Here is a 55,609-nt window from a genome sequence, read left to right on the forward strand (position 1 = left end):
CCGTGGCCCGCGAGGCCGCCGCGCCGGTGGCTGCACCCTCGGCAGCGCCGGTCGCCGCCGGAGAGCCCGGCTCCATTGCCGCGCGCCTGCTGCCCAAGGTCGCTGCTCCGACCAAACCCTCGCCGATCAAGGCTGAAGAGGCGGCCGAGGCGGAAGCCGAACCGGCTGTCCGCGCTCCGGTTGCCCCGCCGCCGCGCTTCGCCCTGCAACTGCTGCGCGCCGGCGAATGCATCCTGCTCGTCGAGCTGCCCACCGGCGAGCCGCTGGCCAGTCGCGATCCGGCTTATCTGCTGCTGAAGGACCTGCTGCGCGCCGCCGGCCTGCCGGACAGCCCGCAACTGATGGGCGAACCCGTGCGCTGGCCGCTGTTCTCCCGCGGTAACCTGGACCAGGGCCCGCAAGCCGCCCGCGAGTTCGTCCAGGGTTTCGTCGCCGCGCGGCTGGAGGAGGGCGCCCCCTGCTCCTGCCTGTGGCTGGTCGGCATGCCTGCCGTGCGCTTCGCCGGCGAAGGCGATGAAGAATCCCTGCTGCGCGAACTACAGGTCGAAGGCCTGGGCGTAGCCTGGGCAGTGCCGGGCCTCGAGCGCCTGGCCGAAGAACCCACTTTGAAAGCCGACCTGTGGCGCGCCATGCGCCGGGTGCGGCAACGCTGGATGAGTCAGACCCCTGCATGAGCGACGCCGTTTCCTTCCGCCTGATGACCGAGGCGGACCTCGATGCCGTACTCAAGATCGAATACGCCGCCTTCAGCCACCCCTGGACGCGCGGCACCTTCGCCGACGGGCTGAAGAGCTACGAATGCTGGGTGATGTTCGAAGGTACCCAGCAGGTCGGCCACGGGGTGATCCAGCTGATCCTCGATGAAGCGCACCTGCTCAACATCACGGTGAAGCCCGAAAGCCAGGGCCGCGGCCTGGGGCTGGCGCTGCTGGAGCACCTGATGAAGCGCGCCCACGAAAAGGGCGGGGTGGAATGCTTCCTCGAAGTCCGCGCCTCCAACGGCCCTGCTTACCGCCTTTACGAGCGCTATGGCTTCAACGAAATCGGCCGCCGCCGCGATTACTACCCGGCCGTCGGTGGCCGTGAAGACGCGCTGGTGATGGCCTGCACGCTGGTGGATTGACCCCGCCGCGCTGGCATGTCGGAGCGGACCATGCCCGCGATCGCGCGCATAGCGCGCTCTGCTCCGCCATTCCCGCGCGTAGAAGCGGACCTTGTCCGCGAAATCCTGAACCCCAGCTCCGCGCCTGAAGGCTCTCGCGGATAAGATCCGCTCCTACAGGCCGACTCCCCTTGCAGGAGCGGACTCTGTCAGCGATGAGCTCCGGCGCGATGCGGGCCTATCGCGGAGGAAGTCCGCTCCTACAGGCCGTTTGTCCCGCGCAACGATCCCCCGCCTCCACTCCCACCTCTATTGAGAAATTTCCTGCCGATCGGGTTTTTCCGAGGGCTATTCCTGGCTTACCCTTAAGACCAATAAGAACAAGAACAATAAGGTCGCAAACATGAATCGCAGCGATGTGATCGTGGTGGGCGCCGGTATTTCGGGGCTGACCGCGGCCTGGCGTCTGGCGCAAGCCGGGCGACGGGTGAAAGTGATCGAGGCCAACAAGCGCGTCGGTGGGCGCACCCTCAACCATCGCTTCGCCAGCGGCGAAGTGGTCGAGGTGGGCGGCCAATGGGTCGGCCCGACCCAGGAACGCATCCTTTCCCTGCTGTCAGAGCTCGGTCTGTCGACCTATCCGCAATGGAACCAGGGCGATAACCTCACCCTCTTCGGCGACCGGCTCAGGCCGTATCGCGGCACCATTCCGAAGTTTCCTCCCCACGTCCTGCTCGATGTTCTTCAGGCCCATGTCCGCCTGGACCGCATGGCGCGGGAAATTCCCCTCGGCGACCCGAGCCTCCACCCCAAGGCGCCGCAGTGGGACAGCCTCACCTTCGCCGAATGGCTGCGGCGCAATGTGCGCACTTCCACCGGGCGCAAGGTCTTCCAGCTGATGTGCGGCGCCGTGTTCGCCGCCAGCCCCCATGACCTCTCGTTCCTGCATGTCCTCTTCTATATCCATGGCGGCACCAATCTCGACACCATCCTCGGCGTCGAAGGCGGTGCCCAGCAGGAGCGCATTCTCGGCGGCTCCCAGCGGATCAGCGAAACCCTGGCCGAGCGCATCGGCGACGTCCATACCGGTGAACCCGTGCGCGCCGTGCACCAGGACGGCAGCCGTGTCGAGCTGGTGACCGACCGAGGCACGCACCAGGCCGGCCACGTCATCTTCGCCATCCCGCCCACGCAACTGCTGCGCATCACCCAGGAGCCGCTGTTGCCCAGCTGGCGCGACCAGCTCCTGCAGCGCTTGCCCCAGGGCGCGGTCATCAAATGCATGGCGCTCTACGACAAGCCTTTCTGGCGCGAGCGCAACCTCTCCGGACAGGCCACCAGCGAGACCGGTCCGGTGCGCCTGACCTTCGACAACAGCGTCCCCGACTCCGGACGCGGTGTGCTGCTGGGCTTCATCGAAGGCGATGAGGCGCGACAGTGGAATGCCCGTCCCGCCGGTGATCGCCGCGGCCAGGTGCTGGACTGCTTCGCCCGCTACTTCGGCGAGCAGGCGCTGCGACCGGTGGATTACGTGGATAAATCCTGGGCCGAGGAGCCGTTCGCCCGGGGCTGCTATGCCGCCCTGTTCCCGCCGGGGCTGTGGAGCAGCGGCGCGGCGCGCCTGCGCGAGCCCTACGGGCGTTTGCACTTCGCCGGCACCGAAACGGCGACGCGCTGGATGGGCTATTTCGACGGGGCCGTGGAGGCCGGGGAGCGCGCGGCGCGGGAAGTGCTCGGCGCGCGGGAAGATCACGGGGAGGAAGATTATGTGCGACACCTTGGTATTGCGTAGCGGCGGGGCCACCTGGTTCGCCAAGAACAGCGACCGCGAGCCCGCCGAAGCGCAACGCCTGATCCGCCTGGACGCTGTACAGGGCGACAGCGCGGCCACGGTGCGCACCAGCTACCTGCAAATCCCCCAGACCGCCAATCGCCACGGCGTCATCCTCAGCCAGCCGGTCTGGTTGTGGGGCGCCGAAATGGGCGTCAACGACAAGGGCGTGGCCATCGGCAACGAAGCCGTGTTCACCCGGCTGACCCTGCGCGACGGCGAAGCCCTGCTTGGCATGGACCTGCTGCGCCTGGGCCTGGAACGCGGAGGCAGCGCCCGCGAGGCCCTGGCAGTGATCACCGAGCTGCTGGAGCGCCACGGCCAGGGCGGCCCGGCTGGCTTTCGCAACAAGCGCATGCGCTACGACAACAGCTACCTGATCGCCGATCGCGACGAAGCCTGGGTGCTGGAAACCGCCGGGCGCCTATGGGCGGCGAAGAAGGTCGAGCGCTGGGCCATCTCCAATGCCCTGAGCCTCGGCCACGATTACGATCTCGCCAGCCCCCACCTGGAAACCCAGGCGCGCCGCTTCGGCTGCTGGAACGGTCGCGGCGACTTCCACTTTGCCCGCGCTTTCGACAGCCGCATGCTGCCCTGGGTTGCTGGCGCGCACCAGCGTCGCCAGCTCAACGAAGATTTCCTCACCCATTGTCCGGCCCAGGTCGACTGGCTGGCGCTGGTCGTTGCACTGCGCAGCCACGGCCACCGCGGACATCGCTTCAATCTGCACGACAACCGGCAGATCTGCCTGCACGCCGGTAGCTTCTGGCGCCCCTCGCAGACCACCGCCAGCCTCATCGCCCGGCTCGATGGTGACTCTCCGCGCCTTGCCGCGACTGCGACCTCCGCCCCCTGCCTGTCCATCTTTCAGCCGCTGGGCTTCGAGGAGCGTGCTGGGGAAGGGCTGCTCAGCGGCGAGACCGACGCCGTGGAGGATTCCCTCTGGTGGCGCTTCGAAACCGTGCACCAGCGCGCCCTGGCCGATCCCGGTTTCGCCGATGCCCTGCGTGCCGGCCATGGCTGGCTGGAAACCGAGTTGCTCAGTGCCCTGGATCGGCGCACGCTGGATTGGCCGCGCCTCGCCGCCGAAGGCCAGGCCTGGCACGACGCCTGGCATCAGCTGGCGCTGCAGCATGCGCCGCGCCCGCCACGCTGGTGGCGGTTGAACACTGTGCGCTGACTCGGCTTGTCAGCCACGCCCACCCTGCGTAAGGTGCGGCCAGCCAAATGATGAGGAGCCGGACATGAGCGATCTGCAGGAACTGTTCGACAACAACGCCCGCTGGGCCGAAGCCATCAAGCAGGAGGACCCCGACTTCTTCGCCAAACTGGCCCGCCAGCAGACCCCCGAGTACCTGTGGATCGGTTGCTCCGATGCACGCGTACCGTCCAACCAGATCGTCGGCCTGCTGCCCGGCGACCTGTTCGTCCACCGCAACGTCGCCAACGTCGTACTGCACACCGACCTCAACTGCCTGTCGGTCATCCAGTTCGCCGTCGACGTGCTCAAGGTCAAGCACATCCTCGTCACCGGCCACTACGGCTGCGGCGGCGTGCGTGCCGCGCTGCACCACACCCAGCTCGGCCTGATCGACGGCTGGCTGCGCACCATCCGCGACCTCGCCTACGAATATCGCGACCACCTTGCCCAGTTCGAGAAGGAAGAAGAGCGCGTCGACCGCCTCTGCGAGCTCAATGTCATCCAGCAGGTCGCCAACGTCAGCCACACCAGCATCGTCCAGAACGCCTGGCACCGCGGCCAGAAGCTCTCCGTGCACGGCTGCATCTACGGCATCAAGGACGGCATCTGGAAGGACCTCAACGTCACCGTCAGCGGCCTCGACCAGTTGCCGCCGCAGTACCGCCTGCGTCCGCTCGGCCAGTCTTGAGCCGCCGCCTTTGCGTCATCCCCGGTGACGGCATCGGCCGCGAGGTCGTGCCCGTCGCCGTGGAGGTGCTGCAACGCCTGTTGCCCAACCTTCAGGTAGAGGAAGCCGAAGCCGGGTGGGACTACTTCCAGCGCCACGGCACCTCCGTCCCCGATGCGACCTATGAGAGCCTGCGCGTTTGCGGCGCCGGGCTGTTCGGCGCCGTGTCTTCTCCCAGCCACAAGGTCGAAGGCTACCGCAGCGCCATCCTCAGCCTGCGTCAGACGCTGGCGCTGAACCTCAACCTGCGGCCTGTGCGCTCGCGCCCGGTGGTGTCGCCGCGCGCCGGCATTGATTTGCTGGTTCTGCGGGAAAATAGCGAAGGTCTCTACAGCGGCCGCGAGCACTGGGAAACCGATGGGGTCGCCATCGCCGAGCGGGTCATCACCCGCGCCGCCTGCGAACGCCTCGCCGCTGGCGCCGCCGAACTGGCCCGCGTGCGTCACGCCCGGCGCATCACTCTGGTGCACAAGGCCAACGTCCTGCCGCTCACCTGCGGCCTGTTCCGCGACACCTGCCGCGACCGGCTGGTCGACCATGGCTGGAGCGACGTGCTTGACGAACGCCTGGTCGACGTCGCCGCCCTGCAACTGGTGGAACGCCCTGAAGCCTTCGACCTGATCGTCACCACCAATCTCTTCGGCGACATCCTCTCCGACCTCGCCAGCCACTGGGGCGGCGGCCTGGGCCTGGCATCCTCGCTCAACCTCGGCGCCGGCCTCGCCCTGGCCGAACCCGTCCACGGCAGCGCCCCCGACATCGCCGGCAGCGGCCGCGCCAACCCGCTCGCGACCATCCTCAGTGCTGGCATGTTGCTGCGGCATTACTGGCAATTGCCGGAGTTGGCGGAGCGAGTCGATGGGGCGGTGGATGCGTTTCTGCGGGAGGAGGGGAGTGTGGACTTCGGGGGCGAGACGACGCGGGTGATCGGGCAGGGTGTCTTGCAGCGGTTGATGTAAGCGAGCAAAGGAGTGCGTGAATGCTTTACTGTTTGAGTGATCCGGAGTTTCATGCGCTTTGGCGCAAGGCGGCAGAGATCGGAATAGCTCGATCTGATCTGGAGCCATACGTTGGGCAGACCGGACTGCCGGTCGCCGATCTGCTCAATGAGCTATCCATCGTTTTGGCGAAGCACTTTATCGACGGCGCCTTGAGCTTCGAATTCTGCGATAGCGTGATGAATGGTTGCTTGGACCTGATTGTCGAATTGGCCGTGCACGGTCCCACTCCCCAGCCAGCGTTCTCCATTTATCAGGCCTTCGATGAAGGAGAGTATCTGCGGCGTGATGACGTGCCGGAAACCGTCCCGTGGGAGAAATACACCCGGCCGGCGCTACTGGAAATTCTTCGGCAGTGTTGATGTGACATCTGTCGCCCTGCCTGGACAGTCCTCCGCCAGCCACCCAAGGTAAAAGCACCACTTTCCCCAAGGTGCCCGGCAATGTGCGGACGCTACGTCAGCCCCGAAGAGGCCGCCATCGAACGCTACTGGCATATCGGCGCGCGCACACCGCCACGCTGGCTGGAGGCCTGCTACAACGTCGCTCCGACCATGACCGTGCCCATCCTGCGCCACGACGAAAGTGGCCAGCTCGAACTGCTGCCCGCACGCTGGGGGCTGATTCCCGCCTGGTGGAAGGAGTCCACCCCACCGCGCTTCTCCTTCAACGCCCGCAGCGAAGACGCCGCCGGCAAACCCCTCTGGCGGCACGCTCTGCGCAGCACCCGCTGCCTGCTGCCCGCACTGGGCTGGTACGAATGGAACGAGAAGGAGAACATACGCAACCCCGCCGGCCGCCAGGTCCACCAGCCGTACTTCATCCACAGCCCCACTGACCCCATCATCGCCTTCGCCGGCCTCTGGTCCCTGTGGATAAACCCCAACGGCGAGCCCGTCCTCTCCTGCGCCCTGCTGACCAGATCCGCCGCCCCGAGCCTCGAACACATCCACCACCGCATGCCCGTGGTGCTGGCGCCGGAGAACTTCGGGGAATGGCTATCCACGGCCACACGCGGAGAAGCGCTGGATGACCTGATTCACCAAGCGCGGAGGGATTTTGCGGGGCACCGGGTGTCGCTGCGGGTGAATGACATGAGGAATGATTCGCCTGAGTTGAGCGACGAAGCCGAGTAAGTCGATTTTTGCAGGCAAAAGAAAAGGGGCTTAGCTTTCGCTAAATCTCCTTCGGAATATGGTGACTGAAACCGGAGACCGTCACCCCGGATCACGCTATCTGTCGGCCAACCTCTCGAAGCTGATCCGTCTCGGCTCATGGCACAAGGCGAACTCGCTGGCCAACGTCCGGCAGATCAAGACCGATCAGGTCGAACTGACCTTCCTCTCCCTGGATCAGGTCGCCCAGCTCCTCGAGGAGTGCAAGGCCAGCACGAACAACCACACGTCCCGGTCGCTCTCCTGGGCCTTTCTACAGGTGCTCGCTGGGAAGAAGCCGAGAGCATCGCCCGTGGGGCCGTGCATGGGGGAAAGGTCCACTACCACCGGACAAAGAACCGTCAAAGCCGCTCAGTGCCAATCCCTGCCGAGCTGGAGCAATTCAGCCCCCACATCTGTAGGAGCTGCCCCAACCTGAACGCCCTACTGGTGAAATTGATATAGGTGGTGCGGAGAAGGCGCAGCCATACAACCCAGTCGACAAAGCTCCGCATTTAACTCGCCAGGCATCCAAGATACACGACGCGTCAAATGCGGACAGTAGATGAATCTTTAACACAAGGGATATTGCAAAGCGCATCAAAGCCTACGAGCTATCAGGCTCATCTATTCCCAGCGACTGATTACTGCTTCTAGCTCAAGCAGTGAACTCTCGATCTTGGATTTTTCAGTTTCAGTCAAACTCTATTGGCATTCAACGCAACAGCGTTTATCTCCTACGCAACTCTGCTGCCTGCCGAGCAAAATTATTCATTAACGGCCCTTTATTTAGGGATAGTGGTTTGTCCGATCGGGCGTCCCTGCGCGTCATATTGATAGCGGAGGATCCGCCCGGGTTCGGTGACCTGAGCCTTGAAAACAGCACGGGGTGCCGCTCGTCAATACCTAATCCCTATAACTCTGCTCTCTGTACAACTACCAGTTTGGCAAAAACTTCTCATCACCAGTGTTAATTAATTTTGTATCCTGAGAGCTTAGGCGATCACCTAAACACTCAAGAAAATCTGGCATCTGAAGGCTTAAAATTGCTGGGCTTGTACCATTGGCGAAGCTCCATACAATTACTGCCTCACAGTGCTCTAGTAAGCCAATCAGCGTTCCAGTGATTCTCTCGTGATTGATGAGATTTTTTATATTTCCCTTTATATACTCAGGAAAACTATCCTTTATGCGAGTGCACACTATAGGTACTGGAACTCCACCTCTCATCGAGAAGAAGTTTAATCCGCTGCGCTCCAGTTCGTCTGAATTTATCTCAAACATACATGAGTCTAGTTTATCTGTTATCAGCACGCCCCCACCAAGCAATGGGGCATATAACGCACTTGCCTCTGGTATATCGAAGCCAACTTGGCCTTTCAAATTTCGCGGTCTAATTTTAAAAACTGGATAGAATGAATCATGGCTGAGCAATACTTCAACTTTGGTAGAGATATCACCATAGTTATCCACATCGCTCCCAATGATCGAGAAAGTCACACGCTCTCTTGCGTTTCGGGAAATTTTCTTGGACAGCCTGACATTCACAAGCATTCCAACGGTGAAGGAGTCGGCTTTTGCATAAAATAATTCAATCATCACCAGCCACCACCTAGCAATTTATATTTGAAAATCATTTCCTGCCCTGAAGGGTTTACAGCATGGAAGTGTGGGCATTTATGGTGTGGTGCATTGTCGTCATTATGCCCACCTGGGTGCTCCTCTACACGGGCTTTAGTATTTTGGTCACGATAACCCATGCACTTGGCCCCTTGCTGACGCGCCTGCGCATAACCATGGCTATCTTTGTTATTGTAGTCCTGCCACGGCACTGGATCGCATCCTTCTCCTCCTGAAGATATTCCGGCAAAAGCATAGGCCTTTTCTTGAGCGATGGCCCTAGTATCAGGTCCGCAATTGCCGTCATCGTTAGGACAATTAAGAGGTTGGTCGGAAGCTTTGGTTTGCGGTGTTGAGCCGGGGATAGTTGCTATTAAAAGAGCGCCACCGACCAATCGGCTAGCAGGGATGCGGATATTTTCCGGGATCCATTCATATACGGACTTTGGGATATCAATTTCTAACGTGGCAAGCCCCATGGGGTCAGTCTGCATGAGAGGGTTTCCTCCCACATACCCGTAGGTATTCAGTCCACCGTTAAGCCCAATCGGATCACTCTCCACATAACGTCCGGTCTCCGGATCGTAGTCCCTGAAGTAGTTGTAGTGCAGTCCGCTCTCGGTGTCGTAGTACTGACCGGCAAAACGGAGATTTAACTCCGTTTGCTGCCCGCTCCCCTGCGGATCCTGATTTGGTGCCCCATTGCCAAAGGCATCCGACTGCCACTGCCAAACGAGGTCCCGAGTCTCTGAGGTTACCAGTCACCATCACCGCCCACCTCTACAGCAGGAAGAAAGGCGACCAGTACATGTTCCTCCTGGTCGACCCCGAGGGCCGCCACCTGAACATGACCAGCTGGGAACTGGTCGGCTCCGGCTACGCCATCCGCAGCAAGGGCGCGTGCGTCGCTGAGCTGATGTATGAGCGCTGGAAGCAAACCGTCACCTGCGCCGGGGCCCCTGTAAGGCCGGCGATCTCCAATGCCCCGCTCACCGTCGCGGCATCGCCATCCGCCAGCCCATCACCGTAGCCCCAACAAGTGGTGGTGGTGCCTGACAACGAATACGCCTCACGCCCCTGGAGGAAGCAATGAACCTGCCTGGACTGATCAACGCCCTCGGGCTGCTCGTACTCGCCTTTGCGCTCGGTTTCTTCACCGCGTTGCAGCTCGTGCAGCCGGTGGCGGCGTTCCCGTTTTGAGTCGGCGAGCCGCGCCGCCGGCCGAGAGCGCCAGGCACGAGCGGTAGGCCGGCGGCGCGGCCGACGACCCTGTAACACGTCGGATAGCTAACGAGTAAGCACCTCAATAAACCTCATTGAAGGTACGAAAGAATGAAAAAGGCAGTTCACCCCCTCCGCCTGATCCTCAAGGAGAACGGGGATTTTTATGAGTCGTCCGAAGGACGGATTTTCATGGACCCGAGCAACGGCAGATTCGCCGACCTGTCGGGTGTGCGCCTGCTGCGCTGTGGCGTCGATACGGTGCGTCAGCTGTACAACGGCATGATCCGTCCGGAAGTGATGGCGTTGTTCGATGAGCCGGAAGATCTCGTCAATTTCGCCGGCTACAAGTGGGCCAAGGGTCGCATCGGTCGCGACTCGGGCTACCAGTACCGCCTACAGAACGCCGACATGGGGCTGATCCTGCTGATTAAGAACCATAACGTGAAGCTGGAGAACATCGGCCCGCACCTCAAGATCGAAGTGTCCCCGCACGCCCTGGATGGTGCCGATCCGAAGATCCTGCAGGGCGTCATGGATGACCTGGCCGCTGGCGTGCTCTCGGCCTGTGAGGTGAACCAGTGCGCCGTCCATATCGCGCTGGATGTTCAGGGCTGGACCCCACCTGCAGACTTCGTGGATCGCATGCACTGCCGGTCCCGGCGTGTCCGCCAGATCAGCGGCATCGACCGCATAGAGTACGACAGCAACGCCTCGGTCTATGGGCGTGGCGAGACCTTCATGTTCGGCTCGGCAAACGGCCTGCAGATGTGCCTCTACAACAAAACCCTACAGGCACGGGCCACCGACAAACTCGACTATTGGGAATCGGTGAGGGCCTCTCTGAACGGCGATCCTTTCGGCGATGGCGAACCGGCATTCAACCCCCTGGAAACCGTGTGGCGAATCGAATTCCGCTATCACCACTCCATCGTCCAGCAGTTCTCGGAAGGCTCCACGATGTCCTCGGGCGAGGTGATCGGCTGCCGTACCTATGAAGGCCTCTGTCCGCACCTGCAAGGCCTCTGGCAGTACGCCTGCGACAACTACAAGCTGATTTCCCGGGAAGGGATCTTCGACGCCTTCTGGTCGCTGATCAGCCTCGACACGAAGGTCCAGGTGGAAGCCGATCCGCTCATCGAACGCACCGAGTACCGCCGCTACTACAAGACCGCTCAGGGCTTCTCCGGCAAGAACTGCGAGATGTTCCTGGGCCAGTTCGCCAGCCTGATCGCACGGGAGCGCATCCCACCAAAAAAAGCCCTTGAGGTCGGGAGAACGCTCCCCTTCTGGCATGTGATCGAAGACCACTACACCGCCAAGGGCTACAGCACTCGCGACCTCGAAAAGCATGTCATCGGGTTGATCAACGATCGCTACATCAGGCGGGGCTACGCGATATGACCGCGCGCAAGGATGGGAAGACGTGGACGGCTGACTTCTACGAGAACGGTCGCTCCGGTCGCCGGGTGAGGAAATACGGGTTCCTTACCAAGTCTGCTGCGATCCGCTACGAGCAAGATTTCTTTGCCGTGAAGGGGGAAACGGGGCGCCCGCTGGATGATCGCGTCTCGGATCTGGTGAGGGTCTGGTATGACCTTCATGGATGCACTCTCAAGGATGGCACCCAGCGTCTGGCGCGTTGTGAGGCGCTGGCCCAGCGTCTTGGTGATCCACTGGCCTTCGAGTTCGATTCGCTCGCGTGGGCACGCTACCGGCAACGCCGTCTGACCGAAGTGAAGCCGGAGACGGTCAACCACGAACAACGCTACCTGTCGGCCATCTTCTCCGAGCTGATCCGTCTCGGCTCCTGGCACAAGGCAAACCCGCTGGCCAACGTCCGGCAGATCAAGACCGATCAGGTTGAACTGACCTTCCTCACCCTGGATCAGGTCGCCCAGCTTCTCGAGGAGTGCAAGGCCAGCACGAACAACCACACGTACCCGGTCGCTCTCCTGTGCCTCGCTACAGGTGCCCGCTGGGAAGAAGCCGAGAGCATCGCCCGTGGGGCCGTACATGGGGGAAAGGTCCATTACCACCGGACCAAGAACCGTCAGAGCCGCTCAGTGCCGATCCCGGCAGAGCTGGAGCAACTGATGTTCAAGGTGGGCATGCCTGGAACCGGCCGCCTGTTCATGTCCTGCCGAGCCGCCTTCCGTTGCGCCTATGAGCGCTGTGGATTCCAGACGCCGGGGCAACTGACCCATATCCTCCGCCACACCTTCGCAAGCCATTACATGATGGGGGGAGGGGACATCCTGACGCTTCAGCGGATCCTGGGGCACTCGTCGATCACGATGACGATGCGGTATGCACACCTGTCGCCGGAACATCTTGAGTCAGCTATGCGCCTTTCACCGCTTGCGCAGCTCGATCAGTTGGACTCAGAGAGCGGGCGAGAGGAGCGAGGCCTCGGCAGCCGTATTCACTCGCGCTTTGCATCTATCGGTGGGGTAGAAGCGACTGAGGCAACGTATCCTGTAAATGAGGGCCTTTAAAGGGTCTTTTAAAAGTGCTAATTTGGGTGCTCAATAGTGACAGGAATGAGCGTTGTAGCGCTCAGGAGTTTTTATGGCACACGCCGTTTTAGCGGACGTAGCAGCCTCCATCACCGAGCTGAAGAAAGACCCAATGGGAACCATTGAGGCTGGGCACGGTAAACCCGTCGTGATCCTTAACCGTAACGCGCCGGCATTCTATGCAGTGCCGCCGGAAGTCTACGAGCAGATGCTGGAAGCGTTGGACGATGCTGTCCTTGCCAGAATCGTTAGGGAACGTAGCGACGAGCCTTCGCGGGAAATTACGTTGGATGACCTCTAGATCAGCAAGTGAACCACCGAAGTACAAGCTGAGCATCAAAGAAAGCGCGGAGAAGGAGTGGCAGAAGCTACCTGTCCCGATCCGCGACTCCTTCAAGAAGAAGCTGGCAGAGCGCCTCATCAACCCCAGGGTTGAGAAGGACAAGCTGTCCGGCATGAAGGACTGCTACAAGATCAAGCTGAAGGACGTCGGTTACCGGCTCGTCTACAGAGTGGACGACGGGCAACTGGTGATCGAAGTGATTGCGGCAGGGAAGAGGGAACGCGGAGAAGCCTATTCAGCAGCGAGGAAGCGACTCTGACGGATGGCCGTAGACGGGATGTAGTCGGTTTGTAGTCTGCCGGCCAAAACAAAAAAGGGTTAGCTTGCGCTAACCCTTTGTTTTGTATGGTGGCTACACCGGGACTTGAACCTGGGACATCAGCATTATGAATGCTGCGCTCTAACCGACTGAGCTATGTAGCCGAGTGGCGCGCATTTTCCGCAGATCGAGGGGGGGTGTCAACCCCTTTTCTTGAATATTTTTCTGATCTATCAATCGTTTAGCCAGTCTTGCGGAATTTTCGCGATGAGCGGCGGGGCAGGGCATCCAAATGAAAAAGCCCCGGCGTGTGGCCGGGGCTTTTTCGCGCCTGGCGGGCGCTTAGACGTTGAAGCGGAAGTGCATCACGTCGCCGTCCTTGACGATGTAGTCCTTACCTTCCAGGCGCCATTTGCCGGCTTCTTTCGCGCCCTGTTCGCCCTTGAACTGGATGAAGTCGTCGTAGGCGACGACTTCGGCGCGGATGAAGCCTTTTTCGAAGTCGGTGTGGATCACGGCGGCGGCCTGCGGGGCGGTGGCGCCGACGCGGACGGTCCAGGCGCGGACTTCCTTCACACCTGCGGTGAAGTAGGTCTGCAGGTGCAGCAGTTCGTAGCCGGCACGGATCACGCGGTTCAGGCCGGGCTCTTCGAGGCCGAGGGATTCGAGGAACATGTCCTTCTCTTCGCCGTCGTCGAGTTCGGCGATCTCGGCTTCGATCTTGTTGCACACCGGTACGACCATAGCGCCTTCTTCTTCGGCGATAGCGCGGACGACGTCCAGGTGCGGATTGTTCTCGAAGCCGTCTTCGGCGACGTTGGCGATGTACATGACCGGCTTGCTGGTGAGCAGGTGGAAGCCGCGGATGACGCGCTTCTCGTCATCGCCCATGTTCTTCATCAGCGAGCGCGCGGGCTTGCCTTCGGTGAAGTGGGGGATGAGCTTTTCCAGCAGGGCTTTCTGCACCAGAGCGTCCTTGTCGCCGCCCTTGGCATTGCGCGCGACCTTCTGCAGTTGCTTCTCGCAGCTGTCGAGGTCGGCGAAGATCAGTTCGAGGTCGATGATCTCGATGTCGCGCTTGGGGTCGACGCTGTTGGAGACGTGGATGACGTTCTCGTCTTCGAAGCAGCGCACGACGTGGGCGATGGCGTCGGTCTCGCGGATGTTGGCGAGGAACTTGTTGCCCAGGCCTTCACCCTTGGAGGCGCCCGCTACGAGGCCGGCGATGTCGACGAATTCCATGGTGGTCGGGATCACGCGCTCGGGCTTGACGATCTCGGCCAGCGCATCGAGGCGGGCGTCGGGCATCGGTACGATGCCACTGTTCGGCTCGATGGTGCAGAAGGGGAAGTTTTCCGCCGCGATGCCGGATTTGGTCAGGGCGTTGAACAGGGTGGACTTGCCGACGTTGGGCAGGCCGACGATGCCGCAGTTGAATCCCATGCTAGGTCCCTCGCGCCAGGTGGCGGAAATAGAGGTGTAATCAGGCCTTCTGGCTGTGCAGCTTCTGCATCGCGCGGGTCCAGTCCCCGTCGAGCATGTCCGGCAGCACGCCGAGGGCGGAGTCGATGCTGGTGTCGAGCAGTTCCTGTTCGGCGCGCGGGGCGCGGCCGAGAACGAAACCGGAGACCAGGCTGCTGTGCCCCGGATGGCCGATGCCAAGCCGCAGGCGATGGAAACCATTCTGGTTGCCAAGCTGGGCGATGATGTCGCGCAGCCCGTTGTGCCCGCCGTGTCCGCCGCCCTTCTTGAGCTTGGCGACGCCGGGGGGCATGTCGAGTTCGTCGTGGGCCACCAGGATGGCTTCGACCGGAATGCGGAAGAATCCGGCGAGCGCCGCCACGGCCTGGCCGCTGCGGTTCATGTAGGTGGTGGGGATGAGCAGACGAACGTCGCGGCCCTTGTAGTTGAACTTGCCAACCAGGCCGAAGTACTTCTTGTCGAGAGACAGGTTCGCGCGTTGCGCGTCCGCCAGTCGCTCAACGAAAAGGGCCCCCGCGTTATGCCGGGTCTGGTCGTATTCAGGGCCTGGGTTTCCCAGGCCAACGATCAGTTGTACGGCAGTCACGACGGGGGCCCCTTCCTTAAAGGCAATGGTGCGCGCGATTACTCGGCAGCAGCTTCGCCTTCACCTTCTTCTTTCACTACGCGGGAAGCGTGGATGTTGGCGACGGCCAGGTCGTTACCGTGGGCCAGTTGCACCAGCTCTACGCCTTTCGGCAGCTTCAGGTCGGACAGGTGAACGATCTGGCCCAGTTCTACCTTGGCCAGGTCGACTTCGATGAATTCCGGCAGGTCTTTCGGCAGGCAGGAAACTTCGACTTCGGCGATCACGTGGGAGATCTCGCCGCCACCAACCTTGACGCCAACGGCAGTGGCTTCGTTGATGAAGTGCAGCGGTACGTGGGCGGTCAGTTTCTGGCCGGCAACGACGCGCTGGAAGTCAGCGTGCATGACGAAACCCTTGGACGGGTGACGCTGCAGGGCCTTGATCAGTACGGTTTCCTTGGCGGAACCGACGTTCAGGGTGATCACGTGGCTGAAGGCAGCCTCGTTTTCCAGCAGCTTGGAAATCTCACGCAGTTCCAGGGTCAGGGATTGCGGGGCTTTCTCGCCACCGTAGACCACAGCCGGGATCAGGCCGGCGTTACGACGCAGGCGGCGGCTCGCACCTTTCCCCAGGTCGGAACGCTCTTGAGCATTCAGTACAAAATCAACCATTTCACACTCTCCAAAATGACAAGATCGCCCGGACGCTTGCGACCAGCGTTCGGGCGATTTTGCTAATGCCCCATCGACATGACGGGGCGCTTTACGTCAGCGCTGTTCCGCCTCAGCGGAACATGGCGCTGATCGATTCTTCATTGCTGATGCGGCGCATGGCTTCCGCGACAACCGGCGCGATGTCCAGCTGGCGGATACGTCCACAGGCTTGTGCAGCAGCGGACAGCGGGATGGTGTTGGTCACCACCAGCTCGTCCAGTACGGAATTTTCGATGTTCTCGATGGCGCGGCCCGACAGCACCGGGTGGGTGCAGTAGGCGATGACCTTGGCGGCGCCGTGCTCTTTCAGAGCTTTGGCGGCGTGGCCGAGGGTGCCGGCGGTATCGACCATGTCGTCGACCAATACGCAAGTACGGCCTTCGACATCACCGATGATGTGCATGACTTCGGACTGGTTGGCCTTCGGACGACGCTTGTCGATGATGGCCAGATCGACGCCCAGGGATTTGGCGACGGCGCGAGCACGCACCACACCGCCGATGTCCGGGGAAACGATCATCAGGTTCTCGAAGCGCTGGTCTTCGATGTCGTCGACCAGTACGGGCGAGCCGTAGATGTTGTCGACGGGGATGTCGAAGAAGCCCTGGATCTGGTCGGCGTGCAGGTCAACGGTGAGAACGCGGTTGACGCCTACGACGGTCAGCATGTCGGCAACGACTTTGGCGCTGATGGCCACGCGGGCGGAACGCGGACGGCGATCCTGGCGGGCGTAACCGAAGTAGGGGATGACGGCCGTGATACGAGTCGCCGAGGAGCGGCGGAAGGCGTCGGCCATCACTACCAGTTCCATCAGGTTGTCGTTGGTCGGTGCGCAGGTCGGTTGAATCAGGAAGACGTCCTTACCACGAACGTTTTCGTTGATTTCGACGCTGATCTCGCCGTCGGAGAATTTACCGACAGAAACGTCACCGAGGGGAATGTGCAGCTGCCGTACGACACGGCGTGCCAGATCGGGGTTGGCGTTCCCCGTGAAAACCATCATTTTGGACACGCTGCGGTACCTGTGTCGGCTTGAGGGTAGGCCCGGTTGAGCCAGAAGAAAATGGCAGGGGCGGCTGGATTCGAACCAACGCATGGCAGGATCAAAACCTGCTGCCTTACCGCTTGGCGACGCCCCTGTAGCTTACAACTTGCGGAGCAATGTGTTCGTTGATGCTGTACGTAAAACCCTGTGGGTTAATGGCAGGGGCGGCTGGATTCGAACCAACGCATGGCAGGATCAAAACCTGCTGCCTTACCGCTTGGCGACGCCCCTGTATCGTACAACCGATTACATTGCTTTCTTCTCAGTCCAGGTTTTGCAGCTTTCGGTGCAACATCGAGATGTTACGCCCCTGGGCAACAAAACTCGGCAGAGTGGCCGGAAGTTGGCGGCGAACTTTATCAGCATCGCCCTTGTTTGGGAAGCTCCCAAACACACAAGCTCCGGTGCCGGTCAATCTCGCTTGGGTAAATTTACCTAGCTGGATCAGTGCGTTACGTACATCCGGGTAACGCTTCTCGACGACCGGCTGGCAGTCGTTATGACCGTCCACCCCGAGAAGGCTGCGAACTTTAATGGGCGGAGTATCTCGTGTCAACTCGGGATCGGAGAAAACTTCTGCTGTGGAGACAAAGACTTGCGGCACGACGACGAGGAACCAGGGCTCTTCCAGTTCCACGGGCGTCAGTCGCTCGCCGACGCCTTCGGCAAAGGCCGCCCGGCCGCGCACGAACACCGGTACGTCCGCGCCCAGGTCCAGGCCCAGCGCGGCGAGGCGGTCTTCGTCCCAGCCCAGTTGCCACAGATGATTCAGCGCGAGCAGGGTGGTTGCCGCGTCTGAGCTGCCCCCACCGATGCCGCCGCCCATGGGCAGGCGCTTGTCCAGCCAGATGTCGGCGCCCAACTGGCAACCCGATTGTTCCTGCAACCGGCGGGCGGCCTTGACGATCAGGTTGCTGTCGTGGGGAACGCCTTCGATCTCGGTGTTCAGGCGGATTTCGCCGTCCTCGCGCAAGGCGAATTGCAGTTCGTCACCGTGGTCGAGGAACTGGAAGAGTGTCTGCAGCTCGTGGTAACCGTCGGCACGACGGCCGGTGATGTGCAGGAACAGGTTGAGCTTGGCCGGGGCCGGCAGGGTCAGGCGGTCCTGCATGTCAGTGGCCCAGTTGGCGCGGTTGCCAGGTCTTCACTACCAGGGTCACGTCCAGATCCTGGCCGTGCAGTTTCAGGCGCTCGGGCAGCCAGTAGCCGTCCTGCTCGCTGTAGCGGGTGTACTCCACGTCCCAGCCGTCCTGCTGCAGCTTGGCCAATCGGCTCTCGCCATCGAGGGTCACGCGGCTCTTGCTGTCCGGCGCGGGCAGGCCGCGAATCCACCAGAGCAGGTGGGAAACCGGCAGGCGCCAGCCCATCTGTTGTTCCAGCAGTTCTTCGGGTGACGCGGCTTCATAGCGCCCCTGGCCGGCGACCTCCAGGGTCACCGCACCTTCGCGCCCGGTCAGGCGTGCGGCGCCGCGACCCAGCGGGCCGGACAGGCGAATGTCGTAGTAGTCCTGGCGTTGCAGCCAGAACAGGGTGCCGCTGCCAGAGTCCCTGGGCGCGCGGATGCCGACCTTGCCGTCGATCTGCCAGCCGTCGAGGGTGGCGATGCGCGCTTTGTGGGCATTCCAGGCGGTAGCGTTGCCCTGGCCTTCCAGGGCTTCATGGGTGCCGAAGCTGGAGCAGCCGGCGAGCAGGGCAAGCGCGGCGGCGCCGATCAGGTGACGTAAACGCATAAATCAGAGAGTTCCGGAGCCGGTCAGGCGCTGCAGGGTGTCGCGCAGCACGGCGCTGTCGGGCTGGCTTTGCAGGGCGGTAGCCCAGACCTTGCGGGCTTCGCTCTGCTTGCCCTGGGCCCAGAGCACTTCGCCCAGGTGCGCAGCCACTTCGTGGTCGGGGAAGCGTTCCAGTGCCTTGCGCAGGTAGGTTTCCGCTTCGCTGAGGTTGCCCAGGCGGTAATTCACCCAGCCCAGGCTGTCGAGGATCGCAGGGTCATCCGGGTTCAGCGAGTGGGCCTTCTGGATCAGGTCGCGGGCTTCGCTGTAACGGGTAGTGCGGTCGGCCAGGGTGTAGCCCAGCGCATTGAGCGCCATGGCGTTGTCCGGCTCTCGTTGGATGATCAGCCGCAGGTCCTCCTCCATCTGCGCCAGGTCGTTGCGCTTCTCGGCGAGCATGGAGCGGGTGTAGAGCAGGTTGAGGTCGTCCGGGAACTGCTTGAGGCCCTGCTGGATGACGCTCCACGCGCGGTCCACCTGGTCGCGGTTGGACAGGCCTTCGGCTTCGATCAGGTACAGCTGGATGGCGTAGTCCGGCTGGCGGTCCCGGGTTTCGGCGAGACGGCGCGAGGCCTCGTCATAGCGCTTCTGGTCCAGCAGGATCTCGGTGGAGCGCAGTTGGGCCGGGAGGAAGTCGTTGCCCGGGCCGACCAGGGCGTATTCCTTGAGCGCGGTCTCCGGGTCTTTCTTCTCCTCGGCCAGGCGGCCCAGGTTGAAGTGCGCGGAGTCGACGTGGCTGTCGCGCTCGACCAGTTCCTGCAGGTAGACCTTGGCTTCGTCCCAGGCCTGGGCTTCGAGGCAGACCAGGGCCAGCGAGAAACGCAGGTCGTCGTCGTCGGGGAATTGCTCGACCAGCGCTGAGAACTCGGCCTTGGCGTCTTCCAGGCGGTTCTGTTCCACCAGCAGGCGGGCGTAGGCGAGGTGGACGCGCTTGTCGTCCGGATGTTCCTTGATGCCATTCTTGAGCAGCGGCAGCGCTTCGTCGCTGCGCTTCATGCTTTGCAGCAGGCGCGCGCGCAGCAGCAGCGGGGCGACGTCGTGCTTGCTGGCGGAGTTGTCTTCGAGCAGGTGCAGGGCTTCCTGCGGGCGGCCGTCCTGCTGCAGCAGCAGGGCCTTGCCGAACAGCAGCTGGCCGTTGTCGGGATACTTCTTCAGCAGGCGGTCGAAGCTCTGCAAGAGGCCGGCGCGGGTATCCGGGTCGGTCTCGGCGGCGGACAGCGCGAGGAAGTCGAAGTGGGTGTCGCCCTGGCCGTTGAGGACCTTCTCCATGTAGACCATGGACTCGTCGTACTGGCCGGTGCGCGCCAGCTGGATGGCGGCGGCGCGCTGGGCGTCGAGGTTGTCCGGCGCGGCATTGGCCCAGATCAGCGAGGTGTCCAGCGCTTCCTGGTCGGCGCCCAGGTACTCGGCGATGCGGAAGGCGCGCTCGGCGACGCCCGGGTCCTGCGTTTCCTTGGCCTGCTCGACGTAGTTGGCGAGGGCGATGTCGAAACGGTTGCGCTGCCCGGCGATCTCGGCGGTGAGCAACGAGAACATCGTGTCTTCGCTGAAGGAGCCGTACTTCTGGTTCTTCTGCGCAGCCGCGGTCTTGTCCTTCTCCGCGGAAGCACTGTCGGTGTTTTTCTGGGTAAGAGACTGGCAGCCGCCGAGCAGCAGCAGAGCAGTCAGCAGCGCAAGAGACTTGTTCATAGAGGAAGGACGAGGGCCTGACCTGCGAAATGGGACCATCATGACATAAGGAAAGTGCCAATCCCATGGGCAAGCGCCGCTGACGGACCTGTATACGATTTGCCGTGTGCGATACGTCGCGGGTGGTTGTCCTTCACAAGGCTAAGTAGGACAATTGCGGGCTTTCCGATCAGCTCAGCGATTCTGCATGGCCTTCATTGCCCTCGGCATCAACCACAAGACCGCGTCCGTGGCCGTCCGCGAGCGCGTGGCCTTTACTCCCGAGCAGATGGTCGAGGCCCTGCAGCTATTGTGCAGGCTGACTTCCAGCCGCGAAGCCGCGATCCTCTCCACCTGCAACCGCAGCGAACTCTATCTGGAGATCGAGCATCCGGACGCTGGCGATGTGCTGGCATGGCTGGCCGATTATCACAACCTGGGAATCGACGACCTGCGCGCCTGCGCCTATGTCCACCAGGACGAGGAAGCCGTGCGCCACATGATGCGCGTCGCCGCAGGCCTGGATTCCATGGTGCTGGGCGAGCCGCAGATCCTCGGGCAGATGAAGTCCGCCTACGCCGTGGCCCGCGAGGCCGGCACCGTCGGGCCGATGCTGGGGCGCTTGTTCCAGGCCACCTTCAGCACGGCCAAGACCGTGCGTACCGACACCGCCATCGGCGAGAACCCGGTATCCGTGGCCTTCGCCGCAGTCAGCCTGGCCCGGCAGATCTTCAGCGACCTGAGCCGCAGCCAGGCGTTGCTGATCGGCGCCGGCGAGACCATCACCCTGGTCGCCCGCCACCTCCACGAGCAGGGCGTGAAGCGCATCGTGGTCGCCAACCGCACCCTGGAGCGCGCCAGCCAACTGGCCGAGCAGTTCGGCGCCCGCGCCATCCTGCTCGCAGACATGCCGGATGAGCTGGTCAACAGCGATATCGTTATCAGTTCCACTGCCAGCCAGTTGCCGATCCTCGGCAAGGGCGCGGTGGAGCGCGCGCTGAAACAGCGCCGGCACAAACCGATGTTCATGGTCGACATCGCCGTCCCGCGCGACATCGAGCCGGAAGTCGGCGAGCTGGAAGACGTCTACCTCTATAGCGTCGACGACCTCCACGAAGTGGTCGCCGAGAACCTCAAGAGCCGCCAGGGCGCCGCCCAGGCCGCCGAGGAACTGGTCGGCGATGGCGTGCACGAGTTCATGCTGCGCCTGCGCGAGCTGGCCGCCGTCGACGTGCTGCGTGCCTACCGCCAGCAGGCCGAGCGCCTGCGCGACGAGGAAACCCAGAAGGCCCAGCGCCTGCTGGCCAACGGCGCCGATCCGATGGACGTCATGGCGCAGCTCGCCCGAGGCCTGACCAACAAGTTGCTGCATGCGCCCAGCGTGCAGATGAAGAAACTCTCCGCCGAGGGCCGCATCGATGCGCTGGCCGTCGCGCAGGAACTGTTCGCCCTCGAGGAGGGCACTGACAAGCGATGAAAGCGTCCCTCCTGAAAAAGCTGGATATCCTCAGCGACCGCTATGAAGAGCTGACGGCTCTGCTGGGCGACGCCGAGGTGATCAGCGACCAGACCAAGTTCCGCGCCTACTCCCGTGAATACGCGGAAGTGGAGCCGGTCATCCTCGCCTTCCGCGAGTTCCGCAAGGTGCAGTCGGACCTGGAGGGCGCCCAGGCGCTGCTCAAGGACAGCGACCCGGACCTGCGCGAGATGGCCGAGGAAGAAGTCGCCGAGGCGAAGACCGCGCTGGTCGGCCTGGAGGATCGCCTGCAGCGCATGCTGCTGCCCAAGGACCCCAACGACGGCCGCAACGTCTTCCTGGAAATCCGCGCCGGCACCGGCGGCGACGAAGCCGCGATCTTCTCCGGCGACCTGTTCCGCATGTACTCGCGCTACGCCGAGAAGCAGGGCTGGCGCGTGGAGATCATGTCCGAGAACGAGGGCGAGCACGGCGGCTATAAAGAGGTCATTGCCCGCGTCGAGGGCGACAACGTCTACGCCAAACTCAAGTTCGAGTCCGGCGCCCACCGCGTGCAGCGCGTGCCAGCCACCGAATCCCAGGGGCGTATCCATACCTCGGCCTGCACCGTCGCGGTGCTGCCGGAGCCTGACGAACAGGCGGCCATCGAGATCAACCCGGCCGACCTGCGCGTGGACACCTACCGCTCCTCTGGCGCCGGCGGCCAGCATGTGAACAAGACCGACTCGGCGGTGCGCATCACGCACATCCCGTCGGGCATCGTGGTCGAGTGCCAGGAAGAGCGCTCGCAGCACAAGAACCGCGCCAAGGCCATGGCCTGGCTGGCGGCCAGGCTCAATGACCAGCAGCAATCTGCGGCCCAGCAGGCGATCGCCAGCACGCGCAAGCTGCTGGTCGGCTCGGGTGACCGCTCCGAGCGCATCCGCACCTACAATTTCCCCCAGGGCCGGGTGACCGACCACCGCATCAACCTCACCCTGTATTCCCTGGGGGAGGTCATGGAAGGCGCAGTGGAGCAAGTCATCGAGCCGTTATTGCAAGAGTTCCAGGCCGACCAGCTGGCCGCGCTCGGTGATTGAGACCGCGGGCGACTGAGAGAGCGACAGACCATGGCAACCATCATGACCCTGCTCAACGAGGCGCATCTGCCGGACTCGCCCAGCGCGCGCCTGGATGCCGAGCTGCTGCTCGCCGCCGCGCTGGGCAAACCGCGCAGCTTCCTGCGGACCTGGCCTGAACGTGTGGTCAGCCGCGAGGCCCATGACCTCTTTGACGTCTACCTGTCGCGCCGCATCGCCGGTGAGCCAGTGGCCTACATCCTCGGTCGCCAGGGCTTCTGGAGCCTGGACCTGGAAGTCGCGCCGCACACCCTGATTCCGCGCCCGGACACCGAGCTGCTGGTCGAGACAGCGCTGACGCTGCTGCCGGCCTCGCCGTCGCGCGTGCTTGACCTGGGTACCGGCACTGGCGCTATCGCCCTTGCCCTGGCGTGCGAGCGCCTGAGCTGGCAAGTGTTGGGCGTCGACCGCATTCCCGAGGCCGTGGCCCTGGCCGAGCGCAACCGCGAACGCCTGCGCTTGGCCAACGTCGCCTTCCGCGCCAGTCACTGGTTCTCGGCGGTCGATGGCGAGCGCTTCTCGCTGATCGTCAGCAACCCGCCCTACATTCCCAGTACCGACCCGCACCTCAATCAGGGCGACGTGCGATTCGAGCCTTCGAGTGCACTGGTCTCCGGGCCGGACGGGCTGGACGACATCCGCCTGATCATCGACCAGGCGCCGGATCATCTGGAAAACGGCGGTTGGCTGATGCTCGAACATGGCTTCGACCAGCCTGACGCCGTGCGTGACCTGCTGCTCAGTCGAGGCTTCAGCGCAGTGGAAAGCCGTCGGGACCTGGGCGGTCACGAACGCATCAGCCTGGGGCGCTGGACATGCTGACCGACAACGAACTGCTGCGTTACAGCCGGCAGATCCTCCTGCCGCAGATCGACGTGGATGGCCAGCTGCGCCTGAAAGACAGCCGTGTGCTGATCGTCGGTCTTGGCGGCCTGGGGGCGCCGGTGGCGTTGTACCTGGCCGCGGCCGGCGTCGGCGAGCTGCACCTGGCGGACTTCGATACGGTGGACCTGACCAACCTGCAGCGGCAGATTATCCATGACACCGGCAGCGTGGGCGCGAGCAAGGTGGATTCCGCCATCGCCCGCCTCACCGCGATCAACCCGGACGTAAAGCCGGTCGCCCATCGCCAGGCGCTGGACGCCGATTCCCTTGGCGCCGCCGTGGCGGGCGTGGACCTGGTGCTGGATTGCTGCGACAACTTCGGCACCCGCGAGGCGGTGAACGCGGCCTGCGTCGCCGCGAAGAAGCCACTGGTGAGCGGGGCGGCCATTCGCCTGGAAGGGCAGCTGTCGGTGTTCGACCCGCGCCGCGAGGACAGCCCGTGCTACCACTGCCTCTATGGCCACGGCAGCGAAGCCGAACTGACCTGCAGCGAGGCTGGCGTTGTCGGCCCGCTGGTGGGCCTGGTGGGCAGCCTGCAGGCGCTGGAGGCGCTGAAGCTGCTGGCCGGCTTCGGCGAGCCGCTGGTCGGCCGCCTGCTGCTGATCGATGCTCTCGGCACGCGCTTCCGCGAACTGCGGGTCAAGCGTGATCCGCAGTGCGCCGTTTGCGGAGCCGCGCATGGCTGATGCCGCGCCCATCGGCGTGTTCGATTCCGGTGTGGGCGGCCTCAGCGTCCTTCACGAAATCCGGGCGCGGCTTCCCCAAGAGTCCCTGATCTACCTCGCCGACTGCGGCCACGTGCCCTACGGCGAAAAGACTCCCGAGTACATCCGCGCGCGCTGCCGCGCCATCGCCGAGTTCCTCCTTCACCGTGGCGCCAAGGCGCTTGTGCTGGCTTGCAACACGGCCACCGCGGCCGCCGCTGCTGACCTGCGCGAGCTTTATCCGCAGTTGCCCATCGTCGCCATGGAGCCGGCGGTGAAGCCGGCGGCCGAAGCAACCCGCAGTGGGGTGGTCGGGGTGCTCGCCACCACGGGCACCCTGAAGAGCGCCCGCTTCGCCGCACTGCTGGATCGCTTCGCCAGCGACGTGCGCGTCGTTACCCAGCCCTGTCCGGGGCTCGTGGAGCGCATCGAGCTGGGTGACCTGAGCGGCCCGCAGACCCGTGAACTGCTGCAAGGGTATGTCGCGCCGCTGCTGGAGGAGGGCTGCGACACGCTGATTCTGGGCTGCACCCATTACCCTTTCCTGCGTCCGCTGTTGCGTGAATTGGTACCGGCCGACGTGTCGCTGATCGACACTGGAGCGGCTGTGGCGCGCCAGCTTGAGCGGTTGCTGTGCTCGCGTGAGTTGCTGGCCGACTCCCCTGGAAAAAAAATTGAGCTATGGACCAGTGGTGCAGTCGAAGCCCTTGAACGCGTACTTCCAGCGCTTTGGGGATCTGACGAGACCGTTGGCTACTTCCCAGGCTGATCGAAAAAATAGCAGGCTATGAACCTTGGTCTGTCAGCGATTGCTGACAAATGGCCTTATAATTGCCAGCTATTCGCGGGGATTTTTCATTCAGCTTTCTAAATAAAGGATGTTTCGATGAAGAAACTACTCTCGCTCGCCGCCGTGGCTGCGTTGACTCTGGGGCAACTGGTCTGCGCACAGGCCGCTGACCTGACTGGCGCCGTTGGCTTCACCGGGCAGGACACCATGACCTACCGCCTCGGCCTGGGTTTCGGCTGGGACAAGAGCTGGTGGGAAAGTTCCACAGGCCGCCTGACCGGCTACTGGGACGCGGGCTACACCTACTGGGAAGGTGGTGATGAGGCCAGCGGCCGTCATTCGCTGTCCTTCAGTCCCGTGTTCGTTTACGAGTTCTCCGGTGAGAAGGTCAAACCCTTCGTCGAAGCCGGTATCGGAGTGGCCGTCTTCAGTGGCTCGCGCGTCGGCGACCAGAACCTGGGCGGCGCCTTCAACTTCGAGGATCGCCTGGGCGTAGGCCTGCGCTTCGGCGAAGGCCAGGCGCTGGGCGTGCGTGCCATGCACTATTCGAACGCCGGCATCAGCCAGCCGAATGATGGTATCGAATCCTACAGCCTCTATTACACGCATCCGCTGTAACAGATCGCTGACAAAGAAAAGCCGGGCTCTGGGCCCGGCTTTTTTGTGCGTTGCGGAAAGAGCCGAGGGCGTCAGTGAGCGTAGGAGCGGGCCGATGACACGCTCCTGCAGGTCGCAGCGGTCGGTATCAGCGGGCGGCCGAAAGGCTCTTGAACGCCTCCAGCGCCCGCTCCCGAGTGGCCGACAGGTCGCAAATCGGCTGTGGATAACCCTGCGCGCCGAACAACCCGAGTCGGGAGGGATCGTGCACCGCCTTGCCGTCCAGTCCGGCCAACTCCGGCAGCCAGCGGCGAATGAAACGGCCCTCCGGGTCGAAGCGCTCGGACTGCGAGATCGGGTTGAAGATGCGGAAGTAGGGCGCCGCGTCGGTGCCGGTGGAGGCGCTCCATTGCCAGCCGCCGTTGTTCGCGGCCAGGTCGCCGTCGATCAGGTGGCGCATGAACCAGCGTTCGCCCTCGCGCCAGTCGATCAGCAGGTTCTTGGTGAGGAACATCGCCACCACCATGCGCAGGCGGTTATGCATCCAGCCGGTAGCGAGCAACTGGCGCATGGCGGCGTCAATGATGGGGAAGCCAGTGCGGCCCTGTTGCCAGGCCTCCAGGCCTTTCGGGTCGTGGCGCCATTTCAGCTTCTCGGTGTCCTCGCGGAAGGCGCGGTGCCGGCTGACGCGCGGGAAGCCGACCAGGATGTGCTTGTAGAACTCGCGCCAGAGCAACTCGTTGATCCAGCTGACCGCTCCACTGTTGCCCGTCTCGAACTCGCCATGGTTGTTCGCCAGCGCCGCGTGCAGGCACTGTCGGGGCGACAGCACGCCGGCGGCCAGGTACGGCGAAAGGCGGCTGGTGCCATCGCGGGCGGGGAGGTCGCGAGTGTCCTGGTAAGTCTTGAGGATTTCGTCGGTGAACAGGTCCATCCGCTCGTGCGCCGCTTCCTCCCCGGCTGGCCATTGCTTGCGCAACGAGATCGGCGGCGTTTCGAAACCCTCGACCTGTTCGGGTACCTCATCACTGGCGATATGCAGTTCCTGCTGCGCGCGGGGGGCGGGCAGCAGGCTGGGCACTCCCAGATTCAGGCGTTCGTAGCAGACCTTGCGGAACTGGCTGTAGACCTGGAAATAGGTACCGCCCTTGGTGAGGAGGGTGCCGGGCGTGAAGAAGAGTTGGTCGAGATGGCTGCGCAGGCGGATGCCATCGTCCGCCAGCGCCTTCTCCACAGCGGCATCGCGCACGGCTTCGTTGACCCCGTATTCCTCGTTGACGTGGACCGTCTCGATGTCCAGCTCCTGGCACAGCTGGCTGATGAGGTTCGGCGCTTCGTCCCAGTCATCCGCCGTGCGGATCAGTAGCGGAATGTGCCGCTTGTCGAGGCCGGTGCGCAGTTCGCGCAGGTTGCGCAGCCAGAAGTCGATCTTGCACGGCGCGTCGTCGTGGCGCAGCCACTGGCCGGGGCTGAGCAGGTAGAGGGCGATCACCGGGCCGCGCTCGGCGGCGGCGTGCAGGGCGCTGTTGTCGCGCAGGCGCAGGTCGTTGCGCAGCCAGACCAGTTGGCGCCTCATGCGACCTCCCTGTTGAGCAGGTGCAGCCCACGCAGCAGGCCAAACGCGGCAACCGGGTCGCCAGCCAGGTGCAGCGGTGGCTCGGCGATGACCAATTCCTGAAGCGCATCGGGGTGGATCGCCGTGGCGGGGCCGGCCAGCACGCGCGGGCAATCGACGCCCGCCAGCAGTCGTGGCAATTGCAGCAGGTTCAACGTGCGGCTGGAATAAAGCAGCACGGCTCGTGGCTGCAGGCGTTCCACGGCCAGCGCCAGTTCTCCCGGCGGCAGTGGCCAGTCGAAAATTTCCAGGGGGCAACCGGCGCTGCCGGCCAGCCAGGCGGTCAGCCACAGGCCCGGCTCCAGCGGCAGGCCGGACTGGTTCACCAGCAATAGCGGAGCGCCGCGCTGCTGGCGGTTGTGATGATAGAGGCGGGTGCCGAACTTGGTGCGCAGCCAGGTATGGAAGAAGACGCGCTCCAATTGCGCGCCGAACTGGCCTTGCCAGCGCTTTTCGAGCTCGTCCAGCAGCGGCAGCATCAATTGCTCGCAGAGGGTGAGTGCGGGGTAGATCGCCAACGCGCCGTTGAACAGTTCGTCCAGCTGGCGCTCGTTGATCCGGCCGATGACGGCAATGCATTGTTGGCGCAGGTCGTCCCAGGGCGAGGCGGTGGCCTCCATCGATGGCGGCGCATCTTCGTCGAGCAGCGCGCGAATCTTGCTCACCGCCACACCACGACCGAGCCAGGTGAGAATGGCCTGGATGCGCGCAATCTGCGCTTCGGAGTAGAGGCGGTGGCCCTTGGGCGTGCGTTGCGGCACCACCAGGCCGTAACGACGCTCCCAGGCACGCAGGGTGACCGGGTTGACGCCGGTACGGCGGGAGACTTCGCGAATCGGCAGCCAGCCTTCGGCCAGGGCCTGGCGATAGTCGTCGTCGGAGTCGCGGTGGGGTTGGTCGGGATTCATGGCGTTCCTGTCGGGGCGCATCAGATGGCGTTGCGCAGGCTCAGGTCTTCAGGGTGGGGCTGAAGGTAGGCCTGGGCATCGATATAAGGGTGCGGGTGCCGGCGGAAGTGGTGCTTGAGCAGCGTCAGCGGCACTACCAGGGGAATCACGCCTTCGCGGTACTGCTCGATCAGGCGCTGCATCTCGGCTTTGTCCGGCGCGGGCAGGTCATGCTTGAGATAGCCAGCCAGGTGCTGCAGTACGTTGCTGTGGGTACCGCGGGTGGCGCAGGTGCCCAGCGCCGTCATGAAGTCGCGCAGGTAGGCTGGGGCGAATTCTTCGAGCGGCACGTCGCCGATCTTTGCCAGGCGCTGGCCGAGCAGGCTGTATTGGCGCGGGTTATGCGCCAGCAACTGGTACTTGTAGCGCGAGTGGAAGCCGATCACCGCGTGGCGTGTCAGGCCCGTCTCGCAAAGCCTTTTCCAGGCGGCGAAGGCGTACACACGGGTCAGGAAGTTTTCGCGGATGACGGGATCGTTGAGCCGGCCTTCTTCTTCCACTGGCAGTTCCGGGCGCGCGGCGCAGAAGGTTTCTGCATAAAGTCCACGGACACCGGGCGGGCGCAGCTGGCCATCGGCGCGGTACAGCTTCACCCGATGCAATCCGCAGGAGGGCGATTGTTGCATGAAAATGTAGCCGCAAAGGTCCGGCAACCGCTGCGCCTGCTGCTGGCCGAAGTCACGCAGGGCTTGGCTGACGTCGCGACCGCCCTCGCGCTGGATCAGCGCTCTGGGGTCGCTGTGGTCGCCGACCAGGCGCAGGGTGGGCCTGGGCACACTCAGGCCGATGGCCACTTCGGGACACACCGGGACAAAGTCAAAATGGCGGCTGAGCACATCCAGGCACAGGTGCGAGGCTTTGTGCCCGCCGTTGTAGCGCACCGGCTCGCCCAGCAGGCAGGCGCTGATGCCGAGCTTGGGGCGGGAAGTGGTGTGGGACATGGCGGTTACCGATTACTTGTACAGTTTGAGTTTCTTGTACAACTATCGATAAGCATATGCGCAGAATTGTACAAGTGCAAAAACTTGTACAGGCGCAGGCGCCCCCGGGTTGGTCACCGGCCTCCGGGACGCGAGGACCGGTGGGCGTCAGAGATGTTCGAGCAAGCGGCGAGCGGCTTCCAGGCCGCTGAGCCAGGCTCCTTCGACACGGCCGGACAGGCACCAGTCGCCGCAGGCGTAGATGCCCAGGTCAGCATCGGCCAAGGCCCCGAATTGATGGGCCTCCATCGGCCGCGCATAGAGCCAGCGGTGGGCCAGGGCGAAGTCCGGGGCGTGGACGGCGCAGCCGATCAGCTCGGCGAAGGCACCGCGCAGGTGTTCGATCACGCTTTCCTTGGGCAGGTCGATGTGCTGCTTGCTCCAGCCGCTGGCGGCGTGCAGCACCCAGGTATCCAACTGCTCGTCACGGCCCGGCTTGGAATGGTTGCTGGCCAGCCAGGACAGCGGGCCTTCATGCACGAAGCAGCCTTGCACCGGCGTGTCCAGTGGCTCGCGGAAGGCCAGCGCGACGGCCCAGGTCGGCTCCATGGCAATGCTCGCGGCGGCGGCGGCCAGCTTCGGCGCGCTGGCCAGCAGCGCGGCGGCCTGGGGCGCGGGCGTGGCCACCAGCACGCGGCTGAACGGCCCGTGGGTCTGGCCCTCGGAGTCCTGCAGGTGCCAATGTTCCTCGCCGCGGTACACCTCGGTAATGCGGCAGGCGAACGTCACCGTCTGGTCCTGCAGCAGCGCGCGGGTAATCGCGCTCATGCGCGGCGTGCCGACCCAGCGCGGCTGCTCGTCAGGGGATGGGCTCAGTTCGCCGTCGCGGTATTGATACAGGGCCGGGTCCCACTCGGCGACCCAGCCGTGCTCGCGCCATTGCTGGATGGCGTCGAGGAAGCGCCGGTCGCGGGCGGTGAAGTATTGCGCGCCAAGATCCAGCGCTCCGGCTTCGCTGCGCTTGCTGGCCATGCGGCCGCCGCTGCCGTGGCCCTTGTCGAACAGCTGGACGATCTGTCCGGCGTTCTGCAGCGCGTGGGCGGCCGAGAGTCCGGCGATACCGGTGCCAATGATGGCGATGGGGGCGTTCATGACATGCCTCGTCATCTGTCTGCTTTGTCGCTTTACAGGCGGGGTATTCTTGTACAAACCAGATTATCTGTACAATTAGGTTTCAGTTGCCCGCGCCCGTCAACGATAGGAGTCCGATCATCGGAACCTTCAGCGCCGCATCGGTTCATTCAGGAATGAGCCCGGCACCGGTTCCGGCACATACAGCGTAGACCTCGCCGTAGAGGGAGTGTCAATGCAATCGCCTCCCTCTCGTCCAGACTGATGGAAGGTGGAAACACGCAACCAGGAGTTCGCCATGCACATTCTCTTGACCGGCGGTACCGGCCTGATCGGCCGTCGACTGTGCCGCCAGTGGGCCGCCCAGGGGCACCAGCTCACCGTGCTGAGCCGCCAGCCGCAGCGCGTCGCCTCGCTGTGCGGAGAGGCGGTGCGCGGTATCGCCGACTTCGAGGCCTATGGTGACGGGCCGCTGGACGCGGTGGTCAACCTGGCCGGCGAGCCCATCGCCGACAAGCCCTGGAGTACCCGGCGCAAGGCCCTGCTGTGGGACAGCCGGGTGCGCCTGACCGAGCGCCTGGTCAGCTGGCTCGAAGGCCGCAGCCAGCGCCCGGCGGTACTGATCAACGGCTCGGCGGTTGGCTGGTACGGCGACGCCGGCGAGCGTCCGTTGGAAGAGAACAGCGCGGCGGCCGGGGAAGACTTCGCCAGCGAGCTGTGCCTGGCCTGGGAGCAGATCGCCCGCGAGGCCGAAGCACTGGGTATCCGCGTGGTCCTGGTGCGCACCGGTCTGGTGCTGGCGCCCGAAGGCGGCTTCCTCAAGCGACTGCTGCCGCCTTTCCGCCTGGGCGCCGGTGGGCGACTGGGCAGTGGTCGCCAATGGATGTCCTGGATCCATATAGAAGACCAGATCGCCTTGATCGATTTTCTTTTGCGCAGGGACGATGCCAGCGGTCCCTATAATGCGTGCGCGCCGCAGCCGGTGCGTAATCGCGACTTCACCCAGGAACTGGGCCAGGCGCTGCAGCGGCCGACACTGATGCCGGTGCCCGGCTTCGCCTTGCGCCTGCTGCTGGGCGAAATGTCGATCCTGCTGCTGGGCGGGCAACGCATTGTGCCGCGCCGCCTGCTGGATGCTGGCTTCGTGTTCCGCTTCCCGGAGCTGAAGGATGCGCTGGCCGATGTGTTGCGCGAAGCCCGCTGAAGCTTGCCGTGGCCGAGGCCCTGCGGCATCGGCGACAAGCCTTGCTGAAATCCGTTGCGTGTAAACTGCGCAGCCTGCACGACCACCTCCTACCGTACCGGTTTAAGGACACTGCATGACCCAAAACGCCCTCCTGCTGGTCAACCTGGGATCACCGGCCTCCACCCAGGTCGAGGACGTGCGCCGCTACCTCGATCAGTTCCTCATGGACCCTTTCGTGATCGACCTGCCCTGGCCGATCCGCCGGTTGCTGGTGTCGTTGGTGCTGCGCAAACGCCCGGAGGAATCCGCCCACGCCTATGCGTCGATCTGGTGGGACGAGGGCTCGCCGCTGGTCGTGCTGAGCCGCCGCCTGCAGGAGGCTGTGCGGCCGTTCTGGCCGCACGGTCCGGTAGAGCTGGGCATGCGCTACGGCGAGCCGTCCATCGAGGGTGCGCTGCTGCGCCTGAGCCGGCAGGGCATCACCCAGGTGACATTCGCGCCGCTCTATCCGCAGTTCGCCGACAGCACCACCACCACCGCCATCGAGGAAGCCCGCCGGGTGATGCGCGAGCACAACCTGAAGCTGGAGCTCAAGGTGCTGCCGCCGTTCTACGCCGAGCCCGAGTACCGCCAGGCGCTGGTGGAGAGCGTAAAGCCCTATCTGGACCAACCCTACGATCACCTGCTGCTGAGCTTCCACGGGCTGCCCGAGTCGCACATCCTCAAGCTGGTGAAGGACAAGCGCCACGACCTCACTGCCAGCTCCAGCCGAGGCGTGCACGAGGACGTCATGGCGGTCTGTTATCGCAGCCAGTGCCTGCGGACGGCGGAGGACTTTGCCGCTGGCGCCGGGCTCGAGGATGGACGCTGGTCGGTATCCTTCCAGTCGCGCCTGGGCCGCAACAAGTGGATCGAACCCTACACCGAGGCGCAGCTGGACAAACTCGGCAAGCAGGGCGTGAAGCGCCTGCTGGTGATGTGCCCGGCCTTCGTCGCCGACTGCATCGAGACCCTGGAAGAGATCGGCCAGCGCGGCAACGAACAGTTCCGCGCGGCGGGAGGCGAGGAGTTGGTGCTGGTGCCCTGCCTGAATGACCAGGAGCTGTGGGCGCGAGCGTTGGCGAAGCTCTGCGAGCGGACGCCTGCTGCGATCTGATGCTGCGTCGGCGTCTCCCCAGCCCTCTCCCTGAAGGGAGAGGGGAGCGTTTGGCACAGTCATGTAGGGCGCATAACGCCTCAAGCGTTGTCCGCCATGGCGGATAAAGCGTTCCGCTTTATCCGCCCTACACGAAGGTGCGACTCTTCGTAGGAGCGAGCCTGTTCGCCAGCAAGCTCGCTCCTAGAAGGCTGTCCTTCGGCAAAACTCTCCATCCAATCCCTGACCACCCGTTCATCAGCCAACGGCCGACGCGCGCATTCAGAGACCTGATAGTGCGCGCGCGACGCGTTCGCAATGCCTACTCTGCGGGTTCTCCCCTTCGCCTTCGCCGCGATTGGCGGCGTTTCAGGAGCCCGGCATGAACAACAACAATAACGGCTACCCCTCCAGTGCCGTGGCCTGGTCCACGGTTGCGATCCTCATGGTCGCGTACGTGCTTTCCTTCATCGACCGACAGATTCTCAACCTGCTGGTCGGTCCCATCCGTCGCGACCTGGAGATCAGCGACACGCAGATGAGCCTGCTGATGGGCCTGTCCTTCGCGCTGTTCTACACCCTGTGCGGCATTCCCCTCGGGCGCATGGCCGACAGCCGCAGCCGCCGCGGGCTGATCACCGTCGGCGTGCTGATCTGGAGCGCCATGACCGCCGCCTGCGGTCTGGCTCGCCAGTACTGGCACTTCCTGCTGTTCCGCGTCGGTGTCGGCGTCGGCGAGGCGGCATTGTCGCCGGCGGCCTATTCACTGATCGCCGACAGCTTCCCGGCCAACCGCCGCGCCACTGCCATCAGCGTCTATTCCATGGGCATCTACCTCGGCTCGGGGCTGGCCTTCCTGCTCGGCGGGCTGGTGATCAAGTTCGCCTCCGCCCAGGGCGACGTGCACCTGCCGATCCTCGGCGAGGTGCGCCCCTGGCAGCTGATCTTCCTGATACTCGGCGCCGCCGGCGTGCTCTTCACCCTGCTGATGCTCGCGGTGAAGGAGCCGACCCGTCGCGGCGTGGGCGCCGGCGTGGTGGTGCCGATGAGCGAAGTGGGCGCTTACCTGCGCGCCAACCGCAAGACCGTGCTCTGCCACAACTTCGGCTTCGCCTGCATCTCCTTCGCCAGCTACGGCAGCGGCGCCTGGGTGCCGACCTTCTTCGTCCGCACCTACGGCTGGGATGCCGGCCACGTGGGCGTGGTGTACGGCAGCATCGTTGCCGTGTTCGGCTGCCTGGGCATCGTCTGTGGCGGCCGCCTGGCCGACTACTGGGCCAAGCGCGGACGCACCGACGCCAACATGCGTGTGGGGCTGCTGGCGGCCGTCCTGGCCATTCCGCTGAGCCTGGTCTATCCGCTGCTGGACAGCGGCAACGCAGCGGCAGCCATGATGGCGCCCATCGTCTTCTTCCTCAGCATGCCCTTCGGTGTCGCCCCGGCGGCGATCCAGGAAATCATGCCCAACTCCATGCGCGGCCAGGCCTCGGCCATCTACCTGTTCGTGGTCACGCTGCTCGGCCTGGGCATCGGCCCGACCGCCATCGCCCTGGTGACCGACTACGTGTTCGCCGACGATATGGCGCTGCGCTACTCGCTGCTGATCGTCAGCGTGGTGGCGCTGCTGGCCGGTGCGCTGCTGCTGGCCAGCGGACTGAAGCCCTACCGCGCGAGCCTCGAACACCTCAAGAGCTGGAGCCTCAAGGGCGAAAGCTCGAGCGGCGCGCTGCAACGCCAGCCGGCCTGAACGCTCCCTGGCTGATCGAGCCCCTGCGCAGCGATGCGCGGGGGCTTTTCGTTTATGCGTGGCACAATGCGGCGGCACTTGGATTCGAATGGAGGTTTCCGGCATGGAAGGGAAGGCGATAGGTTCATGGCTGCTGGCCCTCGGTGCGCTGGCGCTGAGCGTTTCGGCCGCGGCGGATGAGCCGTGGGTGGCGTTCACACAGAACCAATTGATCGGATTCAAGGATGCGCAGGGCGCGGTGAGGATTGAGCCGAAACTCAGCCCGATGTTCACCCTGGCCCGGCGCTTCGAGCACATCATCGCCACCGGCGAGGAAGGTGCAGACGGCTATCGCAGCTACTACCTGCTACGCGACGGCCGCGAGGTCGCGCCGGATTCCCTGTACTTCTTCGACAACGCACCGGTCTGCGAGAGCGAGAACAGCATCCGCTTCCGCGACCGCCAGCATGACACGGTCGGCTTTCTCGACGGCAACGGCGAGCTGTTGATCGCCGCCGAGCTGAGCGACGCGACGGCGATGCGCAACGGCATGGTCGTGGCACTCGAAGGCGCAACCCGCACCTGCGCCGATCCGGGCGTGAGCCTGGAACGGTGCGAGCACAAGGGCTGGAGCGGCGGTACGGAGGTGTTGCTCGACCGCCACGGCAGGACGCTGGTGGAGCGCTTCGACAGCAGCCGCGCCGCCGCGCTGGACTGGTTCTCGATGCAGGTAAGCGACCAGCCTGCGAGCGACCCGCGCCGCGTGTCGTTCAAGGGCGTCGATGGGCGCTATCTCAGCTTCGTCGACATCGAGAAGGACTTTGCTATCTGGTTCAAGGATGAGTTCCTTGCACACCTCGATGATGCCTCGCTCAAGGCGCACAGTTATCCACAGCTGTGGAGCGGGCAGGGCGGTGAGCCGCTGGATGACTGGAAAACCGCTGCGGTAGATGACGCGCTGCGTGAGCACGGTGCGCAGCTGCGTGCGCGGCTGGAAGTCCTGCGTGCCTCGGCAAACTACGGGGTACGCCAGGACGACATGGGCTGGCCCTTCGATGCCGAGCGCGACCCGCAGTACTTCGACGGCTGCGGCGAATTCGCCCAGTGGAGCACGCCCAAGGTCTCGGCCATGGAGCATTGGCAGCAAGGCTCGTTCGAGCCGGGCAAGCACGCCAGCTTCGATTTCATCCGGACTGCCCAGGGGTATCGGCTGGTGGCGTTTTCCCTCCCCCCATCGTGACCGTTTTTCGCAGGAGCGAGCTTGCTCGCTCCTGCAAGGGGCATCGTGTCGGAGTTGTGCTGTCATGCGCCCTGCGGATGAATCGCAGGTGCCAGAAAAAAGCCCCGCAGGTGCGGGGCTTTTTTCTTCAATGCGCCGTGGCCGGCGCGGTCTCTTCGGCCGGCTTCTTGTCCGGTTTGGCCAGCAGCGTGTACACGCAGGGCAGCACGAACAGGGTGAACAGCGTGCCGACGCTCATGCCGGTGGCGATCACCACGCCGATGTCGAAGCGGCTCACCGCGCCGGCGCCGGTGGCGAGCAGCAGCGGGATCACGCCGAGCACCATGGCGGCGGTGGTCATCAGCACCGGGCGCAGGCGGATGGCCGCGGCTTCCTCCACTGCCTCGCGCACCGACAGCCCGCGCTCCTGGCGCAGCTGGTTGGCGAACTCGACGATGAGGATGCCGTGCTTGCTGATCAGGCCGATCAGCGTCACGAGTCCCACCTGGGTGTAGATGTTCAGGCTCGACAGGCCGAGGAACAGCGGGATCAGCGCGCCGCAGATCGACAGCGGCACGGTGACCATGATCACCAGAGGATCGCGGAAGCTCTCGAACTGCGCCGCCAGCACCAGGAAGATCACTGCCAGCGCGAGGGCGAAGGTGATCATCAGCGCGCTGCCCTCCTGCACGAACTGCCGCGAGGCGCCGGCATAGTCGAAGGAGAAGCCGCGCGGCGATTCCTGTTCGGCGATACCGTGCACCGTTTCGATGGCCTCGCCCATGCTGACCATCGGCACACCGGAGATGATCGCCGAGTTGAGCTGCTGGAACTGGTTGAGCTGGCGCGGGCGCGCGCGCTCGTGGAAGGTCACCAGGGTGGACAGCGAGATCAGCTGGCCGCTCTGGCTCTTCACGTAGTAGTTGTTCAGCCAGCCCGGGTTGTCACGATAGGCGCGCTCGACCTGGGCAATCACCTTGTAGCTGCGCCCATCGATGGTGAAGCGGTTGATCTCGCCCTCACCCAGCAGCGCGCCGAGCGACACGCCCAGGTCCTGCATGGACACGCCCATCTGCGCGGCCTTGGCGCGGTCGATATCCACCACCAGCTCGGGCTTGTCGAAGGCCAGGTCGAGGTCGAGGAAGGCGAACTTGCCCGACTCTTCCGCGCGCTTCTTGACCCGCTCGGCCACCTGCAGCAGGGACTGGTAGTCGCTGGCGGTGTTGATCACGAACTGGAAGGGCAGGCCCTCGCCGGTGCCCGGTAGCGACGGCAGGTTGAAGCCGAAGATCTGCAGGCCGGGAATCTTGTCCAGCTCGCTCTGTACCGCGTGCAGCAGTTCCATCTGGCTGCGCTCGCGCTCGTCCCAGGGCTTGAGCAGCATGCCGCCAATGCCGGTCTGCACGCCGTTGTAGCCGTTGATCTGGAACGCCGAATAGTACTCGGGGAACTTGCGGAAGATGCCCTCGAACTCGGCGGTGTACTTCGACAGGTAATCCAGGTTCGCGGTCTGCGGCGCGTTGGCCATGAGAAAGACGATGCCCTGGTCCTCCTCCGGCGCCAGTTCCTTATGGGTGAACATCATCAGCAGCGGGATGATCGCCAGCACCAGCAGGGCGAAGACGATCACCACCGGACGGCTGTTCAGCGTGCCGTGCAGGGCACGCTGGTAGCGGACCTTCAGGCCCTCGAAGATCAGGTCCAGGCGATGGGCCAGGCCGCTGGGATTCTCGTCGTGGCGCAGCAGGCGCGAGCACATCATCGGCGACAGGGTGAGGGCGACGATGCCGGAGATGATCACCGCGCCGGCCAGGGTGAAGGCGAACTCCTTGAACAGCGCGCCGGTGAGGCCGCTGAGGAAGCCGATGGGTGCGTACACGGCGGCCAGGGTGATGGTCATGGTCACTACCGGCACGGCGATTTCACGCGCGCCCTCGATGGCGCCCTGGAACGGCGACTTGCCCTCCTCGATGTGGCGGTGGATGTTCTCCACCACCACGATGGCGTCGTCCACCACCAGCCCGATGGCGAGCACCATGGCCAGCAGCGTCAGCAGGTTGATCGAGTAGCCCATCATCTGCATGAAGAACAGCACGCCGATCATCGAAAGCGGGATGGTCACCACCGGGATGATCACCGAGCGCAGCGCGCCGAGGAACAGGAACACCACCACGATGACGATCAGGATCGCCTCGCCCAGTGTCTTCACCACTTCGTCGATGGAGGCCTGGATGAAGCGCGTGGCGTCGTAGGCGATGGAGACTTTCAGGCCCGGCGGCAGTTGCTCTTCCAGCTCCGGCATCTTGGCGCGGACTTCCTTGATCACATCCAGCGGGTTGGAGCTGGGCGTGCCCTTGATGCCGATGTACACCGAGGGGATGCCGTTGAACGAGCTGACCGCGTCGTAGCTGGCGGCGCCCAGTTCGACGCGCGCCACGTCGCCCATCAGCACGCGGCGATCACCGACGGTCTTCAACGGGATGGCGGCGAAGGCTTCCGGGGATTTCAGGTCGGTGGAGGCGTTCACCGAGGTGACCACCATCTCGCCCTTCACCTCGCCGGCGGCGGAGAGGAAGTTGTACTCGCGCACCGCACTGGCCACGTCGCCGGCGGTGACGCCGTAGGCGGCCATCTTCACCGGGTCCAGCCAAAGGCGCATGGCGAACACCTGGTTGCCGAGGATCTCCGCCTCGGCGATGCCCGGCAGCGTGGCGAGCTTGGGCTGGATCACCCGCGAGAGGTAGTCGGTGATCTGCGGGTTGTTCATCTGCTCGCTGAAGAAGCTGATGTACATCAGCGCCGAGGCGTCGGCGGCTTCCTTGTCCAGCACCGGGTCCTCGGCGTCGGGCGGCAGCTGGGTCTTCACCTCGCCGATCTTCGACAGCAGCTCGGTGACCAGGCGATCGGTGTTGGCGCCGATGTGCGCATAGATCGAGATCACCGAGTAGTTCTGCCGGCTCACCGAGGTCATGTAGTCGATGCCTTCGGCGCTGGCGAGGCTCTGCTGCAGCGGCTGGGTGATGTAGCCCTGGATGGTTTCGGCGTTGGCGCCGGCATAGAAGGTGGTGACGGTGATCAGCGCGTTTTCCATCTGCGGATATTCGCGGATCACCAGCTTGCTGAAGGCCTGCATGCCGAGCAGGACGATCAGCAGGCTGACCACGGTCGCCAGCACGGGGCGACGAATAAAGGGATCGGTGAACATAGCTCAATCCTTCCTGGTTGGATTTGCTGCGCGTCGGCCATGCGGCGTTGGAGGGGCACGTCGAAATGCTCATTGGCTGCAGCCAACTCCGCTTTCGCCGTGCCCCTCCGCCTTGCCTGGCTCTAGCTCGCGAAATCCGGGCAGAGCGGTTGTCTCTGGCTGCCTTCGCCGGTGGGGCAAAGGCACTGCTGTGCGTTACTGGGGGTCCTTGACGATGGCGACGGCGGTGCCGTTGTCCAGCTTGAGCTGGCCGGAAGTCACCACTTCCTCGCCGGGCTTCAGGCCCTCGAGGATCACCACGCTGCCTTCGCGGCGTTCGCCGGTTTTCACGAAGCGGCGTTCGACGTCCAGCTTCGGTGCCTGGTCGTCGGCCTTGGCGTCTTCCGTCTTTTCGCCGTCCTTCGGCTTATGCGGCACCACCACGTACACCGAGTTGCCATACAGGGTGAAGGCCACGGCGGTCTCGGGGACCACGACGCGCGGGGCACTGTCCGGCAACTGGACTTCGAGGTTGGCGAACATGCCCGGCAGCAGCTTGCCGTCGGGGTTGGCCATGCTGGCGCGGACCAGCAGGTTGCGCGTCTGGTTGTCCACGCGCGGGCTGATGGCGTCGATCTGCGCGTCGAAGCTCTGGCCCGGATAGGCCGCCACCCGCACCACCACTTTCTGCCCGCGCCCCAGCAGCGGGAAGTCCTGCTCGGGCAGGAAGAAGTCCACCTGCAGCGTCGAGAGATCCTGGAGGGTGACGATCTCGGTGCCGGGGGACACGTAGTCGCCGACGTCCACCTGGCGGATGCCGATGGTGCCGGAGAAGGGCGCGAGGATGCGCTTCTTGTCCAGGCTCGCCTTGAGCTGCGCGACGGTGGCGGTGGAGCGGTTCAGCTGGGCGGCGAGGCGGTCGTACTCGCTCTTGGAAATGGCCTGTCGGCCCACCAGGCTCTTGCCGCGCTCGTACTCGACCTGGGCCAGCCCGAGGTCCGCCTCGGCGGTGCGCAGGGTGGCCTGCTCGACGTCGGATTCGAGCTGCACCACCGGCTGCCCGACCTTGACCTTGTCGCCGGAGACGAACTGCACCGCGCTGACGGTACCGGAGACTTCGGCGGTCAGGGTCACGCCCTGGATGGCGCGCAGGGTGCCGATGGCCTGCAGGCGGCTCTGCCAGTCGCGTTCTTCGGCTTTGGTGGCGTTCACGCTCACCGGCGGACGGGGCGCCGAGAACATGGCGATCTGTTTCTTGATGGAGAGGTATTTCGAGCCGGCGAGCACCGCAACGATGACGGCAACTACGCCCAGCATGATCAGCATGCGGCGCAACATCTTCCTGTTCCTTGGTACGTGCCTGGCAGCAATCGGGCGCGATCGCTCGTCCGGTATTTGCCGGGACGGCCTTCCGTTCGCGCAGATGTCGATCAGGCTCTGAAGCCGATACGGGGACGCCCCATTGCGGGGCGGAATTGCGCACCTTATGCCTGAATCGACGGCGAGTCAAAGGGCTGCGATTACAAGAGGTTTCGCTCGAAAAACCAGATTGTCGCGGAAGCTCTGCGCGGGATCGGTGCGGCGGAATCTGCGGGAAGGCGGGCCACGTCCGTGTGGCTGGGAAGGATCAGGCGCTCAGCTTGCGGGTGACGTCCGCCAGTTCGCCGGAGAGACCGTGCAGATGGCGGCTGGCGCCCTGGGTGCGCACCACGTTTTCCTCGTTGGTGGCGCCGATGGCGGTGATCTCGGTGAGGTTGCGCGAGATGTCCTCGGCGACCGAGGTCTGTTCCTCTGCGGCGGTGGCGATCTGGCGGTTCATGTCGCGGATCGCTTCCACTGCCAGGGTGATGCTACGCAGCACTTCGCCGGCCTGGGTGACGCGCTCCACACCCTGTTCGCTGCGGGTCTGGCCGTTCTCGATGGCGCGCAGGGCGTTCACCGAGCCGGTCTGCACGGTGTCGATGATCTGGTGGATCTCGGCGGTGGACTCGGCGGTGCGTTGGGCCAGGGTGCGGACCTCATCGGCGACCACGGCGAAACCACGGCCGGCCTCACCGGCGCGGGCGGCTTCGATGGCGGCGTTGAGCGCCAGCAGGTTGGTCTGGTCGGCAATGCCGCGAATCACTTCCAGCACCTTGCCGATGCGGCCGCTGTCGCTTTCCAGACGACGGATGACCTCGGCGGTATTGGCAATCTCGCTGCTCATCTCGGTAATGGTGACGATGGTGGTCTTCATCACTTCGCCGCCTTCCTGGGCGTGTTGGTCGGCATCGTCGGCGGCACGCGCGGCGTCGGAAGCGTGGCGTGCGACTTCCTGGGCGGTGGCGGACATCTCGTGCATCGCCGTGGCCACCTGGTCGGTGCGCGAGAACTGCTCGCGGGTGCCTTCGGCCATCAGGGTAGCGATGGCGTTCAGCTCGCCGCTGGCGGTGTCCAGCTCGGTGGTGCTGTGTTTGAGACGGGTGAAGGTCTCGGCCAGGAAGTCGCGCAGGGTGTTGGCGGCGCGGGCCAGGCGGCCCAGTTCGTCGCGGCGGCTGGCATCGACGCGCTCGCCGAAATTACCTTCGCTGAGCTGGGCGATGTGCTCGATCAGGCGGGCGATCGGACCGATCAGGTTGCGGTTGACCAGCCACAGGCTGAGCAGGGCCAATGCAACGCCCGAGATCAGCAGGACCAGGGTGCCGCTGAGGACGGTGCTGTCGGCGCTGGCGGAGATGCTCTTGGCCTGCTCGACGGCATCGTGGTGCAGGCTCTCCACCAGGGCGGCCATCTGTTCGCTGGCGGCGCGGTCGATGCCTTTGACGGCGGCGTCACCGGCACGCGGGTCGCTGCCGGCGGCGACATAGGCGTCGCGGCCCTTGCGGTAGGCCTGGCCGAGCTGGCGGTGCTCGTCGCGCAGGCGGGTGACCTGGGCCTTGAGCTGCGCATCGTCGGCTGCGTTCTGCTCCAGTCGGCCTAGCACGTCCTGCACGGCGCGTTCCTGTTCCTCGAACTGGCTCCAGTATTTGTTCAGGTCGGCAGGCTGCTGACCGCGCAGGAGGACGTTCTTCCATTCCTGCACCTGGGCCTTGAAGGCCAGGTTGGCCTGGTCGACCAGTTGCGAGGATTGCAGCGGGCCGTCCAGCAGGCGCTGGTAGGCGCTGACGCTGCCGGAAAGGAAGTGGAAGCAGGCAAGGGCGATCAGCAGCACGAGCAGCAGGCTACCGCCCAGCAGCGACAGGATCTGGGTACGCAGGGAAGTGTTGGGGGACATCGTGTTTACGCCTCTAAGACGCAGGGTGGGAATCGGTCAGCCTTTGCATCGGCCGGGTGGCTGTCTTCCTGAGTCCAGGGAGACGAGTGGTAGGGGGGCGGGGCGGTCTGGGACGGGCGTTCTGGCTGGATGCCATGGGACGGTGCAGGAGCAACTGTTTTCTTCTGAAAATCCGTGCCTTGGATCTCGCCCTCTCCCTAACCCTCTCCCTGAAGGGAGAGGGGACTGGTTCGGTGCCGGCTGAAGCCAAAGTGTCAGCCGCACGGATAGCGCCCTCTCCCTTCAGGGAGAGGGCGGGGGAGAGGGAAGCCCAGGCACGAGTTTTCAGAAGAAGGTAGCCGAGTAGGGCACATTAACGGCCCAAGCGTTATCCGCCGACGGTCTGGCGGCGGACAAAGCGTTCCGCCTTTTGCGCCCTACGGTTTGCGCGAAGCCCGCTCCTGTACGGAAATGCCGGCGTGCCACCGGCGAATGCTTCACACCAGGTGCAGGTGGTTGTCCCAGAAGGCCGGGGGCAGGTCCAGCGGGGTGCCGGCGATGCGTTCGCTACGGCAGTCGTAGACGCGGCAGCGGCCCTGGCCGGAGGTGACGACGAAGCCGTCCTTCACCGCACCGACACCGGCGCAGTCGGGCAGCGGTGCGTCCAGTCGAACGGCACCGGTATCCAGGTTCCAGATGAAGAAGCGGTTGCCGCGCGGAGCGGTGAGCGCTACCAGGCGCAGCTCGTCATGCACGGCGACGCTGGCGGTGTACTGGGTCATTGCCAGACGTTGCTCATCGGCCAGCGGGAAGGGCTGGAACGGCTGGCCGGGGCGCTTGATGGCGAGCAGGTCGGCGCGATCATGAGCATCGCCCATGTACTGCTGGCCGGCGACTATGGTGCCGTCCGCGGCGATGGCCAGGTGGCGCACGCTGTTCATCTGCTGCGGCAGGGTCTCCTTGGAGATCAGCGCGCCGTCACGCTGCATCAGCACCAGGCTCGGTTCCATGGCGTCGAGGTTCATCTCCACGCGGCTTTCGGCTTCGGTACGAATGCCGCCGTTGGCCACCACCAGGGTCTCGCCATCGGGCATCCAGGACACCTGGTGCGGGCCGAGGCCGTGGGTGGAGACTTCGCCGGCGTGGCTCAGGCGCTCGCCGTCGAAGCGGTAAACGCCGAGCAGTCCGCGCCCCGGATCTGTGGTGTCATTCTCTGTGGCGTAGAGCCACTCGCCGTCCTTGTGCCACACGCCATGGCCGTAGAAATGCCGGTCGGCCTGCGAATCGACGGTCTGCAGCAGGCGGCCATCGTTGAGATCGATCAGGTAGCTCTGCCGGCCCGGCCGGCGAGCGACGAACAGCGCCAGCGGCAGGCTGGGGTGCTGCACCACGTCGTGGCAGCGCAGGCCGACCTCGGTGGCGAAGGCGCAGCTGCCGTCCAGGCGATAGCCCACGGCGTAGTGCTTGCCGTCCGCGTTGTCACGGGCGGACAGCACCAGGGGCTCCTTGCCCTTGCGTGACAGCGTCCAGCCGCCGAAGGTCAGGGCGCCGAGCAGCAGGCTGCCCAGGCCGATCACGTGACGTCGCAACATGGCGTTCACCTCTATCACTTTCGGTATTTCATCGATCCTGCGCGCTGGCGCCAGGCGGCGCGCAGCCGATCGAATCAATCCCCGTCGTTGGCGTTGAAGCCCAGCTGCACACCCAGGGCCTTGGCGAGGTCGCTCTCGTGCAGGCGATGGACGACGTTGAGGCTGTCGTACAGCTCGTTCAGCTGTTTGATGCCGGCTTCGTCCTTGAGCATTTCGCTGAGCGGTTGATTGATCGCCTTCAGCTTGCCGTGAACATCGGCGTAGGCTGCATCGATCTTGCCGGCCAGCTCTTTCTGCTCGGCCGGTAGCAGGGCGCGCAGACCCTTCTTGTCGGTACCGTCCCACAGCGCCTGGGCACCGGTCAGGCTGGAATCCAGGCTGGCCAGGGAGGCGTCGCTGCGCCAGCCTTCGGCCTGGAACGGCTGCGGGATGCCCTTGCTCTGGCGGCCCAGCGGGGTGCCGAGCTTCTTCTTCAGCATGTCCAGCGCGGTGACCTGCACGCGCAGCAGCTCGGCGATGGCCTCGTGGGCATCGGCGTAGCGCTCGTTGGGAAACTTGGAGAGCTGGGCGAGCATGCCGCCGTCCTGCTTCCACTGCGCCAGGATGCTTTCGGCCAGGGTTTGCTGATGCGCGCCGATGGCTTCCAGCAGCGGGCAGTAGCGCGCCTTGGTCTCGGCGTTGGCCAGATCGATCTTCGCGTCGAAAAGGATGTATTCGTAGGCGGTCAGCCCCTGCACCACGACGCTGGACTTATCCAGGGTCGCCGGGGAGATCGCGTTGCCGCTGCTCAGCAGTTGCTCCACCTGGCGCGCCACGAGGTTCTTCTTGTCCGGCCAGAACTGCACCTGCCAGGAGCGGTTGCCCTCGGCCAGCGGGCCGACCAGCAGCGGCTGCAGCTCGGCCCAGGCCTTCTGTGCGGCCATGAAGTCGGCGCGGGCCTTGGCCAGGTCTTCCTTGCCCTGGCAAAAGGCGAGGGCACTGGCGGCCAGCGCGCGGTCGGCGTCGACCCAGCGGCTGTAGGTCGGCAGGATCACCTGCTGGGCCAGCGTGGCGCTGGTAGTGGCCTGCGGGTCGGTGGGCGAACAGGCGCCCAGGGCGATGGCGAGGCTGGTGATCAGCAGTCGGGGGCGGAACATGGTGGGCTCGGCTCCTTAGAGTGAGTTCAGGAACGCCAGCAGGGCATCGCGCTGCCGGGCGTCGAAATTCAATACGCGTTGCTTGGCCGCTTCGGCTTCGCCGCCATGCCAGAGCACGGCTTCGAGCAGGTTGCGGGCGCGGCCGTCATGCAGGAACTGGGTGTGGCCGTTGACCGTCTCGGTCAGGCCGATGCCCCACAGCGGCGCCGTGCGCCAGTCGCGGCCGCTGGCCAGAAATTCCGGGCGATTGTCCGCCAGTCCCTCGCCCATGTCATGCAGCAGCAGGTCGGTGTAGGGGCGGATGACCTGGTTGGCCAGCTCGGGCTCGGCGGCGCTGGCGCCGGTGGTGAACTTGGGCGTGTGGCAGCTGGCGCAGCCGCTGTCGAAGAACAGCCCCTTGCCGGTGAGCACCTGCGGGTCGTCCACCTTGCGGCGCGCCGGTACGGCGAGGTTGCGCGCGTAGAAGGCGACCTGGTTGAAGATGTGCTGGCTGACTTCCGGCTTGCCGCCGTCGATGGCGTTCAGGCAGTCGACTTGGGCTTTTGTGCAGTCATCACTGGGCAGCAGGTCGCTGGTCAGTCCCATGTCGCCGGAAAAGGCGTGGGCGTTCTGCTGGGCGACGTCGGGTTGCCCGGCCTTCCAGCCGAAGCGGCCGAGGACGGTCTGCTGTTTCGCATCGTCCCAGACCCGGTTCGGCCGGCCGCGGATGCCGTCGCTGCCCTTGGCCTGTTGCTCGGCGTTGGCGAGGATGTCCGCCTCGCTGATGGATTCCAGCAGGCCCAGGCCGATCATGGGCGGGGCGACGCGAGCGGAGAACAGCGTTTCCGGGTGCATCGGGCCGTAGCCCAGGTCGCTGATACGCAGCCTGGGTTTGCGCAGCTCGACCACGGTGCCGTCCTTGAAGGTCACCGGCACCGGGTCGTAGTCCACCCGCACCTTGCCTTCGGGCGCCACGCCGGGGATGGCTGAGTCCTGGAACTGGCCGCCGTACACCGGTTCGGGCACCACGCCCAGGCGCTTGAGCGTGCGTGCATCCTCCGGGCCTGCAGGAATCGACAGGCGCACCAGCATGGAGACGGCGTTGACGTCATTGGGCTCCGGCGGATGGCCGCGGCCGTCCTTGATGTGGCAGTTCTGGCAGGCGTTGGTGTTGAACAGCGGGCCGAGGCCGTCGCGCGCGGTGGTGGTGCTCGGCGCGATCACCCAGGGGTTGCGGAAGAAGCTGTTGCCCACGGCAAAGTCCAGTCGGCGGCTCGGCGTGAGGTTGCCCGAGGGCATGGAATAGGCGTTGCGGTCGCTCTGCTTCACTGTGGTGGCACCGCCGGAAAGCGCTTCGCCAGGTTCGGCCACGGCATGCTGGGAAGGCTCCGGCTTGCACGCGGCAAGGGTGAGGGCAGACAGCAGCGGCACGAGGCACAGGACGGTACGGCGGCGGAGCATTGCGGGGTTCCAGAGCGGTGTATGGCAGCGCGCCATGGTATCAGGGGTGTCAAATGCAAATATGAAAAATTTGTATTCGCGAACGACATCGTTTGCTGGCGAGAAACGACAAAGCCCCGCGGCGCGGGGCTTTGTCTTGGATTCAAGGCCGCTGCGGCGTGGAGCCGCAGCGCCTTCAACCCTTGAGGACCGGTCGATCAGAACTGGTGATCGGCGTTATCCGGCTTCAGGTCCTGCACGCCGACCGCGGTGGCGGCCTTCTCGATGGCGCCGGTCTGCTTGACCAGCGAGGCGATGGCGTCGCGGATCTTCTGCTGATCGTCCTTGTCGTCCGGGGCGATCATCTGGTCGAAGTGCACACCGTCCTTCTCGGCACGGTCGACGATGACCTGCATCTTGGCTTCGGTGTTGGCCAGGTCATTCTTCAGCTCGGTGTCGGCGGCGGCGTCGACCTTGGCGACCAGGTCGGACAGGCTCGGGCCCTTCACGATGCTACCGTCGGTGCGCTTGTATTCGCCGGTGTAGATGTTGCGAATGCTCTTGGCGTTGAAGAACAGGGTGTTGTGGGTGTTGTCGCTGAAGCAGTCGTGCTCGTCTTCGGTGGAGTTGGCTTCCAGCGCGACCTTCATGCGTTCGCCAGCCAGCTCACCCAGGGACAGGGAGCCCATGCCGAAGAACATCTTACGCAGGTTGTTCTGCGCGGTGTCGGCCTCGACCTTGGCGCGATAGTTGTCGGCGACGCCGGACTTGAAGTTGCCGACCATTTCTTCCAGGTCAGCCACCAGCAGGTCGGTGGCGGCCTTCAGGTAGGCGGCGCGACGATCGCAATGACCATTGGTGCAGTCCTTGCCCTGGGCGTAGTCGGTGTACTTGCGGTCGCCCGCGCCCGGCTTGGTGCCGTTCAGGTCCTGGCCCCACAGCAGGAATTCGATGGCGTGGTAGCCGGTGGCGACGTTGGCTTCGGAACCGCCCAGCTCGTTCAGGCCCTTGAGCTTCTCGCCGGTGATTTCCTTGACGTCGATCTTGTCTTCGCCGACCTGGATCTCGGTGTTGGCGATGATGTTGGCGGAAGCACCGGCGTTGCCTTCGGCGTGCTGGTAGTCCTTGGCGACGTAGTCGATCAGGCCTTCGTCCAGCGGCCAGGCGTTAACCGCGCCTTCCCAGTCGTCGATGATCGAGTTGCCGAAGCGGAAGGCTTCGCTCTGCGAGTAGGACGGGCGGGACGCGATCCAGGCTTCGCGGGCGGCCTTCAGGGTTTCCTCGCTGGGCTTGGCGATCAGCGCGTCGACCGCGGTCTGCAGGGCCTTGGCAGTGGTCAGGGCATCGCCGTAGGTGGCTTCGGCGATGTCCAGGTAGTTCTTCACCACGGCCTTGACCGCGGCCTCGTCGACCTTGGCGGCGGCCGGTGCAGCGCTCTGGGTGCTGGGCGCCTGCGCGGCGGCAGGGGCTTCGGCTTTCTTGTCATCGCCGCAGCCGGCGAGGGAGATGGCGATGGCGAGCAGGCTGGCAGTGGCCCAGGGCATACGAGTCATGACGGGTTCCTTTGCATGGAAAAGAGGCGCACGAAAAAGGACTGCGCAAGAAAATCTGCAACATAATGCGAAAGATTTGCATTTTTGAAAAGAGAGATCGGTGGCGCCGTTTGGTCAGAGGGCAGCGGATGGCCAGCAGAAGAGGGATTGGCTCGTAGGAGTCACAGTCTTCTTCTGAAAGTCTGTGCCGGGGTCTCCCTCTCCCCCGCCCTCTCCCTGAAGGGAGAGGGAGCAGATCGTGCCAGAGGGCGCCATGGTTTCATCCTGCACCGAACGGTCCCCTCTCCCTTCAGGGAGAGGGTTAGGGAGAGGGCATGCGTTTCAAGAGGAGATTGGGAGTTAGTGCCGCTCGACGGACCCATTGGGGTTGCCGCCGGCCGCTTCGGCCAGGCGCCGGGCCTGCCTGAGGTAAAGCGTCAGCTCGCGCGCCGGCAGCGGCTTGCTGTAGAGGTAGCCCTGACCTTCGTGGCAGCCCTGGGCAATGATATAGGCCTCCTGCTCGACCGTCTCCACGCCCTCGGCGATCACCTGCATCCCCAGGCTCTTGCCGAGCTGGATGATGGCGCGAACGATGGTGGCGTCGTCGTCGTCCAGCAGCAGGTCCTGGACGAAACTCTTGTCGATCTTGATCTTGTCCAGCGGCAGGCTCTTCAGGTAGCTCAGCGAAGAGTAGCCGGTGCCGAAGTCGTCAATGGCGATCAGCGCGCCTGCGCGACGCAGGCTGAGCAGGTGCTGGGCGGCGGTGGAGATGTCCTCCATCAGGCCGGTCTCGGTGACTTCCAGTTCCAGCGAGCGCGGCGGCAGGCGGTGCATCTGCAGGAGGTTGCTGACCACCCGCGGCAGGGCGTTGTGGCGCAGCTGCACGGTGGACAGGTTGACCGCCAGGCGCAGGTCGTCGAAGCCCTGGTCGTGCCATTCGCGCAATTGGCGGCAGGACTGGTCGAGCACCCATTCGCCGATGCTGAAGATGCTGCCGTTCTGTTCCGCCAGCGGGATGAACAGGTCCGGCGCTACCCAGCCCTGGGCCGGGTGCTGCCAGCGCAGCAGCGCCTCGACGCCGACCACTCGGTGATCGCGGTAGTCCACTTGCGGTTGATAGACCAGGTGCAGTTCGTTGCGCGCCAGGGCTTCGCGCAGGTCCTTCTCCAGTTCGCGGCGGCGGCGCATCTCGCTGTCGACGCTGGCGATGTAGAACTGGTAGCGGTTGCGTGAGCGGCTCTTGGCCAGGGTCATGGTCTGCTCGGCTTTCTGCAGCAATTTTTCGGTGGTCTCGCCGTCCTCGGGGAACAGGGTGATGCCGATGGTGGCGCGCAGGTGCACCAGGTGCTGGTCGAGCTCGAAGGGGGCTTCCAGATCATCGAGGATCTGCTGGGCCAGTTCCGCCGCTTCGTAGGGCTGTTCGATATCGGCCTGGACCAGGGCGAACTGGTCGCCGCCCAGCCGCGCCAGGGCGCCGAGGTGAGCGCTGCGGGTGCGCAGGCGGTCGGCGAGGGCGATCAGCAACTGGTCGCCGAACTGATAGCTGTACTGCTCGTTGATGCCCTTGAAGTCATCCAGGCCCAGGCAAAGCACGGCGACGCGGCGCTGCAGGCGCGAGGCGCCCTCGAGAATCTGGTCCAGACGCTGTTGCAGCAGCTTGCGGTTGGGCAGGCCGGTGAGAAAGTCGTACTGGGAGATGCGCAGCAGGCTGTCTTCGGCTTCCCGGCGCAGGTGACCGTTGCGCTCGATGGAGGCCAGCAATTGGTTGGCGGTGTTCACCCACAGGCCCAGTTCGTCCTTCTCGTGGCCCTCGGGCATCGGCAGCTTGTGCTGGCTGGGGCGGTCCGGATTGATCGAGGCAAGGTGCTCGATGATCTTCGACAGGGGCTTGGTCAGCGCCCAGTGGTAGACCATGAACAGCACCAGGCTCAGGGCCATGGCGCGCAGGATGCCGGAAATGAAGATGATCACCGAGGTGGCGAGGAAGTCGTCGCCGTAGGGCGCGGTGTCGAGGGTGATCTTCAGGTCGCCGTAGTATTCGTTGGAGCCGCCGCGCCCGGCCAGGCGAATGGCGTAGTTCTGCTCGGCGCCCAGGATCGGGTCGGTCAGCCAGCGGGTGGGGGAATCCAGCAGCGGGCGGGATTTCTCCGCCAGCATGGGCTCGTCGGGGTGGCCGATGGCGGCATAGCGCACGGCCTCATGCTGGAACAGCCCTTCGAGAACCTGCATCGCCATGTCGCGGTCGAGGCTGTAGACGGCCTGGGTGGACGGATCGCGGACCATCGCCAGGATGCGCTGCGCGTCGTTGTGCACGGCCTGGCGCGCCTTGTGGGCGTCGTAGACGATCTGGGCACAGCTGAGGACCACCCCGACCACGAGGGCCGCGAGCAATACCATTCTCAGCAGCTTGAGGGAGAGGCTGTGCCGGGGATCCAGTTTCAAGGGCGTTCCTTGTTTCTCGCCAGGGCGAACGACTGGGCCTGAGTATTGGCAATTGGCGCAATGACGTCAAAGGGCCATCGTTCTGTTTTGCGACTGTACCGGCCTTTCAGGTTAGCTGACACACAGGTGTTACGCGCCCCTGACGAAAAAACCCGGCGCAGGGCCGGGTTTCTTCGCATCAAGCGGGGTGCGATCAGGCAGCGAACTGCTCGGCCACGAAGTCCCAGTTGACCAGGTTCCAGAACGCCTCGACGTACTTCGGACGCAGGTTGCGGTAGTCGATGTAATAGGCGTGTTCCCAGACGTCGCAGGTCAGCAGCGGGGTGTCGCCGCTGGTCAGCGGGCAGCCGGCGCCGATGGTGCTGGCCAGGGCCAGGGAGCCGTCGGCTTTCTTCACCAGCCAGCCCCAGCCGGAGCCGAAGGTGCCGATGGAGGTCTTGCTGAACTCTTCCTTGAACTTGTCGAAGGAACCGAAGGCGGCGTTGATGGCGTCAGCCAGGGCGCCGGTGGGCTGGCCACCGCCGTTGGGGCTCAGGCAGTTCCAGTAGAAGGTGTGGTTCCACACCTGGGCGGCGTTGTTGAAGATGCCGCCGGAAGAAGTCTTGACGATCTCTTCCAGGCTCTTGCCTTCGAACTCGGTGCCCGGAACCAGGTTGTTCAGGTTCACGACGTAGGTGTTGTGGTGCTTGTCGTGGTGGTATTCCAGGGTTTCCGCGGAAATGTGCGGCTCAAGGGCGTTCTTCGCGTAAGGCAGCGGCGGCAATTCGAAAGCCATGGTCTCTCTCCTATCTCACTCAGTCTGGGCTAGCGCGACGAGCGCGCGACCGGTACACGGGGCCGGTTCGATGTTTGTCGCGGCATCCGGGCGTAGCTGCAATTCGCCCCTCAGGGGGCCGGCAGCGCGCCAGTTGCGTCCGGCAGGCTCAGAGCCCGCCGGCGCCACGAAGGTCCGATCATAGCACCCGACCTGTGGCATATCCACGCAGCAACTGTAGGGGCAAAGGCCCTGCGCAGCGGTCTGCGTCGGAGCGCGGCATTCACTATGCACAGACCCGGATGACGGATCGTCGTTCGCATTGCTTCGCCGGCTGCCGTTCTCAGCCGGCGAAGACCAGTTGCGCCGCCATGCCCAGCATCATCACCGCGACCATCAGGTCCACCAGGCGCCAGGTCGCCGGCCGCGCAAGCCACGGCGCCAGCCAGGCGGCGCCCAGGGCGAGGGTGAAGAACCACAGCAGCGAGGCGCTGGCCGCGCCCATGGCGTAGGCGCCGGGCGCCGCCTGCTGGGCGCCGAGGGAACCGATCAGCAGCACGGTGTCGAGGTACACGTGGGGGTTGAGCAGGGTCACCGCCAGGGCGGCCAGCAGCACGGTGCGGCGCGAGCGCGGGCCGGTCTGCGTGGCGTCGGCCATGGCCTCGGGGGCGATCGCCCGGCGCAGCGCCTTCACGCCATACCAGCTCAGAAAGGCGACCCCACCCCAGCGGGCGATGGCCAGCAGCGTCGGGTTCTCGGCGAGGATCTTGGCCAGGCCGAAGACTCCGGCGCTGACGAGGATGGCGTCACACAGCACGCACAGTGCGGCGACCGACAGGTGATGCTCGCGGCGCAGACTCTGGGCGAGGACGAAGGCGTTCTGTGCGCCGATGGCGATGATCAGGCCGGCAGCGACCAGCACGCCGTTAAGGTAGCTCTGCCACATGAGGGTCTCCAGGCGGCGAAAGCGAAGGAGCCGGCGCGCCGATTGCGGTTGTCGGGAGGGGAATGCTGGCGATTGTCCGGCTTTGGCCTGTATAAGAAAAACCAATACTGCTGATATCTCATTAGGGAAATTCATCATGTTCGATTACAAGCTGCTCGCCGCCCTGGCCGCCGTGGTGGAGCAGGGCGGTTTCGAGCGTGGCGCCCAGGTGCTGGGGCTGTCGCAGTCGGCGATTTCCCAGCGCATCAAGCTGCTTGAGGCTCGGGTCGGCCAGCCGGTGCTGGTGCGCGCGGCGCGGCCGCAGCCGACCGATCTGGGCCAGCGCCTGCTCAACCATGTGCAACAGGTGCGCCTGCTGGAGGGCGATCTGCAGCAGTGGGTTCCTGCGCTGGATGACGGTGCGGCGCCGGAGCGCCTGCGTCTGGCGTTGAACGCCGACAGCCTGGCGACTTGGTGGGCGCAGGCGGTCGGCGACTTCTGCGGCGAGCGCCATGTGCTGCTGGACCTCGTGGTCGAGGACCAGGAGGTTGGCCTCAAGCGTATGCGCGCCGGCGAGGTGGCCGGGTGCGTCTGCGCCAGTGCGCGCCCGGTGGCCGGTGGCCGCTGCGAGCCGCTGGGCGCCATGCGTTATCGCGGGCTGGCCAGCCCGGAATTTATCGCCCGGCATTTCCCCAGGGGCGTGACGCCGACTGGGCTGGTGCGCGCCCCGGCCATCGTCTACGGCCCGGATGATCAACTACAGCACCGCTACCTGAAGGACCTCGGCGTCGACGGCCACTTCAGCTATCACCTGTGCCCGTCTTCCGAAGGCTTCGTGCGCATGACCAGCGGCGGCCTCGGCTGGGGCCTGGTGCCCGAGCAGCAGGTCAGCGGCGAGCTGGAGCGCGGTGAGCTGGTGGACATGCTGCCGGGGCGGGTGATCGACGTGCCTCTTTACTGGCACCACTGGCGCAACGGCGGCGAGTTGCTCGCCGCGCTGACCCGGCACCTCCTGGCGAAGGCGCCGGGTCTGCTGGTGCCGATCAGCCGCGAATGACGATGCTGCCGCTGCCGGGCAACTGCTCGATGCAGCGTGCGCCGAAGAGTTTCGACGGGGTGAAGTAACCGACGGTGTTCGGGTTGGCCAGCAGGTGGCGCACGGCGAACAGCACGCCATGGAGGGTCACGTCGTAGCCGTTGGCGGTTTCCAGCCGCGCGGTGCGGCGCTCGCCGCGGGCGTTGCGTACTTCGCCCCAGACCCAGGTGCGCAGTTTGCTGCGGGCCAATTCGTCGGGGCCGTGGACGCGCTTGTCCACCTGCTCCTTGAGCCAGTCCTGCACGCGGTCGCGGCCCAGCAGCGGGCGCAGGCTGTCCATCACCCGCATGCCGATGGCAGCGACCGGCGGCACCGGCAGGTAGACCTCGATATCGGCGATGCCGGTGGAGTAATAGGCCGTCGCCACGTCGCCCCAGGGGATGGTCACCGCGTGCTTGAGGCCGCGGCCGAAGTCGATATCGCGCCGCTTATAGCCCAGCGGCACGTCGCGCAGGCGCCCGGCTTCGCGCACCTTGCCGCCCAGCTTGAGACCTTCCACTGTGGTCTTGGCGGTGCCCGGCGACAGGCCGCTGCCGCTGTCGAAGCCCAGCGCCAGATGCGTGGCATCCGGCATTGCCTCCTTCAGGCAGGCGGCGATGCAGTCAGTGGGGATCACGTCGAAGCCGACGCCGGGGCAGATCACTACGCCTGCCGTGCGCGCTACTTCGTCGAGGCTGTGCGCGTATTCGAAGACGGAAATCTCCCCGGTGATATCCACGTAATGCGCGCCGCTGGCGATGCACGCCTCGATCATTGGCGCGGCGGTGGCGGAGAAGGGCCCGGCGCAGTTGGCGACCACACCGACATCCTCCAGCGCAGCCAGGGCGGCGGCGCTGTCGTTCAGGTCGAAGACCCGGCATTCCAGCCCCAGCGTGCTGCCCAGCGCATGCAGGCTGGCCGGGTTGCGACCGCCGAGAATCGGCTTCAGGCCCTCGCGCTGCGCCTGCTCGGCCACCAATCGGCCGGTGTAGCCGTTGGCGCCGTAGATCATCCAGTGCGTCTTGCTCATGATGCAGCCTCGAGAGAAAGCGAAGAGTGCATCAAGGGTAGTCGCAACCGCCCCGGGCATGTCGCCGATCGCAAGTCGTGCAACCCTGGCGCGGCGGCGCGGTCTGCAAGGATTCGTTTCTGGCGTACAAGGCCAGGGTGGTGCGGTGCGGTGCCTGCTAGAGTCGCCGCATTACAAGAACAGGAGTGGCGTGCATGAAGATTCTGGTCACCGGAGCCAGCGGGTTCATTGGCGGGCGTTTCGCCCGTTTTGCCCTGGAGCAGGGGCTGGCGGTACGGGTGAACGGACGGCGCGAAGAATCGTTGCAGCCGCTGGTGGCGCGCGGTGCCGAGTTCATGGCTGGCGACCTGTCGGACCCGGCGCTGGTGCGTGCGCTGTGCCGCGATGTCGACGCCGTGGTGCATTGCGCCGGCGCGGTGGGTGTATGGGGCAGCCACGATTACTTCCACCAGGCCAACGTGGTGATGACCGAGTCCATCGTCGAGGCGTGCCTGAAGCAGAAGGTGCGCCGCCTGGTACACCTGTCGTCGCCGTCGATCTACTTCGATGGCCAGTCCCATGTCGGTATCACCGAGCAGCAGGTGCCCAAGCGCTTCGCCAACCACTATGGCTCGACCAAGTACCAGTCCGAACTGGTCGCCCTCGGTGCCCAGGAGTTCGGTCTGGAAGTGCTGGCGCTGCGTCCGCGCTTCGTCACCGGCGCCGGCGACACCAGCATCTTCCCGCGGATGATCGCCGCGCACCGCAAGGGCCGCCTGCGAATCATCGGTCAGGGCCTGAACAAGGTGGATTTCACCAGTATCCAGAACCTCAACGACGCGCTGTTCGCCAGCCTGATGGGGGGGGACGAGGCGCTCGGCCAGGCCTACAACATCAGCAATGGCCAGCCGCTGCCACTGTGGGACGTGGTCAACTATGTGCTGCGCCGACTGGACATGCAGCCGGTGGAGCGGCACATGTCCTACGCCCTCGCCTATAACCTGGCGCTGCTCAACGAGAGCGTGTGCAAGCTCCTGCCGGGCCGCCCGGAGCCGACCCTGCATCGCCTGGGCATGGCGGTCATGGCCAAGGACTTCTCCCTGGACATCTCCCGCGCCCGCCAGTACCTCGACTACGACCCGCAGAACAGCCTGTGGGATGCGCTGGACGAGTTCTGCGACTGGTGGCGGTTGCGCGAAGCCTGACTCAGGCTCGCTGAACCGCTGAACCGCTGAACCGCTGAACCGCTGAACCGCTGAACCGCTGAACCGTAGGAGCGGATCTTATCCGCGAACCGGCCGTCAGGCCGGTGGTGCAGGATGGCACCGCTACCGCGGTGATCGCGGAGAAGCTCCGCTCCTACGGAAGCATCGCGGCCTCAGCGCGCAGGGCGCGCACCGCCACGCAACGGCCCTGAATACTGTTGCTCGCCAGCGCCCTGCATCGGCAGGAAGCTCGGCTCCTGCACCATGCGGGGCAGCTTCACACCGCTCAGCTCGCCGAGGCGTTCGCCCAGCTGGCGCGTTTCTTCGCATGCTGAGTCGGTGCAGGCGCGCAGCATTCGCTCGATGGCGTCGCTCTGCTGGTAATGGATTTCCAGTGCCTGTTCTTCACGCAGGCGGCGACGCAGTTCACGCAT

50 protein-coding genes, 3 tRNA genes and 2 pseudogenes (1 of these 55 cut by a window edge) are annotated in these 55,609 nt (G+C 64.6%); 26 read left to right on the forward strand and 29 right to left on the reverse strand.

Going from position 1 to position 55,609, the window contains the following annotated elements:
• Positions 1-2 precede the first annotated feature (2 nt).
• The 9 genes and pseudogenes from C167_RS0117630 to C167_RS35155 all read left to right on the forward strand — a co-directional run.
• Positions 3-674: an energy transducer TonB gene (locus tag C167_RS0117630; RefSeq protein ID WP_081596690.1), complete on the forward strand. Its 672-nt coding sequence runs from the start codon at positions 3-5 to the stop codon at positions 672-674.
• Positions 671-1,123, forward strand: a complete 453-nt coding sequence (gene rimI, locus C167_RS0117635) for a ribosomal protein S18-alanine N-acetyltransferase (protein ID WP_017519614.1) — start codon at positions 671-673, stop codon at positions 1,121-1,123. Before C167_RS0117630 ends, rimI begins: the two co-directional genes overlap by 4 nt.
• A 298-nt stretch (positions 1,124-1,421) precedes the next feature.
• Positions 1,422-2,894, forward strand: coding sequence for a flavin monoamine oxidase family protein (locus C167_RS32705; protein WP_268744094.1), 1,473 nt, complete (start codon positions 1,422-1,424; stop codon positions 2,892-2,894).
• The gene (locus C167_RS0117645; protein WP_017519616.1) at positions 2,869-4,113 is read left to right on the forward strand and encodes a C69 family dipeptidase; all 1,245 of its coding nucleotides are present in this window, start codon (positions 2,869-2,871) and stop codon (positions 4,111-4,113) included. The genes C167_RS32705 and C167_RS0117645 overlap by 26 nt, the downstream gene beginning before the upstream one ends.
• A 64-nt stretch (positions 4,114-4,177) precedes the next feature.
• Positions 4,178-4,822 carry a carbonate dehydratase gene (gene can / locus C167_RS0117650; protein WP_017519617.1) on the forward strand — a complete coding sequence of 215 codons (645 nt, stop codon included), beginning with the start codon at positions 4,178-4,180 and terminating at the stop codon, positions 4,820-4,822.
• Complete coding sequence (locus C167_RS0117655; RefSeq protein ID WP_017519618.1) at positions 4,819-5,820, forward strand: isocitrate/isopropylmalate dehydrogenase family protein; 1,002 nt, start codon at positions 4,819-4,821, stop codon at positions 5,818-5,820. The genes can and C167_RS0117655 overlap by 4 nt, the downstream gene beginning before the upstream one ends.
• A gap of 20 nt (positions 5,821-5,840) precedes the next feature.
• Positions 5,841-6,221, forward strand: coding sequence for a hypothetical protein (locus C167_RS0117660; protein WP_017519619.1), 381 nt, complete (start codon positions 5,841-5,843; stop codon positions 6,219-6,221).
• An 81-nt stretch (positions 6,222-6,302) separates the two neighbouring features.
• Positions 6,303-6,995 carry an SOS response-associated peptidase gene (locus C167_RS0117665; protein ID WP_017519620.1) on the forward strand — a complete coding sequence of 231 codons (693 nt, stop codon included), beginning with the start codon at positions 6,303-6,305 and terminating at the stop codon, positions 6,993-6,995.
• A gap of 65 nt (positions 6,996-7,060) precedes the next feature.
• Positions 7,061-7,415 (forward strand): annotated as a pseudogene (locus C167_RS35155) (integrase); the annotation flags it as partial.
• A 534-nt stretch (positions 7,416-7,949) separates the two neighbouring features.
• Here C167_RS35155 and C167_RS34555 read toward each other — a convergent pair.
• From C167_RS34555 to C167_RS35160, 3 genes and pseudogenes are all read right to left on the reverse strand, one after another.
• Positions 7,950-8,615: a hypothetical protein gene (locus C167_RS34555; protein WP_157791853.1), complete on the reverse strand. Its 666-nt coding sequence runs from the start codon at positions 8,613-8,615 to the stop codon at positions 7,950-7,952.
• A complete protein-coding gene (locus C167_RS33835; RefSeq protein ID WP_235154330.1) occupies positions 8,612-9,127 on the reverse strand; it encodes a hypothetical protein in 516 nt (171 codons plus the stop codon). The genes C167_RS34555 and C167_RS33835 overlap by 4 nt, the downstream gene beginning before the upstream one ends.
• Positions 9,101-9,394 (reverse strand): annotated as a pseudogene (locus C167_RS35160) (RHS repeat-associated core domain-containing protein); the annotation flags it as partial. The pseudogene C167_RS35160 and the gene C167_RS33835, both read right to left, overlap by 27 nt.
• A 47-nt stretch (positions 9,395-9,441) precedes the next feature.
• Here C167_RS35160 and C167_RS0117685 point away from each other — a divergent pair.
• The 5 genes from C167_RS0117685 (at position 9,442) to C167_RS0117710 (ending at position 12,975) form a co-directional block, all read left to right on the forward strand.
• Positions 9,442-9,663 carry a hypothetical protein gene (locus tag C167_RS0117685; RefSeq protein WP_017519624.1) on the forward strand — a complete coding sequence of 74 codons (222 nt, stop codon included), beginning with the start codon at positions 9,442-9,444 and terminating at the stop codon, positions 9,661-9,663.
• Positions 9,664-9,965: 302 nt separating this feature from the next.
• Positions 9,966-11,258 carry a hypothetical protein gene (locus tag C167_RS0117695; protein ID WP_026079134.1) on the forward strand — a complete coding sequence of 431 codons (1,293 nt, stop codon included), beginning with the start codon at positions 9,966-9,968 and terminating at the stop codon, positions 11,256-11,258.
• Positions 11,255-12,352, forward strand: coding sequence for a tyrosine-type recombinase/integrase (locus C167_RS0117700; protein ID WP_017519627.1), 1,098 nt, complete (start codon positions 11,255-11,257; stop codon positions 12,350-12,352). The genes C167_RS0117695 and C167_RS0117700 overlap by 4 nt, the downstream gene beginning before the upstream one ends.
• A 73-nt stretch (positions 12,353-12,425) precedes the next feature.
• The gene (locus tag C167_RS0117705; RefSeq protein WP_017519628.1) at positions 12,426-12,674 is read left to right on the forward strand and encodes a type II toxin-antitoxin system Phd/YefM family antitoxin; all 249 of its coding nucleotides are present in this window, start codon (positions 12,426-12,428) and stop codon (positions 12,672-12,674) included.
• On the forward strand, positions 12,664-12,975 hold the full coding sequence (locus C167_RS0117710; RefSeq protein ID WP_017519629.1) for a type II toxin-antitoxin system RelE family toxin: 312 nt from the start codon (positions 12,664-12,666) through the stop codon (positions 12,973-12,975). The genes C167_RS0117705 and C167_RS0117710 overlap by 11 nt, the downstream gene beginning before the upstream one ends.
• Positions 12,976-13,062: 87 nt before the next feature.
• Here the strand turns inward: C167_RS0117710 and C167_RS0117715 are convergent.
• The 10 genes from C167_RS0117715 to C167_RS0117760 form a co-directional block, all read right to left on the reverse strand.
• Positions 13,063-13,139: transfer RNA gene (locus tag C167_RS0117715), tRNA-Met, on the reverse strand.
• Between the two features lie 178 nt (positions 13,140-13,317).
• Entirely contained in the window at positions 13,318-14,418 is a 1,101-nt protein-coding gene (ychF, locus tag C167_RS0117720; protein WP_017519630.1) for a redox-regulated ATPase YchF, read from the reverse strand.
• Between the two features lie 40 nt (positions 14,419-14,458).
• Positions 14,459-15,043: an aminoacyl-tRNA hydrolase gene (gene pth / locus C167_RS0117725; protein ID WP_017519631.1), complete on the reverse strand. Its 585-nt coding sequence runs from the start codon at positions 15,041-15,043 to the stop codon at positions 14,459-14,461.
• Positions 15,044-15,081: 38 nt separating this feature from the next.
• Positions 15,082-15,696 (reverse strand): 50S ribosomal protein L25/general stress protein Ctc, encoded by a 615-nt coding sequence (locus tag C167_RS0117730; protein WP_017519632.1) that lies wholly within the window; start codon positions 15,694-15,696, stop codon positions 15,082-15,084.
• Positions 15,697-15,808: 112 nt separating this feature from the next.
• Positions 15,809-16,750, reverse strand: a complete 942-nt coding sequence (locus tag C167_RS0117735; protein WP_015478849.1) for a ribose-phosphate pyrophosphokinase — start codon at positions 16,748-16,750, stop codon at positions 15,809-15,811.
• 52 nt (positions 16,751-16,802) lie between these two features.
• Positions 16,803-16,877 (reverse strand) — tRNA-Gln (locus C167_RS0117740).
• Between the two features lie 62 nt (positions 16,878-16,939).
• Positions 16,940-17,014, reverse strand: a tRNA-Gln gene (locus tag C167_RS0117745).
• A 31-nt stretch (positions 17,015-17,045) separates the two neighbouring features.
• Positions 17,046-17,894 (reverse strand): 4-(cytidine 5'-diphospho)-2-C-methyl-D-erythritol kinase, encoded by an 849-nt coding sequence (gene ispE, locus C167_RS0117750; RefSeq protein ID WP_017519634.1) that lies wholly within the window; start codon positions 17,892-17,894, stop codon positions 17,046-17,048.
• A 1-nt stretch (position 17,895) separates the two neighbouring features.
• A complete protein-coding gene (lolB, locus tag C167_RS0117755; RefSeq protein WP_017519635.1) occupies positions 17,896-18,513 on the reverse strand; it encodes a lipoprotein insertase outer membrane protein LolB in 618 nt (205 codons plus the stop codon).
• Between the two features lie 3 nt (positions 18,514-18,516).
• Positions 18,517-20,283 (reverse strand): tetratricopeptide repeat protein, encoded by a 1,767-nt coding sequence (locus C167_RS0117760; RefSeq protein WP_200860162.1) that lies wholly within the window; start codon positions 20,281-20,283, stop codon positions 18,517-18,519.
• A 145-nt stretch (positions 20,284-20,428) separates the two neighbouring features.
• Here C167_RS0117760 and hemA point away from each other — a divergent pair, with 145 nt between their 5' ends.
• From hemA to C167_RS0117790, 6 genes are all read left to right on the forward strand, one after another.
• The gene (hemA, locus tag C167_RS0117765; RefSeq protein ID WP_017519637.1) at positions 20,429-21,697 is read left to right on the forward strand and encodes a glutamyl-tRNA reductase; all 1,269 of its coding nucleotides are present in this window, start codon (positions 20,429-20,431) and stop codon (positions 21,695-21,697) included.
• Entirely contained in the window at positions 21,694-22,776 is a 1,083-nt protein-coding gene (gene prfA, locus C167_RS0117770; protein WP_017519638.1) for a peptide chain release factor 1, read from the forward strand. Before hemA ends, prfA begins: the two co-directional genes overlap by 4 nt.
• A 30-nt stretch (positions 22,777-22,806) precedes the next feature.
• On the forward strand, positions 22,807-23,637 hold the full coding sequence (gene prmC / locus C167_RS0117775) for a peptide chain release factor N(5)-glutamine methyltransferase (protein WP_017519639.1): 831 nt from the start codon (positions 22,807-22,809) through the stop codon (positions 23,635-23,637).
• Complete coding sequence (locus tag C167_RS0117780) at positions 23,631-24,386, forward strand: molybdopterin-synthase adenylyltransferase MoeB (RefSeq protein WP_017519640.1); 756 nt, start codon at positions 23,631-23,633, stop codon at positions 24,384-24,386. The genes prmC and C167_RS0117780 overlap by 7 nt, the downstream gene beginning before the upstream one ends.
• Entirely contained in the window at positions 24,379-25,173 is a 795-nt protein-coding gene (gene murI, locus C167_RS0117785; RefSeq protein WP_017519641.1) for a glutamate racemase, read from the forward strand. The genes C167_RS0117780 and murI overlap by 8 nt, the downstream gene beginning before the upstream one ends.
• Before the next feature lie 117 nt (positions 25,174-25,290).
• Positions 25,291-25,812, forward strand: a complete 522-nt coding sequence (locus tag C167_RS0117790; RefSeq protein ID WP_017519642.1) for an acyloxyacyl hydrolase — start codon at positions 25,291-25,293, stop codon at positions 25,810-25,812.
• A gap of 127 nt (positions 25,813-25,939) precedes the next feature.
• Here the strand turns inward: C167_RS0117790 and phrB are convergent, their stop codons facing one another.
• From phrB to C167_RS0117810, 4 genes are all read right to left on the reverse strand, one after another.
• Positions 25,940-27,367 (reverse strand): deoxyribodipyrimidine photo-lyase, encoded by a 1,428-nt coding sequence (gene phrB / locus C167_RS0117795; RefSeq protein ID WP_017519643.1) that lies wholly within the window; start codon positions 27,365-27,367, stop codon positions 25,940-25,942.
• Positions 27,364-28,314: a MerR family transcriptional regulator gene (locus C167_RS0117800; RefSeq protein ID WP_017519644.1), complete on the reverse strand. Its 951-nt coding sequence runs from the start codon at positions 28,312-28,314 to the stop codon at positions 27,364-27,366. The genes phrB and C167_RS0117800 overlap by 4 nt, the downstream gene beginning before the upstream one ends.
• 20 nt (positions 28,315-28,334) lie before the next feature.
• Positions 28,335-29,294 (reverse strand): YbgA family protein, encoded by a 960-nt coding sequence (locus tag C167_RS0117805; RefSeq protein ID WP_017519645.1) that lies wholly within the window; start codon positions 29,292-29,294, stop codon positions 28,335-28,337.
• Between the two features lie 147 nt (positions 29,295-29,441).
• The gene (locus tag C167_RS0117810) at positions 29,442-30,425 is read right to left on the reverse strand and encodes an NAD(P)/FAD-dependent oxidoreductase (protein ID WP_017519646.1); all 984 of its coding nucleotides are present in this window, start codon (positions 30,423-30,425) and stop codon (positions 29,442-29,444) included.
• 277 nt (positions 30,426-30,702) lie between these two features.
• On the opposite strand from C167_RS0117810, the gene C167_RS0117815 reads away from it, so the two are divergent.
• The 4 genes from C167_RS0117815 to C167_RS0117830 all read left to right on the forward strand — a co-directional run bounded on the left by C167_RS0117815 (position 30,703) and on the right by C167_RS0117830 (position 35,691).
• Positions 30,703-31,608 carry a TIGR01777 family oxidoreductase gene (locus C167_RS0117815; RefSeq protein WP_017519647.1) on the forward strand — a complete coding sequence of 302 codons (906 nt, stop codon included), beginning with the start codon at positions 30,703-30,705 and terminating at the stop codon, positions 31,606-31,608.
• Positions 31,609-31,723: 115 nt separating this feature from the next.
• Positions 31,724-32,746 carry a ferrochelatase gene (gene hemH / locus C167_RS0117820; protein WP_017519648.1) on the forward strand — a complete coding sequence of 341 codons (1,023 nt, stop codon included), beginning with the start codon at positions 31,724-31,726 and terminating at the stop codon, positions 32,744-32,746.
• Positions 32,747-33,107: 361 nt separating this feature from the next.
• Positions 33,108-34,472 (forward strand): spinster family MFS transporter, encoded by a 1,365-nt coding sequence (locus C167_RS0117825; protein WP_017519649.1) that lies wholly within the window; start codon positions 33,108-33,110, stop codon positions 34,470-34,472.
• Positions 34,473-34,575: 103 nt separating this feature from the next.
• Positions 34,576-35,691 (forward strand): hypothetical protein, encoded by a 1,116-nt coding sequence (locus tag C167_RS0117830; RefSeq protein WP_017519650.1) that lies wholly within the window; start codon positions 34,576-34,578, stop codon positions 35,689-35,691.
• A gap of 127 nt (positions 35,692-35,818) precedes the next feature.
• On the opposite strand, the gene C167_RS0117835 is transcribed toward C167_RS0117830, so the two are convergent.
• From C167_RS0117835 to C167_RS0117880, 10 genes are all read right to left on the reverse strand, one after another.
• Positions 35,819-38,875 carry a multidrug efflux RND transporter permease subunit gene (locus C167_RS0117835; RefSeq protein ID WP_017519651.1) on the reverse strand — a complete coding sequence of 1,019 codons (3,057 nt, stop codon included), beginning with the start codon at positions 38,873-38,875 and terminating at the stop codon, positions 35,819-35,821.
• 195 nt (positions 38,876-39,070) lie between these two features.
• On the reverse strand, positions 39,071-40,192 hold the full coding sequence (locus C167_RS0117840; RefSeq protein ID WP_017519652.1) for an efflux RND transporter periplasmic adaptor subunit: 1,122 nt from the start codon (positions 40,190-40,192) through the stop codon (positions 39,071-39,073).
• A gap of 289 nt (positions 40,193-40,481) precedes the next feature.
• Positions 40,482-42,107 carry a methyl-accepting chemotaxis protein gene (locus C167_RS0117845; RefSeq protein WP_017519653.1) on the reverse strand — a complete coding sequence of 542 codons (1,626 nt, stop codon included), beginning with the start codon at positions 42,105-42,107 and terminating at the stop codon, positions 40,482-40,484.
• 476 nt (positions 42,108-42,583) lie between these two features.
• Positions 42,584-43,678 (reverse strand): DUF1513 domain-containing protein, encoded by a 1,095-nt coding sequence (locus C167_RS0117850; RefSeq protein ID WP_017519654.1) that lies wholly within the window; start codon positions 43,676-43,678, stop codon positions 42,584-42,586.
• Between the two features lie 74 nt (positions 43,679-43,752).
• Positions 43,753-44,814, reverse strand: coding sequence for an imelysin family protein (locus C167_RS0117855; protein WP_017519655.1), 1,062 nt, complete (start codon positions 44,812-44,814; stop codon positions 43,753-43,755).
• Positions 44,815-44,829: 15 nt separating this feature from the next.
• Entirely contained in the window at positions 44,830-46,254 is a 1,425-nt protein-coding gene (locus C167_RS0117860; RefSeq protein WP_017519656.1) for a di-heme oxidoredictase family protein, read from the reverse strand.
• A gap of 197 nt (positions 46,255-46,451) precedes the next feature.
• Entirely contained in the window at positions 46,452-47,786 is a 1,335-nt protein-coding gene (locus C167_RS0117865; RefSeq protein WP_017519657.1) for an imelysin family protein, read from the reverse strand.
• A gap of 339 nt (positions 47,787-48,125) precedes the next feature.
• Positions 48,126-50,207, reverse strand: coding sequence for a putative bifunctional diguanylate cyclase/phosphodiesterase (locus C167_RS0117870; protein ID WP_017519658.1), 2,082 nt, complete (start codon positions 50,205-50,207; stop codon positions 48,126-48,128).
• A 193-nt stretch (positions 50,208-50,400) separates the two neighbouring features.
• Complete coding sequence (gene sodB, locus C167_RS0117875) at positions 50,401-50,982, reverse strand: superoxide dismutase [Fe] (protein WP_017519659.1); 582 nt, start codon at positions 50,980-50,982, stop codon at positions 50,401-50,403.
• A 322-nt stretch (positions 50,983-51,304) separates the two neighbouring features.
• Complete coding sequence (locus C167_RS0117880; RefSeq protein WP_017519660.1) at positions 51,305-51,907, reverse strand: LysE/ArgO family amino acid transporter; 603 nt, start codon at positions 51,905-51,907, stop codon at positions 51,305-51,307.
• 136 nt (positions 51,908-52,043) lie between these two features.
• Between C167_RS0117880 and C167_RS0117885 the strand changes: the two genes are divergently transcribed.
• A complete protein-coding gene (locus C167_RS0117885) occupies positions 52,044-52,943 on the forward strand; it encodes a LysR family transcriptional regulator ArgP (protein WP_017519661.1) in 900 nt (299 codons plus the stop codon).
• Here the strand turns inward: C167_RS0117885 and C167_RS0117890 are convergent.
• Positions 52,930-53,991: a saccharopine dehydrogenase family protein gene (locus C167_RS0117890; RefSeq protein WP_017519662.1), complete on the reverse strand. Its 1,062-nt coding sequence runs from the start codon at positions 53,989-53,991 to the stop codon at positions 52,930-52,932. The genes C167_RS0117885 and C167_RS0117890 overlap by 14 nt on opposite strands.
• Before the next feature lie 194 nt (positions 53,992-54,185).
• Here C167_RS0117890 and C167_RS0117895 point away from each other — a divergent pair, with 194 nt between their 5' ends.
• Positions 54,186-55,175 carry an NAD-dependent epimerase/dehydratase family protein gene (locus tag C167_RS0117895; RefSeq protein WP_017519663.1) on the forward strand — a complete coding sequence of 330 codons (990 nt, stop codon included), beginning with the start codon at positions 54,186-54,188 and terminating at the stop codon, positions 55,173-55,175.
• Positions 55,176-55,348: 173 nt separating this feature from the next.
• On the opposite strand, the gene C167_RS0117900 is transcribed toward C167_RS0117895, so the two are convergent.
• Positions 55,349-55,609, reverse strand: the 3' portion of a protein-coding gene (locus tag C167_RS0117900) for a hypothetical protein (RefSeq protein ID WP_026079136.1). The gene runs 30 nt beyond the window's last position; 261 of the gene's 291 nt are visible here — the last part of the coding sequence; its start codon lies beyond the right edge, outside the window; the stop codon is at positions 55,349-55,351.

The sequence above is a fragment of the Pseudomonas nitroreducens TX1 genome (assembly GCF_000313755.1).
Classification (GTDB): domain Bacteria; phylum Pseudomonadota; class Gammaproteobacteria; order Pseudomonadales; family Pseudomonadaceae; genus Pseudomonas; species Pseudomonas nitroreducens_A.

What these genes read in the sequence shown, in the direction of transcription:
- C167_RS0117660 (WP_017519619.1), top strand. Translation starts at nt 5,841, where the DNA reads ATGCTTTACTGTTTGAGTGATCCGGAGTTTCATGCGCTTTGGCGCAAG.
- C167_RS0117685 (WP_017519624.1), top strand. Translation starts at nt 9,442, where the DNA reads ATGTTCCTCCTGGTCGACCCCGAGGGCCGCCACCTGAACATGACCAGC.
- C167_RS0117700 (WP_017519627.1), top strand. Translation starts at nt 11,255, where the DNA reads ATGACCGCGCGCAAGGATGGGAAGACGTGGACGGCTGACTTCTACGAG.
- C167_RS0117895 (WP_017519663.1), top strand. Translation starts at nt 54,186, where the DNA reads ATGAAGATTCTGGTCACCGGAGCCAGCGGGTTCATTGGCGGGCGTTTC.
- C167_RS0117840 (WP_017519652.1), bottom strand. Translation starts at nt 40,192, where the DNA reads ATGTTGCGCCGCATGCTGATCATGCTGGGCGTAGTTGCCGTCATCGTT.
- C167_RS0117810 (WP_017519646.1), bottom strand. Translation starts at nt 30,425, where the DNA reads ATGAACGCCCCCATCGCCATCATTGGCACCGGTATCGCCGGACTCTCG.
- hemH (WP_017519648.1), top strand. Translation starts at nt 31,724, where the DNA reads ATGACCCAAAACGCCCTCCTGCTGGTCAACCTGGGATCACCGGCCTCC.
- C167_RS0117645 (WP_017519616.1), top strand. Translation starts at nt 2,869, where the DNA reads ATGTGCGACACCTTGGTATTGCGTAGCGGCGGGGCCACCTGGTTCGCC.
- C167_RS0117885 (WP_017519661.1), top strand. Translation starts at nt 52,044, where the DNA reads ATGTTCGATTACAAGCTGCTCGCCGCCCTGGCCGCCGTGGTGGAGCAG.
- C167_RS0117890 (WP_017519662.1), bottom strand. Translation starts at nt 53,991, where the DNA reads ATGAGCAAGACGCACTGGATGATCTACGGCGCCAACGGCTACACCGGC.
- lolB (WP_017519635.1), bottom strand. Translation starts at nt 18,513, where the DNA reads ATGCGTTTACGTCACCTGATCGGCGCCGCCGCGCTTGCCCTGCTCGCC.
- C167_RS0117865 (WP_017519657.1), bottom strand. Translation starts at nt 47,786, where the DNA reads ATGACTCGTATGCCCTGGGCCACTGCCAGCCTGCTCGCCATCGCCATC.
- C167_RS0117845 (WP_017519653.1), bottom strand. Translation starts at nt 42,107, where the DNA reads ATGTCCCCCAACACTTCCCTGCGTACCCAGATCCTGTCGCTGCTGGGC.
- C167_RS0117790 (WP_017519642.1), top strand. Translation starts at nt 25,291, where the DNA reads ATGAAGAAACTACTCTCGCTCGCCGCCGTGGCTGCGTTGACTCTGGGG.
- prfA (WP_017519638.1), top strand. Translation starts at nt 21,694, where the DNA reads ATGAAAGCGTCCCTCCTGAAAAAGCTGGATATCCTCAGCGACCGCTAT.
- phrB (WP_017519643.1), bottom strand. Translation starts at nt 27,367, where the DNA reads ATGAGGCGCCAACTGGTCTGGCTGCGCAACGACCTGCGCCTGCGCGAC.
- C167_RS0117855 (WP_017519655.1), bottom strand. Translation starts at nt 44,814, where the DNA reads ATGTTCCGCCCCCGACTGCTGATCACCAGCCTCGCCATCGCCCTGGGC.
- C167_RS0117760 (WP_200860162.1), bottom strand. Translation starts at nt 20,283, where the DNA reads ATGATGGTCCCATTTCGCAGGTCAGGCCCTCGTCCTTCCTCTATGAAC.
- C167_RS0117805 (WP_017519645.1), bottom strand. Translation starts at nt 29,294, where the DNA reads ATGTCCCACACCACTTCCCGCCCCAAGCTCGGCATCAGCGCCTGCCTG.
- hemA (WP_017519637.1), top strand. Translation starts at nt 20,429, where the DNA reads ATGGCCTTCATTGCCCTCGGCATCAACCACAAGACCGCGTCCGTGGCC.
- rimI (WP_017519614.1), top strand. Translation starts at nt 671, where the DNA reads ATGAGCGACGCCGTTTCCTTCCGCCTGATGACCGAGGCGGACCTCGAT.
- C167_RS0117730 (WP_017519632.1), bottom strand. Translation starts at nt 15,696, where the DNA reads ATGGTTGATTTTGTACTGAATGCTCAAGAGCGTTCCGACCTGGGGAAA.
- C167_RS0117850 (WP_017519654.1), bottom strand. Translation starts at nt 43,678, where the DNA reads ATGTTGCGACGTCACGTGATCGGCCTGGGCAGCCTGCTGCTCGGCGCC.
- C167_RS0117860 (WP_017519656.1), bottom strand. Translation starts at nt 46,254, where the DNA reads ATGCTCCGCCGCCGTACCGTCCTGTGCCTCGTGCCGCTGCTGTCTGCC.
- C167_RS0117815 (WP_017519647.1), top strand. Translation starts at nt 30,703, where the DNA reads ATGCACATTCTCTTGACCGGCGGTACCGGCCTGATCGGCCGTCGACTG.
- ychF (WP_017519630.1), bottom strand. Translation starts at nt 14,418, where the DNA reads ATGGGATTCAACTGCGGCATCGTCGGCCTGCCCAACGTCGGCAAGTCC.
- C167_RS0117825 (WP_017519649.1), top strand. Translation starts at nt 33,108, where the DNA reads ATGAACAACAACAATAACGGCTACCCCTCCAGTGCCGTGGCCTGGTCC.
- C167_RS0117780 (WP_017519640.1), top strand. Translation starts at nt 23,631, where the DNA reads ATGCTGACCGACAACGAACTGCTGCGTTACAGCCGGCAGATCCTCCTG.
- murI (WP_017519641.1), top strand. Translation starts at nt 24,379, where the DNA reads ATGGCTGATGCCGCGCCCATCGGCGTGTTCGATTCCGGTGTGGGCGGC.
- C167_RS0117800 (WP_017519644.1), bottom strand. Translation starts at nt 28,314, where the DNA reads ATGAATCCCGACCAACCCCACCGCGACTCCGACGACGACTATCGCCAG.
- C167_RS33835 (WP_235154330.1), bottom strand. Translation starts at nt 9,127, where the DNA reads ATGCAGACTGACCCCATGGGGCTTGCCACGTTAGAAATTGATATCCCA.
- C167_RS0117705 (WP_017519628.1), top strand. Translation starts at nt 12,426, where the DNA reads ATGGCACACGCCGTTTTAGCGGACGTAGCAGCCTCCATCACCGAGCTG.
- C167_RS0117665 (WP_017519620.1), top strand. Translation starts at nt 6,303, where the DNA reads ATGTGCGGACGCTACGTCAGCCCCGAAGAGGCCGCCATCGAACGCTAC.
- C167_RS0117830 (WP_017519650.1), top strand. Translation starts at nt 34,576, where the DNA reads ATGGAAGGGAAGGCGATAGGTTCATGGCTGCTGGCCCTCGGTGCGCTG.
- C167_RS0117695 (WP_026079134.1), top strand. Translation starts at nt 9,966, where the DNA reads ATGAAAAAGGCAGTTCACCCCCTCCGCCTGATCCTCAAGGAGAACGGG.
- can (WP_017519617.1), top strand. Translation starts at nt 4,178, where the DNA reads ATGAGCGATCTGCAGGAACTGTTCGACAACAACGCCCGCTGGGCCGAA.
- C167_RS0117835 (WP_017519651.1), bottom strand. Translation starts at nt 38,875, where the DNA reads ATGTTCACCGATCCCTTTATTCGTCGCCCCGTGCTGGCGACCGTGGTC.
- ispE (WP_017519634.1), bottom strand. Translation starts at nt 17,894, where the DNA reads ATGCAGGACCGCCTGACCCTGCCGGCCCCGGCCAAGCTCAACCTGTTC.
- sodB (WP_017519659.1), bottom strand. Translation starts at nt 50,982, where the DNA reads ATGGCTTTCGAATTGCCGCCGCTGCCTTACGCGAAGAACGCCCTTGAG.
- C167_RS0117710 (WP_017519629.1), top strand. Translation starts at nt 12,664, where the DNA reads ATGACCTCTAGATCAGCAAGTGAACCACCGAAGTACAAGCTGAGCATC.
- prmC (WP_017519639.1), top strand. Translation starts at nt 22,807, where the DNA reads ATGGCAACCATCATGACCCTGCTCAACGAGGCGCATCTGCCGGACTCG.
- C167_RS0117880 (WP_017519660.1), bottom strand. Translation starts at nt 51,907, where the DNA reads ATGTGGCAGAGCTACCTTAACGGCGTGCTGGTCGCTGCCGGCCTGATC.